The sequence below is a fragment of the Streptomyces sp. NPDC090106 genome (assembly GCF_044747265.1).
Taxonomy (GTDB): Bacteria; Actinomycetota; Actinomycetes; order Streptomycetales; family Streptomycetaceae; genus Streptomyces.
Genome location: NZ_JBIVDS010000013.1, coordinates 1 through 57671, shown reverse-complemented (window position 1 = coordinate 57671; position 57671 = coordinate 1). Strand labels below are relative to the sequence as shown.

Annotated in this window: 47 protein-coding genes and 1 pseudogene (1 of these 48 running past the window's edge); 26 read left to right on the top strand and 22 right to left on the bottom strand. The window is 73.0% G+C overall.

The genetic code is table 11. The features are described 5' to 3' along the window. Positions 1-609: the 5' portion of a glycoside hydrolase family 18 protein gene (locus ACIPSE_RS34755; protein WP_401670711.1), read on the bottom strand. The gene continues 657 nt to the left of window position 1, outside the view; 609 of the gene's 1266 nt are visible here — the first part of the coding sequence; its start codon is at positions 607-609; the stop codon falls past the left edge of the window. Between the two features lie 347 nt (positions 610-956). On the opposite strand from ACIPSE_RS34755, the gene ACIPSE_RS34750 reads away from it, so the two are divergent. The 3 genes from ACIPSE_RS34750 (at position 957) to ACIPSE_RS34740 (ending at position 4695) form a co-directional block, all read left to right on the top strand. Beyond that, the gene (locus ACIPSE_RS34750) at positions 957-2129 is read left to right on the top strand and encodes an acyl-CoA dehydrogenase family protein (RefSeq protein ID WP_401670709.1); all 1173 of its coding nucleotides are present in this window, start codon (positions 957-959) and stop codon (positions 2127-2129) included. Between the two features lie 362 nt (positions 2130-2491). Continuing rightward, a complete protein-coding gene (locus ACIPSE_RS34745; RefSeq protein WP_401671296.1) occupies positions 2492-3586 on the top strand; it encodes a hypothetical protein in 1095 nt (364 codons plus the stop codon). Positions 3587-3591: 5 nt separating this feature from the next. Then, positions 3592-4695, top strand: a complete 1104-nt coding sequence (locus ACIPSE_RS34740) for a phosphotransferase family protein (RefSeq protein WP_401670707.1) — start codon at positions 3592-3594, stop codon at positions 4693-4695. A gap of 16 nt (positions 4696-4711) precedes the next feature. Here ACIPSE_RS34740 and ACIPSE_RS34735 read toward each other — a convergent pair whose 3' ends face one another. Next, positions 4712-5146, bottom strand: coding sequence for a hypothetical protein (locus tag ACIPSE_RS34735; RefSeq protein WP_401670706.1), 435 nt, complete (start codon positions 5144-5146; stop codon positions 4712-4714). 267 nt (positions 5147-5413) lie between these two features. Here ACIPSE_RS34735 and ACIPSE_RS34730 point away from each other — a divergent pair, with 267 nt between their 5' ends. The 4 genes from ACIPSE_RS34730 to fxsA all read left to right on the top strand — a co-directional run bounded on the left by ACIPSE_RS34730 (position 5414) and on the right by fxsA (position 9435). Next, on the top strand, positions 5414-5854 hold the full coding sequence (locus ACIPSE_RS34730; RefSeq protein ID WP_401670703.1) for an Lrp/AsnC family transcriptional regulator: 441 nt from the start codon (positions 5414-5416) through the stop codon (positions 5852-5854). 47 nt (positions 5855-5901) lie between these two features. Next, positions 5902-7500, top strand: a complete 1599-nt coding sequence (locus tag ACIPSE_RS34725; protein ID WP_401670700.1) for an amidohydrolase — start codon at positions 5902-5904, stop codon at positions 7498-7500. Between the two features lie 536 nt (positions 7501-8036). Then, positions 8037-8831, top strand: a complete 795-nt coding sequence (locus ACIPSE_RS34720) for a polyprenol monophosphomannose synthase (RefSeq protein ID WP_401670697.1) — start codon at positions 8037-8039, stop codon at positions 8829-8831. 58 nt (positions 8832-8889) lie between these two features. Next, positions 8890-9435 carry an FxsA family membrane protein gene (gene fxsA / locus ACIPSE_RS34715; protein WP_401670695.1) on the top strand — a complete coding sequence of 182 codons (546 nt, stop codon included), beginning with the start codon at positions 8890-8892 and terminating at the stop codon, positions 9433-9435. Positions 9436-9545: 110 nt separating this feature from the next. Here fxsA and ACIPSE_RS34710 read toward each other — a convergent pair whose 3' ends face one another. From ACIPSE_RS34710 to ACIPSE_RS34695, 4 genes are all read right to left on the bottom strand, one after another. Continuing rightward, a complete protein-coding gene (locus ACIPSE_RS34710; RefSeq protein WP_003977404.1) occupies positions 9546-9920 on the bottom strand; it encodes an RNA polymerase-binding protein RbpA in 375 nt (124 codons plus the stop codon). A 267-nt stretch (positions 9921-10187) separates the two neighbouring features. After that, the gene (locus tag ACIPSE_RS34705; RefSeq protein ID WP_401670693.1) at positions 10188-11522 is read right to left on the bottom strand and encodes an MFS transporter; all 1335 of its coding nucleotides are present in this window, start codon (positions 11520-11522) and stop codon (positions 10188-10190) included. 53 nt (positions 11523-11575) lie between these two features. Then, the gene (locus tag ACIPSE_RS34700) at positions 11576-12343 is read right to left on the bottom strand and encodes a glycerophosphodiester phosphodiesterase (protein ID WP_401670691.1); all 768 of its coding nucleotides are present in this window, start codon (positions 12341-12343) and stop codon (positions 11576-11578) included. Next, positions 12340-12993 (bottom strand): YitT family protein, encoded by a 654-nt coding sequence (locus ACIPSE_RS34695; RefSeq protein WP_401670689.1) that lies wholly within the window; start codon positions 12991-12993, stop codon positions 12340-12342. The genes ACIPSE_RS34700 and ACIPSE_RS34695 overlap by 4 nt, the downstream gene beginning before the upstream one ends. 99 nt (positions 12994-13092) lie before the next feature. Here ACIPSE_RS34695 and ACIPSE_RS34690 point away from each other — a divergent pair, with 99 nt between their 5' ends. Then, positions 13093-14592, top strand: coding sequence for a PLP-dependent aminotransferase family protein (locus ACIPSE_RS34690; protein ID WP_401670687.1), 1500 nt, complete (start codon positions 13093-13095; stop codon positions 14590-14592). Positions 14593-14632: 40 nt separating this feature from the next. On the opposite strand, the gene ACIPSE_RS34685 is transcribed toward ACIPSE_RS34690, so the two are convergent. Beyond that, positions 14633-16303 carry a hypothetical protein gene (locus tag ACIPSE_RS34685; RefSeq protein WP_401670686.1) on the bottom strand — a complete coding sequence of 557 codons (1671 nt, stop codon included), beginning with the start codon at positions 16301-16303 and terminating at the stop codon, positions 14633-14635. 40 nt (positions 16304-16343) lie between these two features. Continuing rightward, entirely contained in the window at positions 16344-16538 is a 195-nt protein-coding gene (locus tag ACIPSE_RS34680) for a hypothetical protein (protein WP_046262076.1), read from the bottom strand. Positions 16539-16798: 260 nt separating this feature from the next. Here ACIPSE_RS34680 and ACIPSE_RS34675 point away from each other — a divergent pair, with 260 nt between their 5' ends. The 5 genes from ACIPSE_RS34675 to ACIPSE_RS34655 all read left to right on the top strand — a co-directional run bounded on the left by ACIPSE_RS34675 (position 16799) and on the right by ACIPSE_RS34655 (position 22302). Next, positions 16799-17191 (top strand): ankyrin repeat domain-containing protein, encoded by a 393-nt coding sequence (locus tag ACIPSE_RS34675; protein WP_401670682.1) that lies wholly within the window; start codon positions 16799-16801, stop codon positions 17189-17191. A 301-nt stretch (positions 17192-17492) separates the two neighbouring features. Next, positions 17493-18911, top strand: a complete 1419-nt coding sequence (locus tag ACIPSE_RS34670; RefSeq protein WP_401670679.1) for a HEAT repeat domain-containing protein — start codon at positions 17493-17495, stop codon at positions 18909-18911. A 192-nt stretch (positions 18912-19103) separates the two neighbouring features. Further along, entirely contained in the window at positions 19104-20234 is a 1131-nt protein-coding gene (locus tag ACIPSE_RS34665) for a glycosyltransferase family 4 protein (RefSeq protein WP_401670677.1), read from the top strand. Next, a complete protein-coding gene (locus ACIPSE_RS34660) occupies positions 20231-21412 on the top strand; it encodes a glycosyltransferase (protein WP_401670675.1) in 1182 nt (393 codons plus the stop codon). The genes ACIPSE_RS34665 and ACIPSE_RS34660 overlap by 4 nt, the downstream gene beginning before the upstream one ends. Further along, positions 21409-22302: an SGNH/GDSL hydrolase family protein gene (locus ACIPSE_RS34655; protein ID WP_401670673.1), complete on the top strand. Its 894-nt coding sequence runs from the start codon at positions 21409-21411 to the stop codon at positions 22300-22302. Before ACIPSE_RS34660 ends, ACIPSE_RS34655 begins: the two co-directional genes overlap by 4 nt. Before the next feature lie 187 nt (positions 22303-22489). Here the strand turns inward: ACIPSE_RS34655 and ACIPSE_RS34650 are convergent, their stop codons facing one another. From ACIPSE_RS34650 to ACIPSE_RS34630, 5 genes are all read right to left on the bottom strand, one after another. Then, positions 22490-23359 (bottom strand): biotin-dependent carboxyltransferase family protein, encoded by an 870-nt coding sequence (locus ACIPSE_RS34650; RefSeq protein WP_401670671.1) that lies wholly within the window; start codon positions 23357-23359, stop codon positions 22490-22492. Further along, a complete protein-coding gene (locus tag ACIPSE_RS34645) occupies positions 23356-23973 on the bottom strand; it encodes an allophanate hydrolase subunit 1 (RefSeq protein WP_401670670.1) in 618 nt (205 codons plus the stop codon). The genes ACIPSE_RS34650 and ACIPSE_RS34645 overlap by 4 nt, the downstream gene beginning before the upstream one ends. Then, entirely contained in the window at positions 23970-24728 is a 759-nt protein-coding gene (locus tag ACIPSE_RS34640) for a LamB/YcsF family protein (protein WP_401670668.1), read from the bottom strand. The genes ACIPSE_RS34645 and ACIPSE_RS34640 overlap by 4 nt, the downstream gene beginning before the upstream one ends. Before the next feature lie 21 nt (positions 24729-24749). After that, positions 24750-25538: a putative hydro-lyase gene (locus ACIPSE_RS34635; RefSeq protein WP_401671293.1), complete on the bottom strand. Its 789-nt coding sequence runs from the start codon at positions 25536-25538 to the stop codon at positions 24750-24752. 83 nt (positions 25539-25621) lie between these two features. Then, positions 25622-26917: an MFS transporter gene (locus ACIPSE_RS34630; RefSeq protein WP_401670665.1), complete on the bottom strand. Its 1296-nt coding sequence runs from the start codon at positions 26915-26917 to the stop codon at positions 25622-25624. A 208-nt stretch (positions 26918-27125) separates the two neighbouring features. Between ACIPSE_RS34630 and ACIPSE_RS34625 the strand changes: the two genes are divergently transcribed. The 4 genes from ACIPSE_RS34625 (at position 27126) to ACIPSE_RS34610 (ending at position 35240) form a co-directional block, all read left to right on the top strand. Continuing rightward, positions 27126-27821 (top strand): GntR family transcriptional regulator, encoded by a 696-nt coding sequence (locus tag ACIPSE_RS34625; protein ID WP_401670663.1) that lies wholly within the window; start codon positions 27126-27128, stop codon positions 27819-27821. A gap of 139 nt (positions 27822-27960) precedes the next feature. Beyond that, entirely contained in the window at positions 27961-29487 is a 1527-nt protein-coding gene (locus ACIPSE_RS34620; RefSeq protein WP_401670660.1) for a hypothetical protein, read from the top strand. Positions 29488-29641: 154 nt separating this feature from the next. Then, positions 29642-30544, top strand: a complete 903-nt coding sequence (locus ACIPSE_RS34615; protein WP_401670658.1) for a hypothetical protein — start codon at positions 29642-29644, stop codon at positions 30542-30544. A 37-nt stretch (positions 30545-30581) separates the two neighbouring features. Further along, positions 30582-35240 carry a hypothetical protein gene (locus ACIPSE_RS34610; protein WP_401670656.1) on the top strand — a complete coding sequence of 1553 codons (4659 nt, stop codon included), beginning with the start codon at positions 30582-30584 and terminating at the stop codon, positions 35238-35240. Between the two features lie 146 nt (positions 35241-35386). Here ACIPSE_RS34610 and ACIPSE_RS34605 read toward each other — a convergent pair whose 3' ends face one another. Beyond that, on the bottom strand, positions 35387-35935 hold the full coding sequence (locus ACIPSE_RS34605) for a hypothetical protein (protein ID WP_401671290.1): 549 nt from the start codon (positions 35933-35935) through the stop codon (positions 35387-35389). A 422-nt stretch (positions 35936-36357) separates the two neighbouring features. Here ACIPSE_RS34605 and ACIPSE_RS34600 point away from each other — a divergent pair, with 422 nt between their 5' ends. From ACIPSE_RS34600 to ACIPSE_RS34580, 5 genes and pseudogenes are all read left to right on the top strand, one after another. Further along, on the top strand, positions 36358-39255 hold the full coding sequence (locus ACIPSE_RS34600) for a nitrate- and nitrite sensing domain-containing protein (protein ID WP_401670653.1): 2898 nt from the start codon (positions 36358-36360) through the stop codon (positions 39253-39255). Further along, complete coding sequence (locus ACIPSE_RS34595; RefSeq protein ID WP_401670651.1) at positions 39252-39689, top strand: roadblock/LC7 domain-containing protein; 438 nt, start codon at positions 39252-39254, stop codon at positions 39687-39689. The genes ACIPSE_RS34600 and ACIPSE_RS34595 overlap by 4 nt, the downstream gene beginning before the upstream one ends. Positions 39690-39698: 9 nt before the next feature. Then, positions 39699-40094 (top strand): DUF742 domain-containing protein, encoded by a 396-nt coding sequence (locus ACIPSE_RS34590; protein WP_401670649.1) that lies wholly within the window; start codon positions 39699-39701, stop codon positions 40092-40094. Positions 40095-40428: 334 nt separating this feature from the next. Beyond that, positions 40429-40920, top strand: a pseudogene (locus ACIPSE_RS34585) (hydantoinase B/oxoprolinase family protein); the annotation flags it as partial. Next, a complete protein-coding gene (locus ACIPSE_RS34580) occupies positions 40901-41506 on the top strand; it encodes a GTP-binding protein (RefSeq protein ID WP_401670647.1) in 606 nt (201 codons plus the stop codon). The pseudogene ACIPSE_RS34585 and the gene ACIPSE_RS34580, both read left to right, overlap by 20 nt. Before the next feature lie 145 nt (positions 41507-41651). Here ACIPSE_RS34580 and glpK read toward each other — a convergent pair whose 3' ends face one another. The 5 genes from glpK to ACIPSE_RS34555 all read right to left on the bottom strand — a co-directional run bounded on the left by glpK (position 41652) and on the right by ACIPSE_RS34555 (position 47851). Beyond that, entirely contained in the window at positions 41652-43163 is a 1512-nt protein-coding gene (gene glpK, locus ACIPSE_RS34575) for a glycerol kinase GlpK (protein WP_401670645.1), read from the bottom strand. 22 nt (positions 43164-43185) lie between these two features. After that, entirely contained in the window at positions 43186-43911 is a 726-nt protein-coding gene (locus ACIPSE_RS34570) for an MIP/aquaporin family protein (RefSeq protein WP_401670642.1), read from the bottom strand. 508 nt (positions 43912-44419) lie between these two features. After that, complete coding sequence (locus tag ACIPSE_RS34565) at positions 44420-46045, bottom strand: EAL domain-containing protein (RefSeq protein ID WP_401670640.1); 1626 nt, start codon at positions 46043-46045, stop codon at positions 44420-44422. 190 nt (positions 46046-46235) lie between these two features. After that, positions 46236-47426 (bottom strand): lipid-transfer protein, encoded by a 1191-nt coding sequence (locus ACIPSE_RS34560; protein WP_401671288.1) that lies wholly within the window; start codon positions 47424-47426, stop codon positions 46236-46238. Beyond that, entirely contained in the window at positions 47423-47851 is a 429-nt protein-coding gene (locus ACIPSE_RS34555; protein WP_401671285.1) for a Zn-ribbon domain-containing OB-fold protein, read from the bottom strand. The genes ACIPSE_RS34560 and ACIPSE_RS34555 overlap by 4 nt, the downstream gene beginning before the upstream one ends. Positions 47852-47949: 98 nt before the next feature. Between ACIPSE_RS34555 and ACIPSE_RS34550 the strand changes: the two genes are divergently transcribed. Beyond that, positions 47950-48759 carry a M15 family metallopeptidase gene (locus ACIPSE_RS34550; protein ID WP_401670638.1) on the top strand — a complete coding sequence of 270 codons (810 nt, stop codon included), beginning with the start codon at positions 47950-47952 and terminating at the stop codon, positions 48757-48759. Between the two features lie 46 nt (positions 48760-48805). Next, complete coding sequence (locus tag ACIPSE_RS34545) at positions 48806-49342, top strand: NUDIX domain-containing protein (RefSeq protein ID WP_401670636.1); 537 nt, start codon at positions 48806-48808, stop codon at positions 49340-49342. 52 nt (positions 49343-49394) lie between these two features. Here the strand turns inward: ACIPSE_RS34545 and ACIPSE_RS34540 are convergent, their stop codons facing one another. Beyond that, positions 49395-51773 (bottom strand): TIM-barrel domain-containing protein, encoded by a 2379-nt coding sequence (locus tag ACIPSE_RS34540; protein WP_401670633.1) that lies wholly within the window; start codon positions 51771-51773, stop codon positions 49395-49397. A gap of 213 nt (positions 51774-51986) precedes the next feature. On the opposite strand from ACIPSE_RS34540, the gene ACIPSE_RS34535 reads away from it, so the two are divergent. Beyond that, positions 51987-53954: an acetoacetate--CoA ligase gene (locus tag ACIPSE_RS34535; protein ID WP_401670630.1), complete on the top strand. Its 1968-nt coding sequence runs from the start codon at positions 51987-51989 to the stop codon at positions 53952-53954. A gap of 125 nt (positions 53955-54079) precedes the next feature. Beyond that, positions 54080-54973: a hypothetical protein gene (locus tag ACIPSE_RS34530; protein ID WP_401670627.1), complete on the top strand. Its 894-nt coding sequence runs from the start codon at positions 54080-54082 to the stop codon at positions 54971-54973. Between the two features lie 72 nt (positions 54974-55045). Here the strand turns inward: ACIPSE_RS34530 and ptsP are convergent, their stop codons facing one another. Next, positions 55046-56716 carry a phosphoenolpyruvate--protein phosphotransferase gene (gene ptsP, locus ACIPSE_RS34525; protein WP_401670626.1) on the bottom strand — a complete coding sequence of 557 codons (1671 nt, stop codon included), beginning with the start codon at positions 56714-56716 and terminating at the stop codon, positions 55046-55048. An 89-nt stretch (positions 56717-56805) separates the two neighbouring features. Next, positions 56806-57255, bottom strand: a complete 450-nt coding sequence (locus ACIPSE_RS34520) for a PTS glucose transporter subunit IIA (protein ID WP_401670623.1) — start codon at positions 57253-57255, stop codon at positions 56806-56808. Between the last annotated feature and the right edge of the window lie 416 nt (positions 57256-57671).

Here is a 57671-nt window from a genome sequence, read left to right as displayed (position 1 = left end):
GGCGTTGGGGTACTCCCAGTCGATGTCGATGCCGTCGAAGACGTCGGCCCACTTGGAGTTCTCGACCAGGTCGTAGCAGGACTGGGCGAACGCGGCCGGGTTCTTCGCGGCCTCGCCGAAGCCGCCGGACCAGGTCCATCCGCCGAAGGACCACAGGACCTTGAGGCCCGGGTGCTTCTTCTTCAGCTCGCGCAGTTGGTTGAAGTTGCCGCGCAGCGGCTGGTCCCAGGTGTCGGCGACGCCGTCCACCGACTCGGCGGCGGTGTAGGTCCGGTCGGTCGCCGCGTAGGCGTCGCCCATCGCGCACTTGCCGCCGGTGACGTTGCCGAAGGCGTAGTTGATGTGGGTGAGCTTGGCGGCGGAGCCGGACGTCTCGATGTTCTTGACGTAGTACTTCCGGTCGTAGGTGCCCCATTCCGTGAAGTAGCCGACGACCTTGGAGCCGGCTTGTACGGCGGGTGCGGCGGCGGCCGGTTCGGCGAGCGGTTTCGCCGCGGGTTCCGCGGTCGCGGCGCTCGCGCCGGCCAGGAGCCCGGCGCCGAGGACGGCGCAACAGGCGGCCGAGACGAGCGCTCGCAGGGAGCGCGGGGTGAGGGGGGAGAAGTGCATCGGGGTGTCTCCTCGTGGGGGGTGAGGGGTGCTCCGATCGACATGCGCGCTTGGCATGGACGCGGTAAGGCGTTGATCCGCAACCGTAGGAGGACTAGACCAGTACGTCAATGGTTCGGACCATTTCCCACCGCCCGGCGGGCTCCCGGGATATTCTTGAAGTGAGCGGTCGTTAACTGGTGACGCGGTGCACGCGATCGGGCATACTCACCCGCAGAGCCGCTGGTCAGCCGCTTCCGAGACCCGGAAGCGGGCGTCCCGGCCCGGTACTGAGCAAGCCCTGGCGGAGCCGCCCACACCCAAGGCGTACGTCCGTCGATGTGCCCGACAGGGAGGAGAGCGTCGCCATGCCCGACCGCGCCCCGCAGCCGGTGGACCGGCAACTGCCCACGGACGAGGCCAGGGATCTGATCTCCCTCGTCCGGGACATCGCGCAGCGAGAGATCGCCCCGCGGGCGGCCGAGGAGGAGGACGCCGGACGCTTCCCGCGCGAGGTCTTCACCCTTCTGTCGGAGTCCGGACTGCTCGGCCTCCCCTACGACGCGGAGCACGGCGGCGGCGACCAGCCGTACGAGGTCTACCTCCAGGTCCTCGAAGAGCTCGCCGCGGCCCGCCTCACCGTCGGCCTCGGCGTCAGCGTCCACACCCTCGCCTCCTACGCGCTCGCCGCGTACGGCACCAAGGAGCAGCAGGTCGAACACCTGCCCGCGATGCTCGGCGGGGGACTGCTCGGCGCGTACTGCCTCTCCGAACCGGCCTCCGGATCGGACGCCGCGTCCCTGCGCACCAAGGCCGTGCGCGAGGGGGACGGCTGGGTCCTCACCGGCACCAAGGCCTGGATCACGCACGGGGGCATCGCCGACTTCTACACGGTCATGGCGCGCACCGGCGAAGAGGGCCCGCGCGGGATCACCGCGTTCCTGGTGCCCGGTGACGCGCAGGGGCTCAGCGCCGCGGCGCCGGAGAAGAAGATGGGGATGAAGGGCTCGCCCACCGCCCAGGTCCATCTCGACGGCGTCCGCGTCCCCGACGCGCGGCGCATCGGAGAGGAGGGCCAGGGCTTCGCGATCGCCCTGTCCGCGCTCGACTCCGGGCGGCTCGGCATCGCGGCCTGTGCGATCGGCGTGGCCCAGGCGGCGCTGGACGCGGCGGTGGCGTACGCGACCGAGCGGCGGCAGTTCGGCAAGCCGATCGCCGACTTCCAGGGGCTGCGGTTCATGCTCGCCGACATGGCGACCCAGATCGAGGCGGGCCGGGCGCTGTACCTGGCGGCGGCGCGCCTCAGGGACGCCGGCCGGCCCTTCGCCAAGCAGGCGGCCATGGCCAAGCTGCACTGCACCGACACGGCGATGAAGGCCGCCACGGACGCGGTCCAGGTGCTCGGCGGATACGGCTACACCGCGGACTTCCCGGTCGAGCGCTACATGCGCGAGGCCAAGGTCCTCCAGATCGTCGAGGGCACCAATCAGATCCAGCGGATGGTCATCGCCCGTCACCTGGCCGGTCCGGAGTCCCGCTGAACTGACCCGGCCTGACCTGCGGCGCCGCGAGCCGGACCCACTCCGGATCGTGGCGCCCGGGCAGGGTGCGGCCCCGGTCGGCCCAGGTGCGGATCAGCTCGCGGTAGATCGGCGGATCCTGCGGGGGCGTCGGCGGAACCGATTCTGCGGGCGCGGGGACGAAGACCCGGCGCCGGCGCCCGGACGGTGAATATGTAGGGGTCATACCTGGGCAACGCGGTGCCGGGCGGGCAGGTCACCCGCGAGCGGAATCGACCGTGAGTTCGCCGACGCCCCCGTCTCTGGCCACCTGCACCCATCTGACGTACCGTCAGCCCAGCCGTTTCCCGGGCTTCAGCGCGGCCGACGACAGGGGGTTCGCCGTGGGCGAGGACCGTCCCATTGCGCTCGACGAGTACCCGGTGCACCAAGTCCCGTTGTCCATGCGGCACATGGCCACCGGCGACCGGAACGCCTACGACCGCTGCATCTTCCAGGTGTTCGACCACGAGGGCCGGGCCCTGCTGATCCTCGGCCTCGGCGTCTACCCGAACGTCGGCGTGACCGACGCCTACGTCACCCTGCGCACCGGCGACACCCTGCACGCCGTCCGGGCCTCCGACGCCCTCGGCGACGACCGGCTGCGGCTCGCCGTCGGCCCCCTGCGCATCGAGGTCGAGGAGCCACTGCGCCGGCTCCGCCTGCTCTGCGACGACGACACTCTGTCCTGCGACCTCGTCTGGAGCGCCGACCACCCGGCGCTGTGGGAGCCCCACCATGTGCAGCGGCGCGGCGGACGGCTGACGCTGGAGGGCCGCCGGTTCGTCCAGGCGGGCAGCGTGGACGGCGTCGTGCGGGCGGGCGGGGAGGAGCTGCGGGTGGCGGGCTGGACCGGGACCCGCGACCGCAGCTGGGGAGTGCGCCCGCTGCCCGGCGAGGAAGGCGGCAGGCTCGCCGAGGAACACCCCACCGAGGGATTCCACTGGCTCTGGTGCCCGGTCCGCTTCAACGACCGCTTCCTCATGGTGATCGTCCAGGAGGACGCCGACGGCTACCGCACGCTCAACGACGCCACCGTCGTGCGCCCCGGCCACCCCGACCGCCAACTCGGCTGGCCCCACCCGGAGATCACCTACCGCCCCGGCACCCGGCACCCCGAGCGCGCGGTGATCCACCTCGGCGACCCGCGCAAGCCGCGCGAGCTCCAGGTCGAGATCCTCACCTCCTCGCCGCTCGCCCTCGGTGCGGGCTACCCGCCCGCCGACGACTGGCAGCACGGCACCTGGCACGGCCACGGCTGGACCGACCGGCGCACCTACGACCTGACCCGGCCGCACCCGCTCGCCGCGTACGGCGTCACCGACCACGCCGCCCGCTTCCGGCTGGACGGACGGGTGGGGTACGGCATCTTCGAGCACGGATCGTTCGGGCGGCACGACCCGAGCGGGTTCACCGGCTTCGACTCGGTCGCGACATAAGGGAGTTGGCCATGGCGCCCCGACCGCGCACCACCACCCGCGACCCGGAGGACCTCGCCCGCCGCCTCACCGTCTGGCTCGACGCCAGGCTCCCCGGCGCCAAGGCCGCCTCGGTCACCGTCCCCGCCTCCAACGGCATGTCCAGCGAGACCCTGCTCTTCGACATCGAGCACCCCGAACCACCTCTGCGGGCCTGTGCGTTGAGGCTGGCGGCGGACCCGGCGGCGTACACCGTCTTCCCGGTCTACGACATGGTCCGCCAGTTCCGGACCATGCGGGTCGTGGGGGAGCGCACCGACCTGCCGGTGCCCCGCGTCCTGTGGCTGGAGGAGGATCCCGGGCCGCTCGGGGCGCCCTTCTTCGTGATGGAACGCGTCGAGGGCCGGGTCCCGCCGGACGTCATGCCGTACACCTACGAGGGCAACTGGCTGCACGCGGCGAGCGACGGGGAACGCGAACGCCTGGAGGCCGCCTCCATCGGCCTGCTGGCCCGCCTGCACGACCAAGTCCCGCCGCAGGAGGTGCGGTTCCTCGAACTCCCCGGCGAGGGCGACGCGCTGCGCCGCCATGTCACCGCCCAACGCGCCTACTACGACTGGGTCGTCGACGGAGTCGCCCGCTCACCCCTCATCGAGTCGGCCTTCGACCGGCTGGAGGAACTCTGGCCCGCCGAACCCGGCCCGCCCGTCCTCAACTGGGGTGACGCACGCATCGGCAACGTCGTCTACGACGGGTTCGAGCCCGCCGCGGTCCTCGACTGGGAGATGGCCGCACTCGCCCCGCGCGAGGTCGACCTCGGCTGGACCGTGTACCTGCACCGCTTCTTCCAGGACCTGACCACGTCCTTCGGGCAGCGCGGACTGCCCGGCTTCCTGCGCCGGGACCGGATCGAGGCACGGTACGCGGAACTCACCGGGCACACCCCGCGCGACATGGACTTCCACACGCTCTACGCCGCGCTGCGGCACGCCGTCGTCATGCTGCGGGTCGCCTATCGGCAGGTGCACTTCGGGGAGGCCGTCGTCCCGGCGGATCCGGACACACTGATCCTGCACCACGGCAGTCTGCGCGCCATGGTGCAGGGCAGCTACTGGGACGGAGCGATCTGACCCGGAGAGGGCGCGCTCAGGCGGCCTGACGCCGCATCGGGGGCACCCGCATCGGACGCGAGCTGGGACCGCCCACGTGCGAGAAGGGCTGGGTCCGCCAGTCGAGCCCCTGAGGGAGCGTCAACAGCAGGGCGGTGTCCTGCTCCTGGGGAGTGGCGTCCTCGTCCGCGGGGCTGGCCTCGGTGGCGCGGCGGCCGGTGCCGGCGCAGACCGTGAGACCGAACGGGTTCCAGGGAGAGGCGCACAGCGCGTGCTCGGGAAGGACCTCCTCGTCCGCCAGCAGGGCGATCGGCTGGACGCAGTCCGGGCACACGACCCGGTACATCTCGAAGGTGTCGTACGCGTCGAACTCGTCGTCGAGAGCGTCGGGTTCGACACCCTCCGGCTCGGGTTCGGCTACCGCCTGGAGCCGCTTGGGTGCGGTACGACCAGGGCGCTTGGGATTCTGCATGGGATTCTCCCCCTCGGGCTGGGCCGTGAAGGCGCTGCGGCCTCGACCACAGCAAGCACTTCCCGTCCCGTCTCGGCGGTAATCACGAGAGCATCACGGAGAGCGTTCAAGCGGTGTGGCGTTCGTCACATGCCGCATGCAGATGCGTGACCCGGCCGTTTTGTCCCCAGACGGCTCACAGCCCGCTCTCGGTCACATCACGAACCGGGCATGACCTGGGCCGCTCAGGTATCCGAGGAGATCAGCGGCACTGTAGGTTCTTGCGCCATGGAGGAGCTGGACCGTCAAATCGTGCGGCTGCTCGTCAAGGACGGGCGTATGAGCTACACGGACCTCGGCAAGGCCACGGGCCTGTCCACGTCGGCCGTGCACCAGAGGGTGCGCCGGCTGGAGCAGCGTGGCGTGATCCGCGGGTACGCCGCCGTCGTCGACCCCGAGGCCGTCGGGCTGCCCATGACCGCGTTCATCTCGGTGAAACCGTTCGACCCGAGCGCGCCCGACGACATCGCCGACCGCCTCGCCGGTGTGCCCGAGATCGAGGCATGCCACAGCGTCGCCGGCGACGAGAACTACATCCTCAAGGTGCGCGTGGCCACCCCGCACGAGCTGGAGGAGCTGCTCGCGCGTCTGCGGTCGCTGGCCGGGGTCTCGACCCGGACCACGGTGGTCCTGTCGACGCCCTACGAGGCACGGCCGCCCCGCGTCTGACCGACCTGCGTACGGAGCCGGTCCCGCCAGGCGCGAGACTGTTCCCCATGAGTGAGTCCACCGCCGTGCCCCAGACCGTCCTGCTGCGCCGGGGCGAGGTCCACAGCCCCGCCGACCCCTTCGCCACCGCGATGGTCGTGGAACGCGGTCAGGTCGCCTGGGTCGGCTCCGAGGGCGCCGCCGACGCCTTCGCGGACGGCGTCGACGAGACCGTCGACCTGGACGGCGCCCTGGTCACCCCCGCGTTCACCGACGCCCACGTCCACACCACCGCCACGGGCCTCGCCCTCACCGGCCTCGACCTGTCCGACGCCCCCTCCCTGGAGGCCGCCCTCGGGCTCGTCCGCGACTTCGCCGCCGCCCGCCCGGCCGACCGGGTGCTGCTCGGCCACGGCTGGGACGCGGCCCGCTGGCCCGGCGGCCGTCCGCCCACGCGCGCGGAGCTGGACGAGGCCACCGGCGGGCGCCCGCTGTACCTGTCCCGCATCGACGTGCACTCGGCGGTCGCGAGCACCGCCCTGCTCGACCTGACCTCCCTGGGCCGCCCCGACGGCCCGCTGACCGCCGACGACCACCACGCCGTCCGCGCCACCGCCCTCGGCGCCGTCACCCCGGCCCAGCGCGCCGAGGCCCAGCGTGCCGCGCTCGCCCACGCGGCCTCCCTCGGCATCGGCTCGGTCCACGAGTGCGCGGGCCCCGGCATCTCCTCCGAGGACGACTTCACCGGCCTGCTGCGCCTGGCCGCCGAGGGCACCGGACCGCGGGTCGTCGGCTACTGGGCCGAACAGGACGTCGAGAAGGCGCGGGAACTGGGCGCGGCCGGAGCCGCCGGGGACCTGTTCGTGGACGGTGCCCTCGGCTCCCACACCGCCTGTCTGCACCAGCCCTACTCCGACGCCGGCCACACCGGTCTGGCCTACCTGGACGCCGCCGCCGTGGCCGCCCATGTCGTCGCCTGCACCGAGGCGGGCCTCCAGGCCGGCTTCCACGCGATCGGGGACGCCGCCGTGAGCGCCGTGGTCGAGGGCGTCCGCGCCGCCGCCGAGAAGGTCGGCCTCGCCCGTGTCCGCGCCGCCCGGCACCGCGTCGAGCACGCCGAGATGCTCACCCCCGAGACCATCGCCGCCTTCGCGGAGTTCGGGCTGACCGCCTCCGTGCAACCCGCCTTCGACGCCCTGTGGGGCGGCGAGGAGGGCATGTACGCCCAGCGCCTCGGTGCCGCGCGGGCGCGCGCCCTGAACCCCTTCGCGGCCCTCCTGCGGGCCGGTGTGCCGCTCGCCTTCGGCTCCGACAGCCCGGTCACCCCCCTCGACCCCTGGGGCACGGTCCGCGCCGCCGCCTTCCACCGCACCCCCGAGCACCGTGTCTCGGTACGCGCCGCCTTCACGGCCCACACCCGGGGCGGCTGGCGGGCCGTCGGACGGGACGACGCGGGCGCCCTGGTGCCCGGCGCGCCCGCGGACTACGCGGTGTGGCGCACCGAGGAACTCGTCGTCCAGGCCCCGGACGACCGGGTCGCCCGCTGGTCCACCGACCCGCGCTCCGGTACCCCCGGTCTGCCCGACCTCTCCCCGGGCGCGGACCTGCCGCTCTGCCTGCGCACGGTGGTCGGCGGACGCACGGTGTTCGTACGGCCGAGCGAGTGATCTACGGCGTCGGCGTGCACCCGTTCGGCCGCCGACGCCCTCTCGCACGACCTGCGCCGCCTCCGCACTGACCAGGGGTTTGAGGGAGAACGCGCAGGTCGAACGGCTGTTGACAGGCGACGGCAGGGGGCCGGTAGGTTCGGCCCAGTCCACCACCGGACGCCCGACCGGGAACGTCCACGCACTCGCGGCCGCGCCGCTGGGTCAGGGACGGTGTGCCGCACCGGAGCACCGCCACTGGGAGCCAGGCTCAGCGCCCGCGCCGCCGCGAGGGAACGTTCCGGCCGGTCGGGGAGGTGTGACCCGGGTGGGGCCCGGGCGCTCAGTAGACAACGGCTTTCGGTCGATCCGCAGCCGGCGGATCCCAGGTCGGCCCGAAGGGCGCCGGGCCCCCATCCGCAGGTCGCACAGTGCCTGAAAAGTTACTGCTTACCCAGCTCTTGTTAAATCGACACCACCATATGAACCTCCTGTCACGTCGGTGCCGACCGCGGCCCACTATGGTGGGTGCCTGCGTTACGGACTAAGGGGCAGCAGTGAACGACGGCGACGGGACCCTCGCTGAACAGGGCAAAGGGGGTCGGTTCGGCCCGCTCGGCAAGGCCTTGGTGATCATCCCGACCTATAACGAGGCGGAGAACATCAAGACCATCGTCGGCCGGGTGCGTGAGGCTGTTCCCGAGGCCCATGTACTGGTCGCCGACGACAACAGCCCGGACGGCACCGGCAAACTCGCCGACGAGCTCGCCGCCGCGGACGGCCAGGTCCAGGTTCTGCACCGCAAGGGCAAGGAAGGCCTCGGCGCCGCCTACCTCGCGGGCTTCCACTGGGGCCTGGACAACGGCTACGGAGTCCTTGTCGAGATGGACGCCGACGGCTCCCACCAGCCCGAGGAACTGCCCCGTCTGCTGACCGCGCTCAAGGGCGCCGACCTCGTCCTCGGCTCCCGCTGGGTGCCCGGCGGCCGGGTCGTCAACTGGCCCAGGTCCCGCGAGTTCATCTCCCGCGGCGGCAGCCTCTACTCCCGGGTCGCCCTCGACCTGCCCCTGCGGGACATCACGGGCGGCTACCGCGCCTTCCGCCGCGAGACCCTCGAAGGGCTCGGCCTCGACGACGTCGCCTCCCAGGGCTACTGCTTCCAGGTCGACCTGGCCCGTCGCGCCGTCCGTGCCGGCTACCACGTGGTCGAGGTGCCCATCACCTTCGTCGAGCGCGAGCACGGCGACTCCAAGATGAGCCGCGACATCCTCGTGGAGGCCCTGTGGCGGGTCACCACCTGGGGGGTCAACGAGCGGGTCGGCAAGGTGCTGGGGCGCGGCAGGAAGGGCTGAGGGCCGGGCTGATCGTCCCCTTATGCCGCACTGAGCCGGACCCAGGCACACTGGACACATGACGACTGGCGCTCCGAACCCCACCTATCCCGCCCGGCCGCGGCGCTCGCGGCTGCGCACCTTCCTGCCGCTGGGGATCGCGGCCTGGCTGGTGCTGGAGATCTGGCTGCTGACCGTGGTGGCCGGCGCGGCGGGCGGGTTCACCGTCTTCCTGCTGCTGGTCGCCGGGTTCGTGCTCGGCGCCGTGGTCATCAAGCGGGCGGGCCGCCGGGCGTTCAAGAGTCTCAACGAGGCGCTCCAGCGCGGTGCGGCGCCCGACAGTGGCGGCGGCAACGGCCTGATGATGCTGGGCGGGCTGCTGATCATGCTGCCCGGACTCGTCTCGGACGCGGCCGGTCTGCTCCTGCTGCTCCCGCCGGTCCAGAAGGCCCTGGGCCGCGCCGTGGAGCGCAGGATCGGCAAGGCGGCCCCGGGCAGCCTCGGCAACGCCTTCCAGCAGACCCGCATCCACCGCCCCGACGGCAAGGTCGTCCAGGGCGAGGTCGTCCGGGACGACGAGCCGCGCGACGCCCCGCAGGAGCCGCGCCCGCCGCTCACCCGCTGAGCGCCTCGGGGCAGGAAAAGACAAAAGACCGAGGGCGCCGTACGAGATCTCGTACGGCGCCCTCGGTCTTTTTTGGTGCGTTCGCTGTTGCCGCTCAGGCCCTGGCGGGACTATGCGGACTTGCGGCTGTCCCGAGGATGAACGGCGATGTTCATCGCTCCGGAACGAAGGACCGCAAGACGCTCCTCGAGGACCTCTTCGAGTTCCTCGCGGGTGCGTCGTTCCATCAGCATGTCCCAATGCGTACGCGCGGGCTTGGCCTTCTTTTCCTCAGGGCCGTCGCCGTCGACGAGGAGTGCCTGGGCCCCGCAGACCTTGCACTCCCACTCCGGCGGGATCTCCGCCTCGACCGAGAAGGGCATCTCGAAACGATGCCCCTTCTCGCATGCGTACTCCACGGCCTGGCGCGGGGCCAGGTCGATGCCGCGGTCCGTCTCGTAGCTGGTCACCACGAGGCGCGTGCCGCGAAGAGCTCGCTCACTCATGAATCGTGCCTCCCGGGCTTGTCGCCCACAGGACAGGTGTCGCTGTCGTCGTCATCCGGTCAACGTCCGGTCGGCGGTAAAGATTCCCGTTCCGAGTCCCGACCCGGGTCATGCGTCGCCGTCGTAGCCGCCCCTTGTTGTACCCACCGGCGCCCGGTTTGTCACATCTGCTAACAGATGTCACCCAGCGTTTCGGCATCTTTGACGCGCAGTAACGGTACGCCTGGCAGGCCAAACGCGTACACTACCGCCCTTTGGCGTCGAACGCTAAATCTTCTCGGGAACGGGATTGCCCGCGTCGCGGATCGCCCGGGCCACCGGAACCCTCGCGAGCAGGGCGAACCCGATGACGAAGAAGGCCACCAGGGAGATGATCGCGTCGCGATAACTTCCGGTCAGCTGGTACGTCACGCCGAACAGCAGCGGGCCCAGCCAGCTCATGCCCCGGTCGCTCATCTCGTACGCCGAGAAGTACTCGGCCTCCTTGCCCGGCGGCACGAGATGGGAGAACAAGGAGCGGGACAGGGCCTGGCTGCCGCCGAGGACGAGACCGATCCCGGAGGCCAGCACGAAGAACCACACCGGGGCCCCGGCCGGGAGGAAGTACCCGGCCGCCAGCGTCACCGTCCACGCGACCAGCGAGCCGAGGATCGTCCGCTTGGCCCCGTAGACCCGGGCCAGCCGCCCCATGCCCAGCGCGCCCGCCACCGCCAGGACCTGCACCAGCAGCACCGCCCCGATCAGCGTCGACTGCTCCAGGCCCAGCTCCTCGGAGCCGTACACCGACGCCTGGGAGATCACCGTCTGGATGCCGTCGTTGTAGACGAGGTACGCCAGCAGGAACGCCAGCGTCAGCGGATGGCGCCGCATGTCCCGCACCGTCGCCGCGAGCTGCCGGAACCCGGGGACCGACGCCTCCCGCCGCTCCACGGCCCGGTCGCGCAGCCGCCGCAGCGGGACGAGGGTGAAGGCGCCCCACCACAGGCCCGCCGACGCCAGGCAGATCCGCACGGCCATGCCCTCGGACAGACCGAAGGAGTCGTGCGCGGTGTAGAGGACCAGGTTCACGACCAGGACGAGCGAGCCCGCCGCGTACCCGAAGGCCCAGCCGCGGGAGGAGACCGCGTCGCGCTCCTCGGGCGGCGCGATCTGCGGCAGGTAGGAGTTGTAGAGCATGGTCCCGACGGCCGAGGCCGCGTTCGCGACGATCAGCAGGACACCGCCCAGCAGGTAGCGGTCGCCGCCGAGGAAGAACATCGCCGTCGTCGCCGCGGCGCCGACGTAGGCCGCCGCCGCCAGGAGGGGCTTCTTGCGGCCCGTCCGGTCGGCCGCCGCGCCCACCAGGGGCATCACCAGCACGGCCAGGATCACCGAAAGGGACACCGAGTAGGCGAAGAAGGCGCCCGCGCGCACCGGTATGCCCAGCGGGTGGACGAACCCGTCCGCGTCGGCGGCGTCCTTGGCGACCGAGGTCAGATAAGGGCCGAGGAACACGGTGAGCACGCTCGTCGAGTAGACCGAGCAGGCCCAGTCGTAGAAGTACCAGCCGCGCTGCTCGCGCCGTCGCTCGGCCGCCTCCGTGGCCACGCTCTCCGTGCTCATACCGCCCCCTCGCCGGGACGCGCGCAGCCCGCGGTCCCAGGCGCGAGAGGCTGTCAGACCCAGACGCCGCGGTCCTTCATGACCTTGCGCAGTGTGTCGATGTGATCGGTCATGATGCCATCGACTCCCAGGTCCAGGAGACGGTGCATGGCATCGGCCTCGTTGATGGTCCACACGTGGACCTGGAGCCCGCGCGCGTGGGCCGCGCGCACGAAGCGCCGGTCGACGACCTGGATGCCGGACTGGGCCTCGGGAACCTGGGCCGCGACCGCCGAACCGCGCAGCGCCGCCGGGACACCCCAGGAGCGCAGCCGCAGGTTCAGTACCCCGCGGGTGCCGTAGGAGGTGGCCAGCCGGGGGCCGGCCAGCCGCTGGGCGCGCACCACCCTCGCCTCGGAGAACGAGCCGACGCAGACCCGGTCCCAGGCGTCCGTGCGCTCGATCAGCTCCAGGAGGGGATGCAGCGCCGACTCCGCCTTGAGGTCGACGTTCCAGCGTGCCTGCGGGAAGGTCTCCAGCAGTTCCTCGAACAGCGGCACCGGCTCCCGGCCCGCCACGCGCGCGTGGCTGACGTCGGTCCAGGGCAGGTCGCCGATCCGGCCCGCTCCGTCGGTCACCCGGTCCAGGGTCGCGTCGTGGAAGGCGACGAGCCGTCCGTCCGCCGTCGCGTGGACGTCGGTCTCCAGGTACCGGTAGCCCGCCTCGAGCGCCCTGCGGAACTGGAACAGGGTGTTCTCCAGGCCGTCCGCGTCCCCGCCCCGGTGGGCGAAGGGGATCGGTCCCGGATGGTCGAGGTAGGGATGGCGTATCGCGGTGCTCACCGACGCAGTATGGCCCGACGGGGTTGCCCCTCGGCAACGACCGTGCTGCCGTCCGATGCCGCGGGGACGTCGAACACCCGCAGGAAGAGCTGGGCGAGCGGTCCGATGGCCAGCGCGTACAGCACGGTGCCGACGCCGATGGTGCCGCCGAGGACGAATCCGGTCGCCACCACCGCGATCTCGACGGCCGTGCGCATCAGCCGGATGGACCGCCCCGTGCGCCGGTGCAGCCCGGTCATCAGCCCGTCCCGGGGGCCGGGCCCGAGGCGCGCGGCGATGTAGAGGCCGGTGGCCGCGCCGTTGAGGACGACACCGGCCAGCAGCAGCGGGATCCGCACCGCGAGGCCGTGCGGGTCGGGGACCAGGGCGAGCGTGCCGTCCATCGCGAGGCCGACCACGAAGACGTTGGAGACGGTGCCGAGGCCCGGCCGCTGGCGCAGGGGTATCCACAGCAGGAGCACCACGGCGCCCACGAAGATCGACACCACGCCGATCGAGACGCCGGTCAGCTCGGCGAGGCCCTGGTGCAGCACACCCCAGGGCTCCAGACCGAGCCCGGCCTCGACGAGCAGCGCGGAACTCGCTCCGTACAGCGCGAGACCGACGTAGAGCTGGATCAACCGTCGCGTCAGACGGCTCTTCGTGGCCAAGAGATGCCCCCTGTGGTGGTAGTGGCCTGCTGCATGACACCCTGTGGCGTGAGTGGAGACTCCATCCATGGCCAATTCGAGGAAGGTGGACTGATTTCCATGGCGCAGTGGACCTCGGCGGTGGGGCCGGCGCAGCTCGCCCGCCTGCTCAGCTCCCAGCAGGACCGTCCGGCCGGGCCCGGAACCCGCCGCCCGCCCGCCTACCGCGCGCTCGCCGACGGCGTCCGCCTGCTGGTCCTCGAAGGCCGCGTCCCCGTCGCCGCCCGCCTGCCCGCCGAACGTGAACTGGCCCTCGCCCTCTCCGTCAGCCGTACGACGGTGGCGGCGGCCTACGAGGCGCTGCGCACCGAGGGGTTCCTCGAATCCCGGCGCGGCGCGGGGAGCTGGACCGCGGTCCCGGCCGGGAACCCGCTGCCCGCGCGCGGGCTGGAGCCGCTGCCGCCCGAGGCCCTCGGCTCGATGATCGACCTCGGCTGCGCGGCCCTGCCCGCCCCCGAGCCGTGGCTCACCCGGGCCGTCCAGGGCGCCCTGGAGGAGCTGCCGCCCTACGCCCACACCCATGGCGACTACCCGGCCGGGCTGCCCGCGCTGCGCGCGATGATCGCCGACCGGTACACCGCGCGCGGGATCCCGACCATGCCCGAGCAGATCATGGTGACCACCGGTGCCATGGGCGCCATCGACGCGATCTGCCACCTCTTCGCCGGGCGCGGTGAGCGCATCGCCGTCGAGTCGCCCTCGTACGCCAACATCCTCCAGCTGATGCGGGAGACCGGTGCCCGGCTGGTGCCCGTGGCGATGGCCGAAGGGCTCAAGGGCTGGGACATGGACCGGTGGCGGCAGGTGCTGCGGGAGGCGGCGCCCCGGCTCGCGTACATCGTCGCCGACTTCCACAACCCGACCGGTGCGCTCGCCGACGACGACCAGCGGCGGCAACTGGTGGAGGCGGCGCGCTCGGCGGGGACCGTGCTGGTCGCCGACGAGACGATGACGGAGCTGCGCCTGGAGGACGACCTGGACATGCCCCGGCCCGTCTGCGGGTTCGACCCCTCCGGGTCCACGGTGATCACGGTCGGCTCGGCCAGCAAGGCGTTCTGGGCCGGTATGCGCATCGGCTGGGTCCGCGCGGCCCCCGATGTCATCCGCAGCCTGGTCGCCGCCCGTGCCTACGCGGACCTGGGGACCCCGGTGCTGGAGCAGCTCGCCGTGAACTGGCTCTTCGGCACCGGAGGCTGGGAGCAGGCCGTCGCCCTGCGCCGGGGCCAGGCCCGGCAGAACCGGGAGGACCTGGTCGCCGCGGTCCGGCGGGAGCTGCCGACCTGGGAGTTCGAGGTGCCGCGCGGCGGGCTGACGCTGTGGGTGCGCTCGGGTGGCCTGTCGGGCTCCCGGCTCGCCGAGGTGGGCGAGCGGGTCGGTGTCCGGGTGCCGTCCGGGCCCCGGTTCGGGGTCGACGGCGCCTTCGAGGGCTATGTCCGTCTGCCGTTCACCGTGGGCGGCGCGGTCGCGGAGGAGGCCGCCAGCCGGCTCGCCGCGGCGGCGAGGCTGGTGGAGAGCGGCGCCTCCGGGGGCGGGGAGGCGCCGCGGACGTTCGTGGCGTGAGGTGCGGGGAAGCGGCGGCCCACCGGGCCGCCGGGTGCGGTCAGGTGCGCGGCGCCTCGGCGCCCACCGGCTCCGTCACCGCCTCGGCGGGCACGGAGCCCGTCGGGATCGCCTCCACCGGGATCGCCACCACGGGGATCGCCTCCGCGGGGATCGCCGCCACCGGGACCATCTCCGTCGTGACCGTCTCGGCGTCCGCGGGGGCGGTGCGCGGGGGCAGCAACGCCAGGACCGCCTGCCGGTCGGCGTCGCTGGTCGCGTCGTCGTAGGGGTCCGGGGTCGACGGCACCTGGAGCCGGTGGACCGGGCCGGAACCGAGCCGGGCGTACCCGCGGCCCGGCGGGACGTCGGTCACCGGGGTGGTGGGCGGCAGGGCGCCCAGGACCGCGGCCAGCTGCTCGGACGCCGCAGGGCCGAGGACGACCCGCGCGCGGGTGTGCTGGCGCACGGCGTCGCTCAGGGTGTCGGCGCTGTCGAACTGGTCGGCGACGACCACGGTGACGCCCGCCGCGCGTCCGTGCCGCAGGGGGACCTGGAGCAGGGACTGCGGGTCCTCGCGACCGTCGGCGGCGGCCACGTGGGCCAGTGCGCTGGGCCGGTCGAGGATGATCCACAGCGGGCGCCGGGTGTCGTCCGGCGGGGCCTGGCCCGACTGGCGGGCGCGGTTCGCGGCGATCAGGCGCCGCTCGGTCTCGGTGGCCGCCCATTCGAGGCTGGCCAGCGCGCCCGCCAGGCCGCACTCGACGGCGAGGACGCCGTCCCGGCCGGTCAGGCACGCGTACTCGCCGGTGCCGCCGCCCTCGACGATGACGACGTCGCCGTACTGGAGCGCCTGGAGGGCGATCGAGCGCAGCAGGGTCGAGGTGCCGGTGCCGGGCTGGCCGAGGACCAGGAGGTGCGGCTCGGTGGAGCGGACTCCGGTGCGCCAGACCACCGGGGGGACGTCACGCCGCTCCTCGCCGTGGGTGAGCGGAAGGGTGCGCTGGACCTCGGAGGGGTCGGTGAAGCCGAGGACGGTCTCGCCGGGGGAGGTGACGAAGCGCTGGGCGGCGATGTCGGTGGGCAGCGGGGCCGGCACGGTGACGGTGAGGTGGTTGCCCTCCTCGTCCCAGGCGAAGCGGTACTCGCGGCCCCGGCCGGACTTGGCGTGCAGCAGCTGCTCCACACGCGCGCGCGGCTCGGCCTCGCCGTCCGGGAAGTAGGCGGGGTAGCGGATCTCCAGCAGGGTGATCCGCCCCGTCTCGTCGAACTCGTACGCCGGGAAGGCCTTCTCCCACTCGCCGCCGTGGGTGTAGAGCGGCGCGGGGTCCTCGGCCGTCGAGAAGTAGGGCACCAGCGCCTCGTAGAGGGACTTCAGGCGCTGGGTCTGCGACTCGTCGGGGCCCTCCGGCGCGGGCGGGGTGCGGTCCCTGCCCTGCCAGGCTGCCGCCGCCATCAGGGTGATGACGGCCAGCAGCGGACCGTACGGCACCAGGGCCACGACCAGGATCACCGAGGCCACAAGGAAGAGCAGTGGACCGCGCTTGTCCTTGGGGGTGTCGGCCCACCTGCGCCGCCCGGCCGAGGCCAGCCGGCGCAGACCGCGAGTGATCGTGATCAGCGGGTGGAGGACGTCGGTGGCGCTGTCGGCCGCCGTCCGGGCCAGTTCCCGGCTCCGGGCGATCTGCGCGCTGCCTGTGCTCAGAATGCGGGGGAGTGGGCGCCGGGCCACGGGTGTCTCCTGAAGGTGCGTACGGACGGGACGGACGGCGTCAGAACTTGATGCCGCCGAGGAGGCTCGCCAGGCTCTCGCCACCTGCCTTGATGCTCGGGGCGATGGCCGTGCTGGCCAGGTAGAAGCCGAACAGGGCGGCGACCAGCGCGTGCGAGGCCTTCAGTCCGTCCTTGCGGAAGAAGATGAAGACGACGATGCCGAGCAGGACGACGCCGGAGATGGAGAAGATCATTTGAGTGCTCCTGGTTCGCGGGGACAGTCACCATGAGTACTTCCAGGATCACAGGATGTATCCATACGATAAAAGGTGCAACTGGGTGAATTTCGCTCGATTTCCCCCATGTGGCGGACCTGACTTGCGCCGCCTGAGCAGGGGAGTTGCGTCCGACCGGGTCTGCGGTGATCTTTACCTCCGGCATCCCCGGTCATGTGCCGCGGGAGCCAGTACCCTGGCGATTCACCTGAACGGTTGTATGAGAGGCGGTCCGTCCGATGGCTGAAGCCCCCGACCCCGAGGTCGTGGAGCTGGCGACCCGGATCTTCGACCTGGCCCGACGCGGCCGGACCGAGGAGCTCGTGGCGTACGTGGACGCGGGCGTTCCGGCCAACCTCACCAACGACCGCGGTGACTGCCTGGTGATGCTCGCCGCCTATCACGGCCACGCCGGCACGGTGCGGGCGCTGCTCGCCCGCGGCGGTGAGGCCGACCGGGTCAACGACCGAGGCCAGACCCCGCTCGCGGGGGCGGTCTTCAAGGGGGAGACGGACGTCATCAAGGCCCTCGTCGAGGGCGGCGCCGATCCGGCCGCGGGCACCCCGTCGGCCGTCGACACCGCCCGGATGTTCGGCCGGACGGAACTGCTCGAACTGTTCGGCGCACACTGATCCGAACGCACTGACCAGCTAAGACACAGAAAACGGGGGAGGCGGTAAAGGGCCGCCGAAATTTCGGTCGCGGCAGGACGAAGTGCCGAGTCATCATGACGTCGTGATTCACGGACGCGATGGCTGGGCAGGTGTTGCCGCACCGCGCGGGCCGTGATGCGGCCCGCACGGGCCACTGACGAGAGGCAGAGAGAAATGGTCTACAGCAAGCAGGAAACGGCGGGCGCCCCGACGTGTTGTCACGCGGCCAGGTGAAGCAAGAAACCCGGTTGCGTCGACGCTTGATGTGAGGCTGTTTCCCATGTTCGAACCGGTCATAGCGCCCAGCGGTACGCTGCTCGGCCTGCTCCAGCGGGGTCGCGGCGACGGCACACTGCACGCGCTCACCGCCCCGCGAGCCGAAGCGCTCGCGGCCCTGAACCACTGTGTGCTGCGCGATCCCCGCCACGACTGGCAGGTGGAGAACCGCTCCCTCTACTACGCCCGTCTCTACCTCGACCTGAGCGGCGAACTGGACGAGATCGAGGCCCATCTCTTCGACGTCGAGGACCATCTCGACGACGAGGAGTCACGGACCGGACTCGCCCTGGCCGTCCTCGGCCACCTCGCCTCCTACGGCAGGCTCGACGCGCTCGGCCTGCTGCGCCGGTACGCCGCCACGGGCACCAACTGGGCCTGGGCCCTGGACGAACTCGCCCTGCGGGACGACGACGCCGGGCTGCGCGCCCTCGCCGCCCCCGTGCTGGCCCGCTTCGCCACCGACGCCGAGGGCGAGGCCGAACTCGCCACCGTCGTGCGCGACGCCTTCGAACCCCGGCCCTGGCGGCTGTGGGCCGAGGACCCGCGCGATTCCGTCGCCGCACGCGTGCGTGCCGCCCAGGAGACCGGCTGCTTCGACCGCTGGCAGCGCCAGATGCGACCTACCGGGCCCCGTCCGGGGTGGAGCGTGCGGGCCGTCTTCGACTGGGCCCAGGAGGGCCTGGACCGGGGCGCCGCACTCCATGTGCCCGCCGCCCGCTGCCTGATGGCCGTCGCCGGCCCCGAGGACCGGCCCGAGATCGTCGCCGCCGCCCAGGACGGCACCGACGGCGCCCGCTGCACCGCCCTGAGGTATCTCGCCGACAGCAATGATCCCGACGCCCTCGACCTGATCGAGGCGGCCGTCGTCACCGGCTCCTCCGCCGTCGTGGAGGCCGCCGTCGACGCCTTCGAGCGGATGCGCGCCATCGCCGCCGTCGACCGGGCCCGCGGCTGGGCCAGGCGCCCCGACGCGCTGGGCGCCGCCGCCGGACGCGTTCTCGCCTGCCGCGGCGGGGCCGAGGACAAGGACATGGTCCTCACCGCCCTGCGCGAGGCCGTACGGGGCGAGGGGCCGGACGCGCCGACCCTGTGGACCCTCGTGGACGGCACCGGACGGCTCGGCATCGGCTGCGCCGCCCCCGTGCTGCGGCACGTCTACCGGGAGACGGCCTCGTCCCATCTGCGCGGCCGGGCCGCCCGGGCCCTCGCCGCCACCGACCCCTCGTTCGCCGCCGGATTCGCCGTCGAGTGCCTCTGGGACTGCGAGGAGACCACCCGGGAGATCGCCGCCCGGCACGCCGAGACCGGTGACGCCAGGGTCGTCGAACAGCTCCGCCGCCTCGCCGCCGACCCGGCCGAGGAGGCCGAGGTCCAGACGGCGGTCCGCAGCCGCATCGGACCGGACGCCACGACCATGTAGGCCGGTAGTCGCCCTTTATGGGTTCTTTATGTAGCGGCATGCCCCCAGGGTGAACACGGGGTGACTCGCGGGTCAGGCACGTATGGACACGGCCTGACCTGCGCGGGTGCGCAGCAGAACGCTCATGGATCGTTCCTCGTCCGGAAAGATCCACGTTGACGCGACCACGTCCAACCCGGCGACAACACCCGTATGCGTGTCGTCATCGTGACCGAATCCTTTCCCCCCGATGTGAACGGCGTGGCCCACTGCGCGCTCCAGACCGCCCGGCACCTCGTAGACCGCGGTCACTCCCCGCTCGTCGTCGCGCCGGCCACCGCGGCCGGTACCGGGCAGCCCGACGCCTCGGCGCCGTGCCCCGTCGTCCGTGTCCCCTCTCTGCCGCTGCCGGGCTACCCCCAGGTCCGCGTGGCCCTCCCCAGCAGGCGCGTCGCCGCGGCGATCACCGAGCACCGCGCCGACATCGTCCACCTCGCCAGCCCCTTCGTCCTCGGCGTACGCGGCATGTCCGCCGCCGCCCGGCTCGGCATCCCGGCCGTGGCCGTCTACCAGACCGACCTCGCGGGGTACGCGCGCACCTACGTGCACGCCGGCGAGGCCGCCGCCTGGCGCCGCATACGGTCCGTCCACGCCGCCGCCGACCTCACCCTCGCCCCCTCCAGCGCCTCCCTGCGGGACCTGGAGGCGCACGCTGTGCCCCGGGTGAAGCTGTGGCCGCGCGGCGTGGACACCGTCCGCTTCGATCCCCGGCTGCGCGACGAGGCGCTGCGCCGCGAACTCGCCCCCGGCGGCGAGACGATCGTCGGCTACGTCGGGCGCCTCGCCCCCGAGAAGCATGTCGAACTGCTCGCCGGGGCCTGCCGCACCGAGGGCGTGCGGGTCGTGGTCGTCGGCGACGGGCCGAGCCTGCCCGGCCTGACCGAGGCGCTGCCGGGCGCGGTCTTCCTGGGCCGCCGCACCGGCGACGAACTCGCCCGGATCTTCGCCTCGTTCGACGTCTTCGCGCACACCGGGCCCTTCGAGACCTTCTGCCAGACCGTGCAGGAGGCGATGGCCAGCGGAGTGCCCGTCATCGCCCCCGCCGTCGGCGGTCCCCTCGACCTCGTCGCCCACGGACACACCGGGCTGCTGGTGCCCCCGGGCGACGCCGACGCCGTCCGGGACGCCGTGCGCGCCCTGGCCGCCGACCCGCAGCTGCGGGCCGCGTACGGAGCCGCCGGACGGGCCATGGTCGAGGGCCGCACCTGGGCGGCCGTCGGCGACCAGCTGATCGGCCACTACGGCGACGTGCTCGCCGGGCGCCGGACGGCGGTGGCGGCATGAGCGGCACCCCGCGAAGCGGCGCGCAGGGCGTACGGATCGTCCGGCTCGCGAACTTCGTCGCGCCCTCCTCCGGCGGTCTGCGCACCGCGCTGCGCGAACTGGGCAAGGGCTTCAAGGCGGCCGGCCACGAGCCCGTCCTCGTCGTCCCCGGCGAGCGGCTGACCGACGCCGAGACCGAGCAGGGGCGCGTGATCACCCTGCCCGGACCGGTCCTGCCCGGCACCGGCGGCTACCGGGTGCTCGCCGACAAGCGGCGCGTCGCCCGGCTGCTGGAGGACCTGGCCCCGGACCGCCTGGAGGTCTCCGACCGGACGACCCTCAGATGGACCGGAAAATGGGCCAGGAGGGCCCGCGTGCCCGCCGTGATGGTCTCGCACGAGACCGCCGACGGCGTCCTGCGCACCTGGGGCCTGTCCGAGAACGCCGCCCGGCGGGCCTCCGACGCGCTGAACGTGCGGACCGCGCACACCTACGCGCGCGTGGTGTGCACCACCGAGTTCGCCGAGCGGGAGTTCGTCCGCATCGGCGCCCGCAACGTCGTCCGGGCGCCGCTCGGCGTCGACCTCGTGCAACGGCATCCCGCGCTGCGGGACCCGGCGCTGCGGGGCGTCCACGCGCGCGTGGACGAGATCCTGCTGGTGACATGCACCCGGCTGTCCGTGGAGAAGCGGCCCGCGACGGCGCTGGACGCCGTCGAGGCGCTCGTGCGGCGCGGACGGCGGGTCCGGCTGGTGGTGGCCGGGGACGGGCCGCTGCGGGCCCGGCTCGAACAGCGGGCACGGGACCGCGCCCTGCCCGTGTCCTTCCTCGGGCACGTCTCCGACCGGGGACTGCTCGGTGCGCTCCAGGCCACCGCCGACGTGTGCGTGGCCCCCGGACCCGCCGAGACCTTCGGTCTCGCCGCGCTGGAGGCCATGGCGTGCGGCACGCCCGTGGTGGCCAGCGCCTCGTCGGCGCTGCCCGAGGTGATCGGACCGGCGGGCGCGGTCGCCGCGGACACCGGGAACGCCTTCGCCGACGCCGTGGAGACGCTCCTGGACCGGCCCGAGGCCCAGCGCCGGGAGGCCGCACGCGCGCGTGCGGAGCTCTTCGGCTGGGACACCGCCGTGGACGCCTTCCTCGCCGCGCACGACGTCGACACCTTCGTACGGCGCTCCGTGCCCGGGGGCGTGGCATGAGACCCCCGCGGTTCGTCGCCCTCGGTGACTCGCTCACCGAGGGCGTGGGCGACCCGGTGGGCGACGGGTGGCGCGGATGGGCGGCGCTGCTGGCGGACGGGCTCGCCGCACCCGGCGGATCATGCGGGTCCGTCGCGCCCGGCGGATCCGGCGGGCCCGTCGCGTTCACCAACCTCGCGGTGAGCGGAGGGCAGACCCGGGACGTCCTGGAACGCCAGCTGCCCAAGGCCCTCGCCCTGCGTCCCGACCTCGCCTCCGTGGTGGTCGGCGTCAACGACACCCTGCGCTGCACCTTCGACATCCACGCCGTGGCCACCCGCCTCGACCGGATCTACGCGGCCCTCACGGCACAGGGCACCACGCTGATCACGGCGTGCCTGCCCGACCCCGGCACCATGCTCGGCCTCCCCGGCGCACTGTCCCGCCCGCTCGCGCGGCGGCAACGCGCCGTCAACACCGTGGTGCACGCGCTGTCCGAGCGGTACGGCGCCGTGCACCTGCACGCCGCCGAGGGCGGCTGGACCACGGACCGCGCGATGTGGAGCGCGGACCGGCTCCACCCGAGCGAGCGGGGGCACCGGCAGCTCGCCGCGCGGATCCACGCGCTGCTCGCGGAACGGGGGCTGGCCACCGGCGCCGCGCCCTCGGCCGAGCCGGAGTTCCCCGTGCCCACCAAGAAGGCGAGCCTGTGGTGGCTGGCGACCGCCGGGACCGGGTGGGTGGTGCGCCGCTGCACCGACCTGCTGCCGCAACTGCTGCGGCTCGCGGCGGACGAGATGCGGCACCGGGCGCGCGGGACGAGCGCACGCCTGGACCTGCGGACCGCGGCGGCCGTCTCCGCGGCCCTGGCCGCCCTGTCGGTGCCGGATCAGCGCCCGGACGTGGCGTAGGGCGTGTGCGGATGCGAGGCGGAGGAGGCGCGGCCGGGCAGCCGCTGCCGCGGCGGGCTACGCGGGTGGAGGCACCTCCCGGCAGAAGGCCGGGGGACCTCGGCGAGCGGCGGCCACACGCAGACGCGCGTGCCGGGCCCCGCGTCCGGAGCATGATCCGCCGGACACGGCCCGGCAGGCGCGGGGCTCACCGGCGCCGTACGGCCACGAAGCGGACCGGGGTGCCCGGCACCGCCTGGGCCGCCGCCGGGAGGTCACCGGCGCGCACCACCGCGATCACCGGGTACCCGCCCGTCGTCGGGTGGTCGGCCAGGAACACCACCGGCCGACCGTCGGGCGGGACCTGGACCGCGCCCACGACCATGCCCTCGCTGGGGAGTTCGCCCGGCACGGCCCGCTCCAGCACCGGGCCCTCCGTGCGCAGCCCGATCCGGTTGCTCGCCGGGGAGACCCGGTACGCGCGCGAGGCGAAGGTCCGCACGGCCTCGCGCGTGAACCAGTCGTCGCGCGGCCCGGGCGTCACCCGCAGGACGAGCTCGGCCGGGGGCGCGGGCTGCGGGGCGACGTCCACGCGCGTGTGCGGGTGCGTGGGGCGGCCCAGGGGCAGTACGGCGCCGTGCGCCAGCGGGGGAGGGCCGAGCCCGGACAGGAGGTCGGTGGAGCGGCTGCCGAGCACCTGTTCGACCGTGATGCCCCCGGAGACGGCCACGTAGGAGCGCAGCCCCGAGGCCGCCGTGCCGACGTCCAGGAGCGCCCCGGCGGGGACCGTCACCGGCCCGCCCCAGGCCGCCGGGCGTCCGTCCACGGTGACCGGGCAGGGGGCCCCGACGACGGCCACGACGACCGTCGAACGGGGCCGCAGGGCGCAGCCGTCGACCGTGGTCTCCAGCACCGCGGCCCGCGGCGCGTTGCCGACCAGCCGGTTGGCCAGCGCCGCCGCCGGACCGTCCAGCGCCCCCGAGCGGGGCACCCCGAGGTGGGCGAAACCGGGACGGCCCAGGTCCTGCACGGTGGTGAGCGCACCGGACCGTACGACACACAGCGCGCGGTCCGTCATGACACGGCCACGGGGACGAACCGCACGCGCGTGCCGGGCGAGAGCAGCGCGGCCGGTACGCGCGCGTGGTCCCACAGCACGGCGTCCGTCGTGCCGATCAACTGCCAGCCGCCGGGCGACGAACGCGGGTACACGCCCGTGTACGGGCCCGCCAGGCCCACGGCACCGGCGGGCACCGCCGTACGTGGGGTCGCCCGGCGCGGGACGTCGTACCGCGCCGGCAGACCGGTGAGGTAGCCGAAGCCGGGCGCGAACCCGCAGAAGGCCACGGTGAACTCGGTCGCGGAGTGGATCCGCGCCACCTCCGGCACCGGCACACCCCAGTGCGCCGCCACCTCGGCCAGATCGGGACCGTCGTAGCGCACCGGGAGTTCCACGACGGCTCCCGCGCGCGGGGGAGCCGCCGGTACGGCGGACGCGGTCAGCTCACCGGCCAGGCGGGCCGGGTCGGCGAGACCGTCCAGGAGGACCGTGCGCGCCGCCGGGACGATCTCGCGGACGGCGAGAGTGCCCTCCGCGCGGCGCCGCAGCAGCTCCGCGTGCAGGGCCTGGGCCTCCTCGCCCGAGGCCACCTCGACGAGCAGCGCGCCGTCACCGACGGGCAGCACCCTCATACGAAGGCCTCCACCCGCACGCCGGCCCCGGTCAGCCGCGCGCGGACCCGCCGGGCCAGCTCCACCGCGCCCGGGGTGTCACCGTGCAGGCACAGCGAGCGGGCCCCGACCGCGATGCGCGCGCCCCCGCGCGCGACGACCGAGCCGTCCCGCGCGATGCCCACCGAGCGCTCCACGACGGCCTCCGGGTCGGTCACGACAGCCCCGTCCTCGCCGCGCGGCACGAGCCTGCCCTCCTCGGTGTACGCGCGGTCCGCGAAGGCCTCCGTGACCGCGGGCAGACCCGACGCCGCGGCCAGGTCGAGCAACCGCGAACCCGGCAGGCCGAGCACCGGCAGCGAGGCGTCGGCGAGGAGCACGCCGGCCACCACCGCGGCGGCCTGCTCCTCGTCGTGCACGACCCGGTTGTAGAGCGCCCCGTGCGGCTTGACGTACGCCACGCGCGCGCCCGCCGCACGCGCGAAGACGTCCAGGGCGCCGATCTGGTACGCCACCTCGGCCGTGAGCTCGCCGGACGGAACGTCCATCGCGCGCCGCCCGAACCCGGCCAGGTCCCGGTAGGAGACCTGGGCGCCGATCCGTACGCCGAGCTCGGCCGCCCGCTCGCACACCCGCCGCATGGTGGCCGCGTCCCCGGCGTGGAAACCGCAGGCCACATTGGCGCTGGTGACCACCGACAGGAGCTCGTCGTCGTCGGTGAGCCGCCAGCGGCCGAAGCCCTCGCCGAGGTCGGCGTTGAGATCGATCGAGATCATGGAAGTTCCGCAGTCTCCTTCTCAAGCCACGCGGTACTGCTCGTCGCGGGCGTCCGTCAGGAACATCTGGCCCGGTGCGTGGGTGAGGGCGAACGGCGGCCGTGAGGCCATCACCGCCGCCTGCGGGGTGACCCCGCACGCCCAGAACACCGGGATGTCGTCCGGTTCGGCGACCACCGCGTCACCGAAGTCGGGGCGGCCGAGGTCCTCGATGCCGAGCGCCGAGGGGTCGCCGCAGTGTACGGGGCTGCCGTGCACCGCCGGGAGCATGCTGCTCTCCCGGATGGCCGCCGACAGATGCTGCGGCGGCACCGGACGCATCGACACCACCATCGGGCCGTGCAGCCTTCCCGCGGGACGGCAGAGGCGGCTGGTCGTGTACATCGGGACGTTGCGGCCCTGCTCGATGTGCCGGATCGGCACCCCGGCCTCCGACAGCGCCCACTCGAAGGTGAAGCTGCACCCGATCAGGAACGACACCAGGTCGCGACGCCAGTACGCCCGCACGTCCGTCGGTTCGTCCACCAGTTCGCCGTTCTCCCACACGCGGTAGCGCGGCAGGTCGGTGCGCAGGTCGGCGCCGTCCGCGAGGACCGTGGTCCACGCACCGGCGTCCGTGACGTCCAGCACGGGACACGGCTTCGGATTGCGCTGGCAGAACAGCAGCATGTCGTACGCCCAGTCCGCGGGCACCGAGATCAGGTTCACCTGCGTGTGGCCGGCCGCGACCCCGGCCGTCGGCCCGGACAGGCCCGCCCGGAAGCGGTACCGGGCGGCGGCGGGGCTCCACGCGTGCGCGTGCTCGTCCATGAGGGTCAACGGGCGGTCCTCCGTGCGGGGGTGCGGCGGGCGGTCCGTCGTCGGCAGGGTGAGGGGACGGGTCTTCGTACGGTTCACGCGAGTTCCTTCCCACGGGTCTCCGGCAGTCCGAGCAGGGCCAGGGCGGCGAGGCCGTAGCCGATGGCGCCGAAGACCAGCGCGCCGCCCGTGCCCCAACTGTCGGCCAGGAAGCCGACGGTGGTCGGGAAGACCGCGCCGACAGCGCGGCCCGCGTTGTACGTGAAGCCCTGCCCCGTGCCGCGCACGGCCGTCGGGTAGAGCTCGGCGAGGAAGGAGCCGAAGCCGCTGAAGATCGCCGACATGCAGAACCCGAGCGGGAAGCCGAGCACCAGGAGCAGGGTGTTCGAGCCCTCGGGGATGTTGCCGTAGGCCAGGATGCAGACCGCCGACAGCAGGGCGAAGAGCCAGATGTTGCGGCGGCGCCCGAGGCGGTCGGTGAGATGGCCGCCGGTCAGATAGCCGAGGAAGGCGCCCGAGATCAGGAACGTCAGATAGCCGCCGGTGCCGACGACCGACAGGCCGCGGTCGGTCTTCAGATACGTGGGCACCCAGGTGGCGAGTGTGTAGTAGCCGCCCTGGACGCCGGTGGAGAGCAGCCCCGCGAAGATCGTCGTCCGCAGCAGCCCGGGGCGGAAGATCGCCGTGAACGAGTTCTGCCCGGCGCTCTTCTCGCGGACCGCGATCGCCTCCGGCGCGTCCTGCACCCGGCGGCGCATCCACACCACCAGCAGCGCGGGCAGCGCGCCGGTCCAGAACATCACGCGCCAGGCGGTGCCGTCGTCGAAGACCGAGAAGACCACCGTGTAGACGATCGCGGCCAGCGCCCAGCCGACCGCCCAGGAGCTCTGGATCGCGCCCAGGGTGCGACCGCGGTCCTTCGCGCGCGCGTACTCGGCGACCAGGATCGCGCCGACCGCCCATTCGCCGCCGAAGCCGAGGCCCTGGAGGGCGCGGAAGACGAGCAGGGACTCGAAGTTCGGCGCGAAGCCGCAGGCGACGGTGAAGACCGCGTAGGTGATCACCGTGATCATCAGGGCGCGGACCCGGCCGACCCGGTCGGCCAGGACGCCGGCCAGCGCCCCGCCGACACCGGAGGCGAGCAGGGTGACCGTGGTGAACAGGCCGGTCTGACCGCTGTCCAGGCCGAAGTACGCGGCCAGCGCGACCATGCTCAGCGGCAGGGTGAAGTAGTCGTACGAGTCGAGGGCGTAGCCGCCGAAGGCGCCGGCGAAGGCGCGGCGGCCCCGCGGGCCGAGGGCGCGGAACCAGCCCAACGGTCCGTCGTCGGCGGCCTGTTCGGTCGTCGTGGGCTGAGTGGGCAGGGCCTGGGGCGGAGGGGTCGTGCTCATGTGCACCTCGCAGTGGGAGGACGGAGGGTGCGGGACTGAGCCGTGCGGGAGCCGTGCGCGAGCCGTGCGGAGGGGTGGTGCGGTGGGGTGCGGCGATCGGGCGGTGCGGGTGCGGCGATCGTGCGGTGACTAGCAAGCTAGAGGATCGTTGAACGATCCTTCAATACCCCTGTTGTTTCGTTCTCGTGTCTGCGGTTGAATTCCGGGCATGGCAGAGCAGCTTGCGGGACTGGCCGACGACCGCGCCCTCCTGGGCCGTACGAGCACGGCGGAGCGGGTCTCGGACATCCTCAGGAGCCGCATCGCCGAAGGGTTCTTCCCGCCCGGCACCCGGCTGTCGGAGGACAGCATCGGAGGGGCGCTCGGTGTGTCCCGCAACACACTGCGCGAGGCGTTCCGGCTGCTCACCCATGAACGCCTGCTCGTCCACGAGCTGAACCGCGGCGTGTTCGTCCGGGTCCTGGCGGTCGAGGACGTCGAGGACATCTACCGCACCCGGCGTCTCGTCGAATGCGCCGTCGTCCGCGGGCTCGGCGCACCGCCGTACGCCCTGGAGGGACCGGCGGCGGCTGTCGAGGAGGGGGTGACGGCGGCAGAGCAAGGTGACTGGAAAGTGGTGGGTACGGCCAACATCCACTTCCACCGCGAACTCGTGGCCCTCGCCGGCAGCGACCGCACCGACGAACTCATGCGCAGCGTCTTCGCCGAACTGCGGCTCGCCTTCCACCTCGTGGACGACCCGCGCCGGCTCCACGAGCCCTACCTGGCGCGAAACCGGCAGATCCTGCGCGCGCTGGAGGCGGGGGAGCGGGGCGAGGCGGAGCAACTCCTCGCGGTGTACCTGGAGGACTCGCTGGAGCGCGTCGTCGAGGCGTACCGGCGGCGGGTCGGCGCGGACGGCTGAGGCACGGTCCGCCGGACGGGCCCCGGCGCCGGGACGGGCGGCGGGCGACGTCCGGAACGCATCGGTGCGACGGCTGGGACGTGGGGTCTGTTCTGCGTCGTTTTAGTCGTTGTCAGACCGAGGACCTAGTCTGTGCACCGTGACTTCGCCTGCATCGACGGACAGCGTTCCGCCCCAGCTCAGCGCGGCGCCGCGCCCCGCACCGGGACCGGCCGCCGACGAGGGCCTGGCGCGACGGCTGCGCGCGCTGGCCTGCACCGCGCCGCTGCACGACCTGGACGCGCGCAAGGCGAACCTCGCCGGCGAGTACTCGGTCTACGGCATGGCCGAGGTCGCCCTCGCCGCCATCGACCTGGTCACCCTGAACATGGACTTCGACACGGGCGCCGACCACGACCAGATCGTCGCCCGTCTCATCCCGCGCATCGCCGCCCAGGCCCCCCGGCGGCCCGTCGCCGAGCACGAGCGGGTGGCCCGCTGGGTGCTGGAGAACCTGATCAACGTCGGCAGCGTGGACCGCGGATTCCGCGCGGTCTACGGCACGTTCGCGACGGACGGGACGTACGTCCGCCGCGACTACGACTTCAAGCTGATCGAGGAGGTGCCGGGGCCCGGCGGTTCCGTGTACCTCAGGACCACCGACGAAGCCGTCAACGTCCTCGTCGGCGCCCTCGACACCGACGTCACCAGCGCCCAGATCGCCGCCGAGGTGAAGCTGGAGGTGCTGATCAGCCGCGGACGGCTCGCCGACGCCCAGCTCGCCGCCGAGCAAGCCCGCTACCGCACGGTCCAGTACTCGGAGACGCTGCGCCGCGCCCTGGACGCGACCCGGCGCAACGTCCGCGCGGTGGACTGGCTCAACGCCGTACCCGACATGATCACCGAGGCGCTCGACCACGTGGCCGACCGCTACCGCCACGAGAACGCGATCCTCACCAACATCCGCAAGGCCCGTGACGAGTCCGAGGACCCCGAGCAGAAGCGGCGCGCGGCCGAGCTCGTCGACATCGTCAAGGACTGCATCCGCCGCCACACCCAGCTCCAGTCCCGCCTCCTGGAGGCCGGACCGCTGTTCCGCGCCGAGCAGGACCGGCAGGCGTTCGCCACTCCCATGACGACCTCGGGGATAGACCTGTACGGCCATCTGGTCGCGCCCGTCCTGCCGTTGCCGCTGGAGCAGGGCGTCCGGGTCACCGACGCGTTCTTCGCGCGCGGGACGGGCCTGCGCACGCCGGTTTCCACGCGCGTGGGCGACCTCGTCGACATACTGCTGACGCCGCCGGTCGAGCGGGAGCACCTGGGCGCCGAGATGCCCGAGCCGGACCTGATCGCCACCCCGGACGACAGCCGGTTCAGCGAGGAGCAGCTCGCCGCCGCGAAGGAGCTGCTCGACCTGCCGGCCGACGCCCCGCGCAGGCTGTCGGGGCTGCTGGCGCAGGCCCGCGCGCAGGACACCGAGCTGCCGTACCTGGTCGCCCTGCTGGCCGTCCACGCGGCCAGCCCTGCCGTCGGCACCGCCTACCGGCAGGGCGAGGAGAAGCTGCTGTTCGCCGTGGACGACGGGACCGAGCTGGAGGATCCCGAGTTCGGCGGCGCCGACCTGATCGTGGGCACGGCACTGCTGGACGCGGCGGGTATGGCGGCGGACAGGACGGAAGCGGCATGAACCGGGGACGCGGTGCGAGCGGTGGACGCCGGGCGGTCGGCGGAGGCCGGTCGCAGAGCGGCGGACGTCGGGTGATCGGTGGACGCCGGTCGACACGGGGTGCACGCCGATCGGGTGAGGGACGTCAGGTGACTGTGGAGCGAGGAGAGCGACCGTGAGCGAGCACGCCGAGTGGAGCGAGCCGGACGCCGGACCCGTGCCGGCCGCCACCGCCACCGCCGCCGCCGTCACTCCCGCCGACGCCGCCGACGCGGCGCGGCTGGTCGCCTTCGGCCTGCAGCCCAAGCTCCAGCCCGCACGTGACCAGGAGTACGCCGAACTGCTGCGCCGCTACCGCGAGGACCCGCCGTTCGCGCGGCTCGCCGACGCGGTGGCCGCCGGGCTCGGGCTGGTCGTCCTGGAGGTGTCCCCGCGCGCGGGGATGGCGGTCACCGCCGCCGAGGACTCCGTCTTCGCCGTGCGGATGGGCGACTACGCCCGCCGGACCTCCGCCGACGGCAGCGACCGGTTCCTGCACGGACTGGCCCATCTCTCGGTCGCCGCCATGGCCTTCCCGCGCCCCGAGGACCTCGCCGACGACGCCTACATCGGGCGGGTCAGCGTCAACGGCGTCGACGCGTTCGTCCGCCAGGCCTGCCGCCGGCTGGAGGAGCGTGCCGAGGAGGCGGGCGAGAACACCGACCCGGCGACCGACGCGCCCGGCCTGGAGGCCGCCTGGCGGATCTGGATGCGGCGCAGCGCCACCGGCGCCACCAAGGACGCCCGCCGCCTCGCCGGTTCGACGACCGGCATCATCGGCAAGGCCGTCGCCTTCCTCACCGACTCCGGCTTCCTCCAGCGCACCGGCGACGACAACGGCGGCACCTACCGGACCACCGCCCGCTACCAGCTTCAGGTGCGCGACATGGCGGGCAGCGCCGCCATGGCCGAACTGCTGGAGCTGGGCGTCGTCCCGGTGACCGACGGCACACCGACCCTGCTGCCCGCCGAGAACGCCGACGACCTGGACCTGGCGGCCGACGCCGGGCTGCCGTTCCACGCCTCCTCGGCCCACTGAACTCCCCCCACCTGCCGAAGACTTACGAGAGTCCGCCATGTACGAGCTGTCCCGGGTCCGCCTCTACTCCATCGGCCCCGCCGGTGCGCGCTACGCCGACACCGTGCTGGACCTGCGGGGTGTGGGCGACGTCGTGCCCGATCCCGCCCCCACCCAGGCGGAGTTCTTCCAGGAGGAACCCGTCGGCCCGCCGCGCCGCCCGGCGCCCGCCGGGGTGCTCTTCCTGGAGAACGGCGGCGGCAAGTCCGTCCTGCTGAAGCTGATCTTCTCCGTCATGCTGCCCGGCCACCGCAACACCCTGGGCGGCGCCAGCTCCGGCGTGCTCCGCAAGTTCCTGCTCGCCGACGACTGCGGCCATGTGGCGCTGGAATGGCAGCACACCCTGACCGGCGAGTGCGTGGTCGTCGGCAAGGCCAGCGAATGGCGCGGACGGCAGGTCTCCAACGACCCCCGGAAGTTCGCCGAGGCCTGGTACTCCTTCCGGCCCGGCCCCGGCCTCTCGCTGGACAACCTGCCGGTCGCCGAGTCCACCGCCGTACGACCGCCCGTCGAGGGCGCCTCCGGCGCGCAGGGGCGCCGGCGCACCATGAAGGGCTTCCGGGACGCCCTCACCGAGGCGGGCAAGGCGTATCCGCACCTCGAAGTGCACTGGGAGGAGATCCACGACCGCTGGATCGAACACCTCGGCGACCTCGGCCTGGACCCCGAACTCTTCCGCTACCAGCGGGAGATGAACGCCGACGAGGGCGAGGCCGCCGGTCTCTTCGCGGTGAAGAAGGACTCCGACTTCACCGACCTGCTGCTGCGGGCCGTCACCGACACCCGTGACACCGACGGACTCGCCGACCTCGTCGGCGGCTTCGGCAACAAGCTGGGCCGCCGCGCCGAACTCATCGCCGAACGGGACTTCACCGCCGGTTCGGTGGACCTCCTCGGGCGGATCGTCGAGGCCGCCGACGCCCGGACACGCGCACGTGAGGTCCACGCCGGAGCCGAGCGCCGCACCCGGACCCTGGCCCGCCGGCTCTCCGCGCGCGGCGGCCAGGAGCGGGTGCGCGCCGCCGACCTCGCCCAGCGCGTCACGGCGGCGGCCTACGCCGTGACCCACACCGACGGCGCCCGGGAGCGCAGCTCCCTGATCGCCGCCGAACTCGCCTTCCGGCACGCCTCCCTGGCGCTCGCCGGCGCCGAGAAGTCCGCCGCCGCGCAGAAGCGCGAGCTGGCCGACGCCCGGACGCTGCACTCCGCGTGGCAGGCCGCCGAGGCCGTCCTGCGCCACCGTGCCGCCGCCGACCGCGTCGCGCGCGTGTCCGCCGCGATCCAGGAGGCCGAACGGGACGCGGCCCCCGCGCTCGCCGCCCGCGCGAAGGCCGCCGTCGACCTCGTACGCGCCCTGCACGGCGCCGCGGAGAGCGCCGAGAACCTCGCCAACGAGGAGGAGGAGCGCTCGGCCGCCCTCCAGGAGGTCGGCGAGGCCGCCCACCGGGACTCCACCGCCGCGGCCACCGAGGCCCAGCGGGCACGCAGCGAGGCCGGGCATCTGCGCCAGCGGCTCACCGAGGTCGAGCAGGAGACCGCCGAGGCCGTACGGGCCGGCTGGCTCGACGACAGCGCCCCCGACGCCGACCCCGCGCGGGCCGCGCTCGCCGCGAGCGACGCCGAGAAGACCGCCGTCGCGGCCTGGGACACCGCCCGGGAGGCCGCCCGCCACGCCACCGAGCACGCGCGCGAGGCGGGCGCCGCCGAGTCCCGCGCCGAACTCACCGCGGCCCGCGCGGCCGACGCGGCGAGCGCCGCCGAACGCTCCTACGACGCCGAACGGCGGCTCGCCGAGGCGCTGGCGGGCGAGGAACGCCTCGCTGAACTGCTGGGCCTGAGCGGCACGACCTCCCTGGGCCGCGGGCCGGTCCCGGTCCCCAGGGGCGAGGCCGACGCCACCGCGCCGGACGACGGCGGCCTGACCCCCGAGGACCTCGACCGCTACGCCGACGAACTGCGGGAACTCCTCGACGACGCCGTCTCCTCCGCCGAACGCCACCTCTTCGAGCTGCGCACCGCCGCCGCCGACGACTCCCGCATCCTCGGCGCCCTCGGTGACGGCGGCCTGCTGCCGCCCGGCCCCGACGTCCTGGCCACCGTGGAGTACCTCGGCGAGCACGGCATCCCCGCGCTGCCCGGCTGGCGCTATCTTGCCCAGGCCGTCGACCCCGCCGACCACGCGCGCGTGCTGGCCGCCCGGCCGGAACTCGTCGACGGCGTCATCATCACCGACCCCGACACGCACGCCCGTGCCCGCGCCGCCCTGAGCGACGCCGCGCTGCTGCCGCGCTCCGCGGTCGCCGTCGGCACGGCCGCCGCCCTGCTCGCGCCCACCCCGTCCGCCGACGCGGCCGACGACGACTTCGCCCAGGTGTTCCTCGTCCCGCCGAACCCGGCCATGCACGACGAGCACGCCGCCGACGAGGAACGGCAGACGCTGCGCGCGCGGGCCACCGAGCGCGACGAGGAGATCCGCGCGCTCGCCGCCCGGCTCGGCAAGGACCGCGAGCTGACGGCACGGCTCGCCTCCTGGCGCACCGGCTGCCCGGCGGGACGGCTCGTGGAACTGGCGCAGACCGCCCGGGAGGCACGGGAGTTCGCCGAGGAGTCCGAGGCCGAGCTGACCGAGGCGCGCACCGCGCGGGCCGAGGCCGACGAGACGGCCGCCGAGGCCGTCCAGGTGCGCGACGAACGGCAGGAGTCCGCCCAGAAGGCCCGTCGCGCAGCCGACGCCCTCGCCGGGCTCGCCTTCCGGCTGCGCGAGCGCGCCGCATGGCAGGTCAAGCTCCGTGAACTGGCCGACGACGGGGCCGAGTCCGAGGCCCGCGCCCAGGCCTGCCTGGAACGCGCGCGGGCCGCCGACGAGGACCGGCGTGCCGCGCAGCGGGCCGCCGACGACGCCCGCCGCACCGCGCGTGCGCTGCGCGCCGAGCGCTCCGAGATCGCCGGTGCCCCGGACGACGTGCCCGAGCCGGACGGCGACGCCGGCCCGGGCGCCGACGCCTCCAGGACATCGCTGCCCGCCCTCCGCGAGGCCTACCGGGCCGCGTCCCAGGTGTACGAGAAGGTCGGCGTCGGCGCCGACCTGCGGGCCGAGCAGGCGCGTGCGGAGAGCGACGAGAGCGCCTCCCTGGCCGAACTGAACCGGCTCAGCAACAAGGTCCGCACGCGCGCGGGCCAGCTGCTCCAGTCGCCCGACGGCTCCGACGGGCCGTCCCGGCAGGCCGCCGCGGCCCGCGCGGAAGAGCTCGTGCAGCTCCTGGAGACCCGTATGTCGACCGCGAGCGAGCAGCTCGGCCGACTGCGCGGCGAGGCCGAACGGCACGCGCCCCAGGACGGCGAGGCCCACACCGAGCTGTCCACGGAACTGGAACCTCGCGACGCCGAGCACGCCCAGGCGCTGCTGCGCACCGCGACCGCCGAACTCGCCTCCCGCACCGAGGCGTTGACCCAGGCCCGGGAGGCGCACGCCGAGCTGCTCGACACCCACCGGGCCGCCGAGGACGCCGCCGCGGGCTTCGACGAGATCGCCGCGATGCTGCGCGACCTGCTCCGCGAGCACACTCCGGACGAGGAACAGGAGGAACCGCAGGCCTACCCCGGGAGCCCGGAGGAGGCCCGGCAGTCCGCCGCCGACGCCCGCCGGTCGCTGCGCGGCTGCGCCGCCGATCTGTCGGCCGCCGAGTCCGCCGTGCGCGAGGCGAGCGACATCCTCGTCCGGCACGCCAACTCCACGCGCTACGAGCAGGTCCGCACCCCCGCCCGCCAGCAGATCCGTGAGCTGCCCGCGTCCGCGCTGCCCGAGCACGCGCAGAAGTGGGCGGACGCCTTCGCGCCCCGACTGCGGGTCCTCACCGACGAGTTGGCGCAGCTGGAGCGCAACCGCGACTCGATCGTGGACCGGCTGCGCGGGCTCGTCGAGTCGGCGCTCGCGACCCTGCGCTCCGCGCAGCGGCTCTCCCGGCTGCCGGAGGGGCTCGGTGAGTGGTCGGGGCAGGAGTTCCTGCGCATCCGCTTCGAGGAGCCCGACCAGGCCACGCTGACCGAGCGGCTCGGCGAGGTCGTCGACGAGGCGACCCGGGCCGCCGTGAAGAAGAACTCCGACCTGCGGCGCGACGGCATGTCCCTGCTGCTGCGGGGCGTCGCCGCCGCGCTCCAGCCCAAGGGCATCGCCGTCGAGATCCTCAAGCCGGACGCCGTGCTGCGCGCCGAGCGGGTGCCCGTGGGGCAGATGGGCGACGTGTTCTCCGGCGGACAGCTCCTGACGGCGGCCATCGCCCTGTACTGCACGATGGCGGCGCTGCGCTCCAACGACCGGGGCCGCGACAAGCACCGGCACGCGGGCACGCTGTTCCTGGACAACCCGATCGGCCGGGCCAACGCGACGTATCTGCTGGAGCTCCAGCGCGCCGTGTCGGACGCGCTCGGCGTCCAGCTCCTCTACACCACCGGCCTGTTCGACACGACGGCGCTCGCGGAGTTCCCGCTGGTGATCCGGCTGCGCAACGACGCCGATCTGCGGGCCGGACTCAAGTACATCAGCGTGGAGGAACATCTCCGGCCCGGTCTGCCGCAGCCGCCGCAGGCCGAGGACGCCGTGCACAGCGAGATCACGGCGACGCGGATGTTCAAGCGTCCGGCTTCCGCGACCTCATAGGGCCGCGCATCCGTGGCTTCGCAGGGGCACGCACCCGTGGCCGGGTACCGTCCGGGGCTTCGACGCGCCCGCGGCTTCGCGGCGCCACGCCGACGTAGCTCGTAGCGTCGTGCCCCCGCGATCCGTCGCGAGGGCACAGACGCCTGTCAGGGGTGGGAGAGCCGGCCCGTCCCGCCCTGGCGCCGTATCCGTCCCTGCGCGCGTTCCGCGGCCCGCGCCTGTCGCCGTGCCCGGCGTCGCTCGCGGCGCAGGGCACGAGCGGTGCTGCTCGGCTCCGACACCACGCCGTTGCGCTGGTTCCAGACCTGGCGGGTCACCCAGACGTCGAGCACGGCCCAGGTCGCCACCACGGTGCTCGCCACACCGCTGAGGACCATCGGGAAGGCCAGCCACGATCCGGCCAGCGTCGACAGGAACGCCACCATCGCCTGGATCAGCGTCACCGAGATGATCAGCACCGCCCGCACGGCCGAGGTGCGCACCGGGTCGGGCATCCGGCGCCGCGGCGCGGGCTCCTCGATCCACAACGCCCGGTACTGGGGCCGCTCCTGGGCCTCGACGCGCTCGGCGTGCGTGCCTCCGCCGCCCGGTCCGCGCTCCGGAATGTCGCGATCCAGTGCCTCGGGACTCCGCCGCGCCACCAGCCGCGCCGCCTCGCCCTCCGTGAGTGTCTCGCTCCGCTCCGCCGTGCCCATCACCGTGTCACTCCCCACCGCCAGCAGACCCCTTGCCCCGTGTCCGAAGACGGGGCTCCCCAGTGGCTGCCCGGCTTGCGCTGTTTTACGCCGCCCGGTTGCGGGATGCGGCTCGTGTGGCCGATTCCGCCCCCCATTTCCTGAAGAGAAGGACGCGCGACACGCTCGGAAGATTCCCCAGAAGCGAAAAATTCTGGCCAACTCGCGCACCACGCCGACCGGATCGGCCCGTCTGGTCCCTGTTCGGCGGCAGGCGGCAATCTCCCGTAATGCCCGGACAACTCACCATCTCGTGGAACCGGTGCGGAAGTTCAACCCCCGAACCGGCCTTCGAGTTCCCTGTGCTGCGGTAGTAGGCTCGCGCCCGGTTTGTTGACGCACACGTGTACCCCCGGCCGGCGGGGGACCGGCTGGGGGAGTCCATGCGCTTTCGCGGGAAGTCGATCCGCCGGAAGATCGTGGCACTGCTCCTCGTGCCGCTGATCTCCCTCACCGCGATCTGGGGCTTCGCCACGATCCTGACGGGACGAGCGGTCACCCAGCTCTTCGAGGTGTCGACCGCCACGCAGGAGATCGGCTACCCCACCGAGGACGCCGTCCGCGCCCTCCAGCAGGAACGCCGTCAGAGCCTCGTCTACCTCGCCGACCCGCGCGCCTCGGACGCGCTCTCCGCGCTCCGCGACACCCGCCGCGTCTCCGACAAGGCCATCGCCAAGGTCCGTGAGAACGCGGGCGACCCCGCCGCCCGCGACGGACTGGGCTCCGGCGGCGAGGAACTCCTCACCGCCGTCCTGGACGCCTTCGACGACGTCGACTCCCTGCGCGTCAGCGCCGAGGACGGCACGGTGAGCCGCGCCGAGGCCTTCCGGCTCTACAACCGTCTCGTGGACGCCTGTTACGCGCTGCTGTCCGCCCTCGACGGCGTCGACAACGTGGAGATGGACCGGCAGACCCACGCACTCGTCAACATCAGCCGCGCCCGGGAACTGCTCTCCCGCGAGGACGCGCTGCTCGGCTCCGCCCTGGTCGTCGGCAAGCTCACCCGTGACGAGACCCGCCAGGTCTCCGACCTGGCCGCCCAGCGGACCCAGCTGTACGACATCAGCCTGCCCCAGCTGCCCTCGGCGGAGAGCGAACGCTACGAGCAGTTCTGGAAGAACGCCTCGACCGCACCCCTGCGCTCGGCCGAGCGGTCCGTCGGCGACTCCGGACCCGCGGCCCTCGGCACCGTCAGCGCCAAGAGCTGGGACGCCGCCGCGGACGGCGTCCTCGCCGAACTCGCCACCCTCGACGACGACGCGGGCGACCGCCTTCAGGACCGGGTCCAGCCGGTCGCCATGAGCGTCATCGTCAAGGCCGCCATCGCCGGTGTGTTCGGACTGATCGCGGTGCTCCTCTCCCTCGTCGTCTCGGCGCGCATCGGCCGCGCCCTCATCCGCGATCTGCGCCAGCTGCGCATGGAGGCCCACGAGGCGTCCGGTGTCCGGCTGCCGAGCGTCATGCGGCGGCTGTCCGCGGGCGAACAGGTCGACGTCGAGACCGAGGTCCCGCGCCTGGAGTACGACCGCAACGAGATCGGCGACGTCGGTCACGCCCTCAACACCCTTCAGCGGGCCGCCGTCGAGGCCGCCGTCAAGCAGTCCGAACTGCGTTCCGGCGTCGCCGAGGTCTTCGTCAACCTCGCCCGCCGCAGCCAGGTCCTGCTGCACAAGCAGCTCACGCTCCTGGACACCATGGAGCGCCGCACCGAGGACACCGACGAACTCGCCGACCTGTTCCGCCTCGACCACCTGACCACCCGTATGCGGCGGCACGCCGAGGGCCTGGTCATCCTCTCCGGCGCCGCGCCCTCCCGGCAGTGGCGCAAGCCCGTGCAGCTCATGGACGTCGTCCGTGCCGCCGTCGCCGAGGTCGAGGACTACGAGCGCATCGAGGTGCGCCGACTGCCCCGGGTCGCCGTCACCGGCCCGGCCGTCGCCGACCTCACCCACCTCGTCGCCGAACTCCTGGAGAACGCCACGGTGTTCTCCCCGCCGCACACCGCCGTCCAGGTGCTCGGCGAGCGCGTCGCCAACGGCTTCACCCTGGAGATCCACGACCGGGGCCTCGGCATGGCAGCCGACGCCCTGCTGGACGCCAACCTCCGGCTCGCCGAGACACCCGAGTTCGAGCTCTCCGACACCGACCGGCTCGGCCTGTTCGTGGTCAGCCGGCTCGCCCAGCGGCAGAACGTCCGCGTCTCCCTCCAGCCGTCGCCCTACGGCGGCACCACGGCCGTCGTGTTCATCCCGGCCACCCTCCTGACGGACGACGTCCCGGACACCAACGGCATCGGCTTCCGGCTCGACCGTCCCCAGCCCTCCAAGGAGGCCGAGCTGGAGGAAGCGCGCCGGGCCGAACTCGCCCACGCGCCCGTGCAGTTGTCCGGCCTGTCCGGCAGCCTCCTGGACGGCCCCGTCGAACTGGAGGCGCCCGTCGACCTCGACGCCGTCGACGACTTCCCCGGCGGCCTGGACGACGACGAGGACGGCGAACGCGGCGGACTCTTCCGCCCCCGCCGCGGCCTCGCCCGCACCGACGGACCCGCCGACGGCGACGCCCGTGACCTGCCCTCCCTCGCCGTGCACGCGGCGGACGACACCGACGCGCCGTCCGCGCCGGTACCGCTGCCCCGCCGCCGCACCCCCAAGCTGGTCAGCTCGCACGGCCGCCCCGTGTCCGAACAGCCCGCCCGCCGTGACGACACCGACGAGGAGCCCCTGTCCGGACCGGGCCGCTCCCGCTCCGCCCACACCCCGCAGCTGCCCGCCCGCAGGCGGACCACCGGCGCCCAGCGCCGCGCCACCGGCCTCGCCGACCGCGCCGACGAGGTCCGCGCCGAAGCGGTGACCGGCCGTGAACGCGGCACGGCCGCCGCCGAGGGACCGCACCACGAGTCCGGCTCCTCCGCGCTGCCCAAGCGCACCCGCCGCGCCGAGATCGCCTCCAGCGGCGGCTCCGGCCCCGACGAGCCGGACAGCGCGCTCGAACCCGGCTCGCCGACCGGTCCTGGCGACGCGGAGCCGCGCCGGAGCGGTCCCGGCGCCGGCCCACTGCCCAAGCGGGTGCGCCAGGCCAACCTGGCACCGCAGCTCAAGCAGGGCCCCGACCCGCGAACCGAGAAGCCCGCGGGAGCCGACGAACGGGACGCCGACCAAGTACGCAGCCGTATGGCCTCCCTCCAGCGTGGCTGGCAGCGCGGCCGTGCGGAGAACGCCGCGGGCGACGACGCCCAGAGCGGCACAGCACCAACAGGAACGACAAAGGGGGACGGTCGATGACCGCACCGAAGGCGACCGGCCACACAGCGACCAGCAAGTCCGGCGAGCTCAACTGGCTCCTGGACGAGCTGGTGGAGCGTGTCGCAAGCATCCGCAAGGCCGTCGTGCTCTCCGGCGACGGGTTGGCGACGGGGGCGTCCCAGGACCTGACCCGGGAGGACAGCGAACACCTGGCCGCCGTCGCCTCCGGGTTCCACAGCCTCGCCAAGGGCGTGGGCCGGCACTTCGACGCGGGCAGCGTCCGGCAGACGGTCGTCGAGCTGGACGAGGCGTTCCTGTTCGTGACGGCCGCCGGTGACGGCAGCTGCCTCGCCGTCCTCGCCGACGCGGACTCCGACGTCGGCCTCGTCGCGTACGAGATGACCCTCCTGGTGAAGCGGGTCGGCGTACATCTGGCCTCCGCTCCGCGCACCGATGTGTCCCAGGGCGGGTAGTGGGATGGCATGAGCACTGACGGTCAGGGAAGAAGCCACTGGTTCGACGACGAAGCCGGACCGGTGGTCCGTCCGTACGCCATGACGCGGGGCCGCACCACCAGCCCGGCCCAGCACCGCCTCGACCTCATCGCGGTCGTCGTCGCCGAACCCCAGGCGGACGACCCGGACGGCGACCACTCGCTGTCCCCGGAGCACGTCGACATCGTCGACCTGTGCCGGGAGACCCCGCAGTCGGTCGCCGAGCTGTCCTCCGAACTCGACCTGCCCATCGGGGTGGTGAGGGTGCTCATCGGCGATCTCGTGGACGCCGAGTTCGTCCATGTGAACCGGCCCGTGCCGCCCGCCGAGCTGCCGGACGAGAACATCCTGCGCGATGTGATCAACGGCCTCAGAGCACTCTGAGACGGTGCCCCGCACGCTCCCCGCGGCGAGCGCCGGAGCTATGATCTGACTGATCGTCGACGACCATCCGCGCACGGCGGGACGCCGACCCGCGGACACGGCGCCGAACAGTGCGATCGGAGATACGGACGTGAGGACAGGCTGGCGGTTCCGGGCCGACCGGGGCGGCACCTCCACCGACATCGTCGCCCGGCGCCCCGATGGCCGTCCCCTCACGCACAAGCTCCTCTCCCGCTTCGGTCCCGACGGAAACCTGGTGGCCAACGCCCCGCACATCCCCGTCCACCGGGGACCGATGGGCACCCTCGTCGCCGACGACATCCCCCTCAACGACAACGTGGGCCACCAGTACTACGAGACCGTCGCCTCCGGTTCCGGCGCGGGCGACGGCTTCGACGGCGCGCCCGTCGTGCGGACCCACATGACCAACTTGCGCCTCACCGACCCCGAGGTCCTGGAGCGGCGACTGCCCGTCCCGCTGGAGGAGTTCACCGTCCGGCGGGGCAGCGGCGGCGCCGGACGGTGGCGCGGCGGGGACGGGGCGGTGCGCCGCATCCGGTTCCTGGAACCCATGACCGTCTCCGCCTTCTCCCAGCACCGCCGCGTCCCGCCGTACGGCATGGCCGGCGGGCGGCCCGGAGCGCTCGGCGCCAACCGGGTGGAACGCGCCGACGGGACCGTCACCGAACTCGGCGGTAGCGATGCCGCCGACGTCGGTCCCGGCGATGTACTTGTCATCGAAACCCCCGGCGGTGGAGGCTACGGACCACCGTCGCCCCACCCCCAGTCAGCAGGAGAAGAGACCAATGATCTTCGGGCGTTCTGAGCGCGGCAAGCCTCCGGTCGAGCCCGTCACGCTCAAGATCCTGGTGGCCGGCGGCTTCGGCGTGGGCAAGACCACGCTCGTCGGCGCGGTCAGCGAGATCAGGCCGCTGCGGACCGAGGAACTCCTCACCGAGGCAGGCCGTCCCGTCGACGACACGACCGGGATCGAGTCCAAGCGCACCACCACCGTGGCCATGGACTTCGGGCGCATCACCCTCCGCGAGGACCTGGTGCTGTACCTGTTCGGGACGCCCGGCCAGGAGCGGTTCTGGTTCATGTGGGACGAGCTGTCCGAGGGCTCGCTCGGCGCAGTCGTCCTCGCCGACACCCGCCGCCTGGAGGACTGCTTCGCCGCGATCGACTACTTCGAGCGGCGCTCCATACCCTTCCTCGTCGGCGTCAACTGCTTCGAGGGATCGTCCCGTTACCCCGTCGAGGACGTCCGTGCCGCCCTCGACCTCGACGACGACGTCCCCGTCATCCTGTGCGACGCCCGCGACCGGGAGTCCGTCAAGGACGTCCTCATCGGCGTGGTCCGGCACGCGATGGAGTACGGCGCCAAGCGCCGCCAGACCGTCACCATGTGACCCCGGGCGGGCCACCATGTGACCCCGGTCGGGCCACCATGCGACCCCGGGCGCAGGACGGCCCGTACCCCCGCCGACAGGGGTACGGGCCGCGTATGGAAAGCCCACGCGCGCGTGTCGCTCTCGCGGGCGCACGCGCGGGGCACTAGTTCCCCTCGTCCTCCTGCCAGCCGAAGCTCTTCTCCACGGCCTTGCGCCAGTTGTGGTACTCGCGGTCGCGCACCGACGCCTCCATGGACGGCGTCCACTCGACGTCCTTGCGCCAGTGCGACTTCAGCTCGTCCAGGTCCTGCCACACGCCCGTGGCGAGCCCGGCCGCGTAGGCCGCTCCCAGACAGGTCGTCTCGGACACCATGGGCCGCACCACCGGCACGTCCAGCACGTCCGCCTGATGCTGCATCAGCAGACCGTTCCTGGTCATGCCGCCGTCCACCTTGAGGGTGGTGATCCGCACGCCGGAGTCCTGGAACATGGCGTCCACGACCTCCCGCGTCTGCCAGCTCGTCGCCTCCAGCACCGCCCGCGCGAGGTGCGCCTTCGTGACGTACCGCGTGAGGCCGGTGACGACCCCGCGCGCGTCGGAGCGCCAGTAGGGCGCGAACAGGCCGGAGAACGCGGGCACGATGTACGCGCCGCCGTTGTCGTCGACGCTCGCCGCGAGGGCCTCGATCTCGTCCGCGCTGCGGATGATGCCGAGCTGGTCGCGCAACCACTGCACGAGCGCGCCCGTGATCGCGATCGACCCCTCCAGGCAGTAGACCGGCGCCTCGCCGCCGATCTTGTACCCCATCGTCGTCAGCAGCCCGTTCTTCGACGGGACAGGCCGGTTGCCGGTGTTGAGCAGCAGGAAGGAACCGGTGCCGTAGGTGTTCTTCGCGGTGCCCACGTCGTAGCAGGCCTGGCCGAACACGGCGGCCTGCTGGTCGCCCAGCGCGGACGCCACCGGCACGCCCGCGAGCTGGCCCACGGCGGTGCCGTACACCTCGGCGGAGGACCTGATCTCCGGGAGGACCGCCTCGGGGATGTTCATCGCGGCCAGGATCGACTCGTCCCACTGGAGCGTCTCCAGGTCCATCAGCATGGTGCGGCCGGCGTTGGTGACGTCGGTGACGTGCCGTCCGCCGTCCGTGCCGCCGGTGAGGTTCCAGATGAGCCAGGAGTCGATGGTGCCGAAGGCGATGTCGCCGTTCTCGGCCCGCGCGCGGAGCCCGGGCACGTTGTCGAGGAGCCAGGCCGCCTTGGGGCCGGAGAAGTAGGTGGCCAGCGGCAGCCCGGTCCGCTCACGGAACCGGTCCTGCCCGTCCGAGCCCCCCAGCCGGCGGGTCAGCGCCGCCGTGCGCGTGTCCTGCCAGACGATCGCGTTGTGCACGGGCTTGCCGGTGGCGCGGTCCCACAGGACCGTCGTCTCCCGCTGGTTGGTGATGCCGAGCGCGCTGAGCTGGTCGGCGCGCAGCCCCGCCTTCGCGATCGCCCCGGCCACCACCGCCTGCACCTTGGACCAGATCTCCGTGGCGTCGTGCTCCACCCAGCCGGGCTTGGGGAAGATCTGCCGGTGCTCGCGCTGGTCCACGGCGACGATGGCGCCGTCCTGGTTGAAGATGATGCAACGGCTCGAGGTCGTGCCCTGGTCGATCGCGGCGACGAACTTGTCCGTCATGACGTCCCCTTCGTCGGATGCTTCAGAACGCTGCGTTGAAGATGACCCCGGACAGTGCCCCGCCGATCAGCGGTCCCACCACCGGGATCCACGCGTAACTCCAGTCCGAGGTGCCCTTGTTGGGGATCGGGAGCAAGGCGTGAACGATGCGCGGGCCCAGGTCGCGGGCCGGGTTGATGGCGTAACCGGTCGGCCCGCCGAGCGACAGACCGATCCCGACCACCAGGAACGAGACGATCAGGATCGCCGTGCCCGACTCGCCGAGCCCTTCCGTCAGCCCGAACGCGAGGATCGGCAGGACCAGCCCGACGGTCGCGATGATCTCCGTGATGAGGTTGGCCACGGGGTTGCGGATCGCCGGGGTCGTGGAGAAGATCCCCAGCGTCGGCTGCGCGATCTCGTCCTCGGCGTTCGCCTGGAACTGCGCGAGGTAGACGAGCCAGCACAGCACCGCGCCCAGCATGGCGCCGACCATCTGCCCCGCGATGTACACGGGCACCTGGTCCCAGTCACCGGTGTCGATCGCGATGCCGATCGTCACCGCCGGGTTGAGATGCCCCCCGGACAGCGGCGCGGCCGTGTAGGCCCCGGCGAGCACGCCGAAGCCCCAGCCGAACGCGATGACGACCCAGCCGGCGTCCTTCGCTTTGGAGTGGTTCAGTACGACGGCGGCGACCACACCGGCGCCGAAGAGGATCAGGATCGCGGTGCCGATGACCTCACCGACGAAGACGTCTGCGTTGCTCATGGCGGCTCCTTGGCCCGGACCGGGACGATCGGCCCCGGCCCTGCGTGCAGGGTGCGTTTCCCATGGCGACTTCAGCCGAAGGCAGGGAGAACCCGCGCCCCGCCCGGCGTCCGTGACGAGCGTGCCGTCGCAGTCGTATCGCCCCTGGTGGCGCGGCCCTTGGAGCAGCCGGGCACGCGTGGCGCAGTGCGTGGATACGCCGAGAATGTACGGCGATGTCGACTGACACCGGAAGTGTTCACCGGTGTCCAGGGAGCGTCAAGGACGCGGACGCGAACGGTTGAGGAGCCACGCTCCGGGAGGCCGGCGGTCCCCGCTTCCGGAGGGCCGCCGTCACCGCACGGGAGCGCTCGGCGTGACGGCATAGAGCGGCCGTCGCGGTGGGGGAGCGGTCGCCGTCACCACGGGGGAGCCGCTGCCCTCACTCCGCGGGAGCAGCCGCCGTCGGCGCGCCGGAGCCGACCCGTCACTGTGCCGGAGCCGCCGTCAGCGCGCCGGAGGCGACCCGTCAGCGTGCCGGAGCCGCCGCGGTCCCCGCGCCCCGCAGGATCTCGTGCCCCGGGAGACCGGCACGCCCCAGCACCCAACTCGCGCCGCTGAGCGCCTTCGCGGCCTTCTTCAGCGGCGCGAGGAAGGCCGCCGCCTCTCGGTGGCCGGAGACGCTGCCCGGCGCGCACAGCACCGTCGCCAGGGACAGCGACACCGGGAGCCCGCCCGCCGACCAGGGCGGGTCCAGCACCGACGCCGCCACCGGATCGAGGCTCTCCGGATCGGCCAGGACGAGGAAGTCGTCGCCGCCGATGTGGCCCACCCGTGTGCCGTCGGACGCGGCGCGTTGCAGCACCCGCCCGACGGAGCGGATGAGCTCGTCGCCCGCCGCGAACCCGGCCCCGTCGTTGACCCGCTTGAAGTGGTCCACGTCCAGCCAGCTCAGCGCGAACGTCCGCCCGTCCGCGATCCGCCGGTCCACCTCGCCGGTGATCGCGTCCGAACCGGGCAGCCGGGTCAGCGGATTGAGCCCGGCGGCCTCCTCGACCTGGGTGTCGGCCAGGGTCCGCACGAGGTCCGCGAGGCGCACCACGCCCACGCACCGGCCGTACCGGTCGACGACGGCCACATCGTCCGAGGTACGGTCCCGGCCGCCGACCGCGACCACGTCCAGCACCTCCCAGGCGGTCGCGTCGACGCCGACCGCGCGCGGCGCGTCACCCAGCTTGGCGGCGGGCCGGTCGGCGTACAGGGCGTGGCCGTAGCGGCCCGACATCGACAGCAGGAACCGCGAACGGTGCACCGAGCGCACCGGCACCCCGTGCGCGTCCACCAGCAGCACGCCGTTGACCTCGGGCGACCCCGTCAGCAGTGCCCGTACCCGGCCCGCGGACGCGGTGGCGGGCAGCAGCGCGGCGGGCCGCACGAACTCCCGCACCATCGGCCCCGAGCGGGCCGGTGCGGCCATGGCGGGGGAGCGGGGCGGAACGTACACGTCCGCCGCGGGGAGCCGGGCGGGCGGCGCGAACAGCTCGCCCTGCGCCAGCTGCGCCCCGGCCGCCAGCGCCGCCGCGCACTGCGACTCCGTCTCCACGCCCTCCACCGCCAGCAGCGCCCCCAGTCCCTCGCACAGGGTGCGCATCGCCCGCACCGCGGCCGGCCGGGCCAGCAGCGAGGCATCGAGTTTCACCAGGTCGGGCGTAAGGTCGGTGAGCAGCCGCAGCGGGAGGTCGCCGTCCCCGACGCCGTCCGCGCAGATCCGGAAACCCACGTTCCGCAGGGAGCCCACGGCCTCCAGGAGCGCCTGGTGCGGCACGTGTGTGAAGGGCGGCCCGACGTCGATCGTGACCTCCCACGGCAGCCTGCCCGCCTCGCGGACCGCCGTGTGCAGCCGGCCGAGCCCGCCGAGATCGGCGAGGGTTCCGGCGAAGACGTTGATGTGCAGCGGCAGCAGCGTCTCCTTGCGGGCCGCCGCCCGCAGCGCCGACACGGCCAGCTCGCCGTCGAGTTCGGGATCGCGACGAGCCTCGGCGAGGATGTCGCCGGCCTCCGGGCGGGCGAGTATCTCCAGCCCCGCGACTCCGCCCGTCGTCAGATTGACCACCGGCTGGAAGGCGAAGCGGAGAGTATCCGTCCAGGAGCGCACGGGAGCATGATGGCGTCACCCGGGCACGCTCAAGCCCAGTTCATGAGACGTTCACACAGGATTCCGGGGCGATCACGCAGCGTGCAGAACGCGCTTGCCCGGACCCGACCTGGCCAGCGCCGGTCCCGCGTCGACGAGCCCTGGCCTCGTGTCGACCGGCCCCACCCCCGCGCGGACGGCTTCCCTCCGCTCACCGCACCGCCACCACCGCCGACCCGTGCCCGAAGAGCCCCTGGTTCGCCGACAGGCCCACGCGCGCGCCGCTCACCTGCCGGTCGCCCGCGGTGCCCCTCAACTGCCAGGTCAGCTCACAGACTTGGGCGATGGCCTGGGCGGGCACGGCCTCCCCGAAGGACGCCAGACCTCCGCTCGCGTTCACCGGTATGCGTCCGCCGAGCGTCGTGTCGCCCTCCCTGAGCAGCTTCGCGCCCTCGCCCCGGCCGCACAGGCCCAGGTCCTCGTACCACTGCAACTCCAGTGCGGTGGACAGGTCGTAGACCTCCGCGAGCGAGAGATCCTCGGGCCCGATGCCCGCCTCCTCGTAGGCGGCCCGCGCGATCGACTCCCGGAACGTCTCGGCGGCGGGCTCCACGGCCACCGCCGAGTCCGTCGCGATGTCCGGCAGGTCCAGCACGGTGTTGGGGTAGCGCGGGGTGACCGTCGACACTGCGCGGATGCGCACCGGCTCGGCCGCCCCGTGCCGGCGCGCGAACTCCATGCTGGACAGCACCAGCGCCGCTCCTCCGTCCGAGGTCGCGCAGATGTCCAGCAGCCGCAGCGGATCGGCGACGACCGCGGAGGAGGCGACCTCCTCGGCCGTGACCTGCTTGCGGTAGCGGGCGTACGGATTCGCCGCCCCCATCGCGGAGTTCTTCACCTTGACCCGCGCGAAGTCCTCCGGGGTGTCCCCGTGCTCCGCCATCCGACGGCGCGCGTACAGCCCGAAGTAGGTCGGGTTCGTCGCCCCGAGGACCCGGAACCGCAGCCAGTCGGGATCGTCGGGCCGGTCCCCGCCCGCGGGCCGGAAGAACCCCTTGGGCGCGGCGTCCGCCCCCACCACCAGCACCACGTCCGCCAGCCCCGAAAGGATCTGCGCCCGCGCGGTGTTGACCGCCTGCGCCCCCGACGCGCACGCCGCGTACACGCTGGCGACACGTGCCCCCTGCCAGCCCAGGGCCTTGGCGAACGTCGCCCCGGCGACATAGCCCGGGTAGCCGCCCCGGACCGTGTCCGCCCCGACGACCGAGTCGATCCGCCGCCACTCCAGCCCCGCGTCGGCCAGCGCCGCGCGCGCGGCGGCCACCCCGTACTCGACGAAACCGCGCCCCCACTTGCCCCACGGGTGCATGCCCGCACCCAGCACCGCCACCTCACCGGTCATGCCGTCACCCCCGTCACCGGCCGCCACCGCCACGTCGTCCACACCGTCTCCCCGTCCCCGTCGAGCACGCCGGAGACGACCTCCACCTCCATGCCCACCGCGAGATCGGCGGCGGTGAACCCCGGAACCGCCTGCCCCAGCACCACGATCCGCTCGGCTTGCAGCTCCACCGCGATCAACGCGTACGGCTCCCACGGAAGTTCCGGGTTCGTCACATAGGGTGACGGAGGTCGATACCGTCCGTCCGTGTAGGACCACACGCGCCCCCGGCGGGACAACGGCGTCTCCACCAGCTCACCGCCTGCGCACCCGGGATTGCGGCAGTGCGTGTCCTCCCGCGGGAAGAAGACCGAGGCGCAGGCCGAACAGCGGGTGCCCAGAAGGTGGAAGCGGTCCCCCTCGCCGGCGAACCAGCCCTCCACCACGGGCGTGCGCGCACCTGACACGGTTCCTCCCCGGCCTATGATCTGACGGAACGTCAGAAGTGTGTCACGGGAGGCGGGAGATGGGCAGAGGCAGAGACATGACACGACTCCCCACCGCGCTGCGCGGACTGGTCACCGTGCTCACGGCCGTCCTCGCGACGACCGCCACCACCACGACCGCCCGGGCGACACCGGACGCCGAGGCGCCACCGGACTTCGTGGCCCTGAGCAGCGTGGACCCCACGATCCTCCAGGAGATCCGCTACTTCACCCCGCACAACTTCGTCGGCACACGCGTCGACGGTTACCAACAGCCCCTCTGCATCCTCACCCGCCCCGCCGCCGAAGCCCTCCACCAGGCCCAGCGCAGACTTCTTCGGCAGGGCTACACCCTCAAGGTCTACGACTGCTACCGCCCCCAGCGCGCCGTCGACCACTTCGTCCGCTGGGCCGAGGACCTCGACGACCAGACCATGAAGGGCGAGTTCTACCCGGACGTCGACAAGACCCGCCTCTTCGAGGACGGTTACATCGCCGAGAAATCCGGCCACAGTCGAGGCTCCACCATGGACCTCACCCTCGTACGGCTCCCCGCCCTGCCCACCCGCCCCTACCGCCCCGGCGAACCCCTCGTGCCCTGCTACGCGCCCCAGGACGCGCGCTTCCCCGACAACTCCGTGGACATGGGCACCGGATACGACTGCTTCGACACCCTCTCCCACACCCTCGACCAGCGCGTCCAGGGCAGGCAGCGCGCCAACCGGCTCCTCCTGAAGTCGACCCTCGAAGACCTCGGCTTCGTCAACCTCGCCGAGGAATGGTGGCACTACACCTTCAAACCCGAGCTCCACCCGGACACCTACTTCGACTTCCCCGTGTCCTGGAAGTCCCTCTCAGGGAAACACTGAGCCGCCCCCGGACGACGCCCCTCCGTTGATCGGATACAGTCCGCGCGTGTCCGAAACTCAGCTCCCCACCCCCAACTCCGCGCGCGACTCCCACTGTTCGAGCTGCGGAGCGCCCTTCGGAGAGGGCGTTTCCGGTTGGCCCCGCACCTGTCCCGCGTGCGCGACCGTGGCCTACCGCAACCCGCTGCCCGTCGCGGTGGCGCTCCAGCCGGTGTACGACACCCAGGGCACCGCCCTCGTGGTCATCACCCGCACCATCGAACCCGCGCGCGGGGGCATCGCCCTGCCCGGCGGCTTCATCGACCACGCGGAGGACTGGCGCCAGGCCGTCGTGCGCGAACTCAAGGAGGAGACGGGCATCGACGCCGCCGCCCGCGACGTAGACCTCGTCGACGCGATGAGCTCGCCCCAGGGCCACCTCCTGCTCTTCGGCTCCCTGCCGGAACGCCCCGCCGAGGGCCTGCCCGCTTCGGCGGCGACCGACGAGACCGACGGCTGGCACCTCCTGCGCCGCCCGGAGGAACTCGCCTTCCCCCTCCACACCCGCGCCGTACGCGCCTGGTTCGAGGGCCGCTACACCTGACCGGGGTCCCGCCCCCGGACGGCCAGGCACCGCCCGGCCCCCGGCCCGACCCCTACGACAGGCCCTGACCGGCCCCGAGCCCACGCACCCGCACCGGGTGAGGCGGCACGCTCACGCCGTCCTCACCCTCCCGCTCCACGACCACCCGCCGGCCGTGCCAGCGGGAGACATACCGCTCGATCTCCGGCTCGTCCCAGCCGTCACCCCCGTCCTGGACGACCAGACCACCCCCGGTCCGCCCCCGGGCCGGGGCCCACACCTCCAGCTCCAGACCGCCGTCCTCGCCCCGCACCGGCAGGACCGCACCCGCGCGCGCGAGCACCGGAATCCGCGACAGCGGCGCGTCCAGCAGCACCTGCCCCGGCCCCTGGTACGCCCGCCCCGTCGCCGTGTCGTACCAGCGCCCCCGCGGCAACTGCACCGCGCGCCGGTCCGCCCCCGGATCGAGCACCGGCGCCACCAGCAGACAGTCACCCAGCAGGAACGCGTCCTCGCACTCCCGCAACGCCCTCTCCTCCGGCCCGCCCCACCACAACGGCCGCACGTACGGCGCCCCGGTACGCCGCGCGAGATGCGCCAGCGTCACGAAGTACGGCAGCAGCCGGCGCCGCTCCAGCAGTGCCACGCGCGCGTGCTCCAGCACGTCCGGCCCGAACTCCCACGGCTCCCGACGCCCCGCGCGCTGACTCGCGTGCGTGCGGAAGAGCGGCAGATACGCGCCGAGCTGGAACCAGCGCAGATACAGCTCCGGCGAGGGACTCCCGTCGCAACCGCCCACGTCAGGGCCCGAGTACGGCACCCCGCACAGCCCCAGCCCCATCACCAGCGACAGCGACGCCCGCAGCCCCGGCCAGCCCGTGGCCACGTCACCGGACCACGTCCCCCCGTAGCGCTGCATCCCGGCCCAGCCGGAGCGCGAGAACACGAACGGCCGCTCCTGCGGAGCGAGTTCCCGCAACCCCTCGTACGCCGCCCTGGCCATGCACAGCGCGTACACGTTGTGCGCCTCACGATGGTCACCGCCCCGGCCCTCCAGGGCGTGCCGCGCGGAGCGGGGCAACGTGTTGGAGCCGAAGGCCGCGAACGAGGTCGGCTCGTTCATGTCGTGCCAGAACCCGGCGAAGCCCTGCCCCAGCCGCTCCTCGTAGAGCCGGCCCCACCACTCACGCACGCGCGCGTGCGTGAAATCGGGGAACACCGACTCCCCGGACCACACCACACCCCGCACCGGCCGCCCCGACGCGTCACCCACGAACGCGTCCTCGGCCCTTCCGCTGTCGTACACGGCGTTCCCGGGCTCGGCCCTGACCGCCGGATCGACGATCGACACCAGCCGTGTCCCGTCCCGCCGCAGCTCCCCGGAGAGCTGCGCGAGCTTGGGGAAGCGCTCCTGGTCGACGGTGAACACCTGGTGGTCGTCGTAGTGGCCGATGCCCAGGTGCACGGCGTCCAGCGGCAGCCCTCGCTCCTGGTAGCCCGCGACGATCCGCCGCACCTCCGCCTCGCCCCCGAACCCCCGGCGCGCGTGATGATGCCCCAGCGCCCACGTCGGCGGCAGCGCCGGCGCACCCGTGAGCGACGCCCACGCCAGCAGCACGCGCGCGGGCGTCCCCACGACCACCCAGCAGCGCAACGGACCGCCGCTCATCCGCAGTTCGCTGGCCCCCGCCCGGTCGTGCCCGGAACCGGCCCCCTCCTCGCCCTCCCGCAACGTCACCGTGCCGTCCCACGAGGTGTCGTGGAACACCAGGTGCGTGGCCGCGTCGGCCACCACGAACTGCACCGGCATCGTGATGTACAGCGGATCGTCGCCGACCCCGAAGGAACCGCCGGGATCGGTGTTCCACAGCCGGTACGTCCCGTCCCGCAGCCGGGGCCCGGACGCCCGGCCGCCCAGCCCGAAGAACCGCGCGTCCGCGGACACCTCGGAACGCTGCATCCACCGCGCCCCGCCGCCCTCGGCCGGTTCCCACCAGCGCGGCGCGAGATCCCGCCGCAGGGTCACCCCACCGGGCGTGCTCACCTCGATCGCCCCGTGCCGCGAGACCACGACCGTCGCCCGTTCGGCCACCACCCGCCAGCCGCCGTCCTTGTCCGGCTCCAGCACCGCACGGGGATCGGGCTCGGGACAGCGCCCCGCCAGCGCGTACGACGGCTCGGGCTCGGCCCCGTCCCAGCCCCAGAAGACGGCCCCGTTCACGGCCACCATGATCCGCAGCTCGGAACGGCTGAACCGCACCACCCCGCCACCCGGCCCCGGCTCCACCGACTGCACCGGGCCCGGCACCCGGGCCCGCTCGGCGCCGCGCACCGGCAGCGCCGCGGCATCGGCACGCCGCGTCCGCCACGCGGCCCGCACGGAACGCAACCCCTGGGCCGCCCCCGCCGAACCGACCGTCCTCATGGAACGCACCAGGTCACGACCGTTCATGCTGTTCACCCTGCCACTGACCGTCCCGCACGCGTGTGTCGTTCAACTTCCGTTCACCCGTGCCCGGACCACATCTTCACGACGCCGACTATGTGTGGCGCGCCCTGGTGCAGAAGTCGATCACATGGCATCGTCCCTGTCAGCCGCGTCACGCGCACACCCCAGCCCGTGCGCGGAGGACGCACACGACGCGCAGAGTCCGGGAGCCGCCCAATGTCGACCGAGAACGCCCAGCCCCTGTGGCAGCCAGACGCGGACCGCATCGCCCAGGCACAGGTCACCAGGTTCCAGGCCTGGGCCGCCGAACACCACGGCGCCCCGTCCGCCGGCGGGTACCCGGCCCTGCACCGCTGGTCGGTCGACGAACTGGACACCTTCTGGACCGCCGTCACCCAATGGTTCGACGTCCGCTTCACGGCTCCCTACGCGCGCGTGCTCGGCGAACGAACCATGCCCGGCGCCCAGTGGTTCCCCGGCGCGACCCTCAACTACGCCGAGCACGCCCTGCGTGCCAGTGCCACCCGCGCGGACGAACCGGCCCTCCTCCATGTCGATGAGACGCACGAGCCGACCCCCGTCACCTGGTCCGAGCTGCGCCGCCAGGTCGGCTCCCTGGCCGCCGGACTCCGCACCCTCGGCGTACGCCCCGGCGACCGCGTCAGCGGCTACCTGCCCAACATCCCGCAGGCCGTCGTCGCCCTCCTCGCCACGGCGGCCGTGGGCGGCGTCTGGACGTCCTGCGCCCCCGACTTCGGCGCCCGCAGCGTCCTCGACCGCTTCCAGCAGGTCGAACCCGTCGTCCTGTTCACCGTCGACGGCTACCGCTACGGCGGCAAGGAGCACGACCGCCGCGACACCGTCGAGGAACTCCGCCGCGAACTGCCCACCCTCCGCGCGGTCGTCCACATCCCGCTCCTCGGCACCGACGCCCCCCAGGGAGCCCTGGAATGGGCCGCCCTCACCGGCGCGGACACCGAACCCGAATTCGAACAGGTCCCCTTCGACCACCCGCTCTGGGTCCTGTACTCCTCCGGCACGACCGGACTGCCCAAAGCCATCGTCCAGTCCCAGGGCGGCATCCTCGTCGAACACCTCAAACAACTCGGCCTGCACTGCGACCTCGGCCCCGACGACCGCTTCTTCTGGTACACGTCGACCGGCTGGATGATGTGGAACTTCCTCGTCTCCGGCCTCCTCACCGGCACCACGATCGTCCTGTACGACGGCAGCCCGGGCTACCCGGACACCGCCGCCCAGTGGCGCATCGCCGAACGCACCGGAGCCACCCTCTACGGCACCTCCGCCGCCTACGTCATGGCCTGCCGCAAGGCCGGCGTCCACCCCGCCCGCGACTTCGACCTCTCCCGGGTCAAGTGCGTCGCCACCACCGGCTCCCCGCTGCCTCCCGACGGCTTCCGCTGGCTGCACGACGAGGTCCGCGACGACCTCTGGATCGCCTCCGTCAGCGGCGGCACCGACGTGTGCTCCTGCTTCGCCGGAGCCGTCCCCACCCTCCCGGTCCACATCGGCGAACTCCAGGCCCCCGGCCTCGGCACCGACCTCCAGTCCTGGGACCCCGACGGGCAGCCCCTCGTCGACGAGGTCGGCGAGCTCGTCGTCACCAACCCCATGCCCTCCATGCCGATCCGCTTCTGGAACGACCCCGACGGCAGCCGGTACCACGACAGCTACTTCGACACCTACCCCGGCGTCTGGCGCCACGGCGACTGGATCACCGTCACCTCACGCGGCTCCGTCGTCATCCACGGCCGCTCCGACTCCACCCTCAACCGCCAGGGCGTCCGCATGGGCTCGGCGGACATCTATGAGGCCGTGGAACGGCTGCCCGAGATCAGGGAATCCCTCGTCATCGGCATCGAACAGCCCGACGGCGGCTACTGGATGCCCCTCTTCGTCCACCTGGCACCCGGCGCCGTGCTCGACGACGCCCTGCTCGGCCGCATCAAACAGACCATCCGCGAACAGCTGTCACCGCGCCACGTCCCGGACGAGGTCATCGAGGTACCCGGCGTCCCGCACACCCTCACCGGCAAACGCATCGAGGTCCCCGTCAAACGCCTCCTCCAGGGCACTCCCCTCGACAAGGCCGTGAACCCCGGATCCATCGACAACCTCGACCTCCTCCACTTCTACGAGGAACTCGCCCGAAAGCGCGGCTGACCAGCACGGACATCGGCACGGCCCGCTGCCCGAGGCCGTGCCGAATCGTCACTCCCCGAGACCGTTGTCAGTACCCCCGATTACGGTGAGTGAGCATTGATCGACCGTGCACTCAGGGGGAAAACATGGCGCACACCGACCACCGGACCATGCGACGCGTCCTGCGCCGCGAAATCGCCGGCACCATCGGCCTGCTCACCGACGAGCACGACTTCCGGGCCATGCGCCGCTACCGCAGCTTCACCTTCGACGACCACACCCTCTACCTCCGACAGGTCGAGGAACTGCTCAGGACACGCGCGGCCGAAGGCACCCACACCACCGTCGCCCTCTTCGACCCCCAGGAGTACGCCGCCTTCTGCACCGACAGCGGCCTCGACCCCGACATCCCCTCCAGCCGCACCCGCTTCACCGCCGAGGTCGCCACCACCGGCGCCACCGTCCCCTACGACGGCCAGCCCCTGAGCGACCTCGTCCCCGTCCTCATCGACGAGGCGATCCGTCAGGCCACCTGGGAGTACGCCTCCACACTCCTCGCCCGCCTCGGCGGCTGCGCCTCCTGCGGCGAGGACATCGGCCGGGCCGCGTTCGTCCGCGCCTCCGGCCTCCTCGTCCGCATCCTCGACAGCGCCCCGCCGGGCCACCGCCACCTCGTGTGCAGCGTCTCGACGGCACCGGAAACCCTGGTCTCCGTCCTCCACGCCGACAGCGGCGCCTCGGGCACCACGGACCTGGACGAGGCCGAGGCCCTCGAATTCACCACGCTCCTCGCCGTCGGCCTCGCCACCCGCAGCCCCGGCGGCCTCGTCATGCGCACCACCGCCCCCGGCACCACGGACCGTGTCTACGGCTGGCGACTGCGCGGCGGAGCACTCGAACCCCTCACCGCCGGCGAAGTCTTCGACGCCTACTGCACCGACGCCGAGTCCGGCGACCTCATCTCCCCGGAATCCGACGTCGACTACTGCGTACCGCCGGACATCGGCCCCGACGGCCCGACACCGGCACACCAGCACTGAACGCCGGAGGGGCGCCCCACCCCCAGGTGGAACGCCCCTCCACAACACGACGGCCGAGACCGGCCCGCCCGGTTACTCGCCGGACAGCACCGCCTGCGCCGCGGCCCGCGCCTCGTCGGCGCTGTCCGAGGCACGCGCGGCAGCCGCGGCACGCTCGCACTGCGCCAGCGTGTACTTCGCCAGCGTCGCCCGCACATACGGAATCGACGCCGCACCCATGGAAAGGGAGGTGACCCCCAGACCGGTCAGCACACACGCCAGCAGCGGGTCGGACGCAGCCTCACCGCACACGCCACAGCTCTTGCCCTCGGCCTTGGCCGCCTCGGCGGACAGCGCGACCAGGTCGAGCAGCGCGGGCTGCCACGGATCCTGGAGCCGGGACACCGCACCCACCTGCCGGTCCGCGGCGAAGGTGTACTGCGCGAGGTCGTTCGTCCCCAGCGAGAGGAACTCGACCTCCTGGAGGATCGAACGCGCACGCAGCGCGGCCGACGGGATCTCGACCATCGCACCGAACTTGGCCCGCAGCCCCGCCTCACGGCACGCGTCGGCGAACGCCTTGGCATCCGCACGATCGGCGACCATCGGCGCCATGACCTCGAGGTAGACCGGCAGCCCCTCGGCGGCCTTCGCCAGCGCGGTGAGCTGGGTGCGCAGCACATCGGGGTGGTCGAGCAGCGACCGCAGACCACGCACACCCAACGCCGGGTTCGGCTCGTCCGCAGGAGTCAGGAACTCCAGCGGTTTGTCGGCGCCCGCGTCCAGCACCCGCACGACGACACGACCCTCGGGGAAGGCTTCGAGAACCTGCCGATAGGCCTCGACCTGCTTCTCCTCCGACGGAGCGTTCTTGCTGTCGTCGAGGAAGAGGAACTCGGTACGGAACAGACCCACACCCTCGGCACCGGCCTCGACGGCGGCCGGCACATCCGCGGGACCGCCGACGTTGGCCAGCAGCGGCACCTTGTGACCGTCGGCCGTGGCACCCGGACCGGTCGACGCGGCGAGCGCGGCCTTGCGGGCGGCGGCAGCGGCCTCCAGCTCGGCCTTCTTCTCCTCGCTGGGGCTCACGAAGATGTCGCCGGTGCTGCCGTCCACGGCGATCACCGTGCCCTCGGCGAGCTCCCCGGCACCCGGCAGCGCGACGACCGCCGGCACGCCAAGTGCCCGCGCCAGAATCGCGCTGTGGCTGGTCGGCCCGCCCTCCTCGGTCACGAAACCGAGCACGAGCGTCGGGTCCAGCAGAGCGGTGTCCGCCGGAGCCAGGTCCCGGGCCACCAGCACGTACGGCTCGTCGCTGTCCGGAACACCCGGCATGGGAACCCCGAGCAGACGGGCGACGATACGATTCCGCACGTCGTCGAGGTCGGCGACCCGGCCGGCGAGGTACTCACCGGCACCCGCCAGCAGCTCGCGGTACGCGGCGAACGCGTCGTACACCGCCCGCTCGGCCGTGCTGCCGACGGCGATCCGCCGGTCCACGTCGGCGATCAGCTCGGGGTCCTGAGCCATGAGGGCCTGAGCCTCGAGCACGGCCTGGGCCTCGCCCCCGGCCAGGTTGCCGCGCGCCATCAGGTCGGCCGCCACGGCGTCCACGGCCTGACGGGCACGCCCCTGCTCGCGCTCCGCCTCGTCCGCCGGGATCTGCTTGGCCGGCGGTTCGAGCACCGCCGTCCCCATGTGCCGGACCTCGCCGATCGCCACACCGTGGCTGACACCGACGCCTCGCAGCGTTGCTTCCATCTCACCCGTCTCCGATAGTGCGGCGGGTCCCGCCGCCGCGGTGGTTGCCACTATTGCCGTGCTGATGCCGTCCGGGGACGGCATCGACGTCACTGCCAGGAGAAGAGGCTGTCGCCGGCCTTCACCGCACCGTCGTCGCGCAGATCGGAGAGCGCCTCGGCGGTGGCCTCCAGGGCGACGACCGGGCAGATCGGGGACTTCCCGGCGGCCTCGACGGCTGCGGGGTTCCAGCGCACGACACTCTGACCGCGGGTCACGGTGTCGCCCTTGTTCACGAGCAGCTCGAAGCCCTCGCCGTTGAGCTGCACGGTGTCGATGCCGAGGTGGGTGAGAACACCGTGCCCCTGCTCGTCCACGACCACGAAGGCGTGCGGGTGCAGAGAGACGATGACTCCGTCCACCGGCGCGACGGCCTCGGAGGGCTCACGCTCGGGGTCGATCGCCGTACCCGGGCCGACCATGGCCCCGGAGAAGACCGGATCAGGAACGGACGCCAGGCCGATGGCGCGTCCGTTAAGAGGGGACGTCACGGTGGTCATGGGAAACCTCCCAGGGGTGGAGATCTATACGGGCCGTCACTGCCTGTACCGGACGGCGCACTGTTCAGCAGGGTATGTCATATGAAGTACGGGTTCCGTGCGGGAACCCGCCGCTGAGCAGAGCCGACCCGGGGCAGTGGTCTAGACCATATCCCAAATCGATTTGCACGCGCTCCCGGGGCGCATGTACACTCGTACTCCTGCCTGGGGCTGAGCGACGCGATCAAGCGTCCTTGTCTGGCAGCAACCAACTTGTCAGATCCTATCCCGGGGTCCTCTTCTGCATGTCTGCGGATGAGTGGTCAGGGAGTCGGAAAAACACTGATAGAGTCGGAAACGCAAGACCGAAGGGAAAAGCCCGGAGGAAAGCCTGAGAGAGTCTCTCGGGTGAGTACAAAGGAAGCGTCCGTTCCTTG

What these genes read in the sequence shown, in the direction of transcription:
- glpK (WP_401670645.1), bottom strand. Translation starts at nt 43,163, where the DNA reads ATGACGGACAAGTTCGTCGCCGCGATCGACCAGGGCACGACCTCGAGC.
- ACIPSE_RS34650 (WP_401670671.1), bottom strand. Translation starts at nt 23,359, where the DNA reads ATGACGGACCGCGCGCTGTGTGTCGTACGGTCCGGTGCGCTCACCACC.
- ACIPSE_RS34635 (WP_401671293.1), bottom strand. Translation starts at nt 25,538, where the DNA reads ATGGACGAGCACGCGCACGCGTGGAGCCCCGCCGCCGCCCGGTACCGC.
- ACIPSE_RS34680 (WP_046262076.1), bottom strand. Translation starts at nt 16,538, where the DNA reads ATGATCTTCTCCATCTCCGGCGTCGTCCTGCTCGGCATCGTCGTCTTC.
- ACIPSE_RS34625 (WP_401670663.1), top strand. Translation starts at nt 27,126, where the DNA reads ATGGCAGAGCAGCTTGCGGGACTGGCCGACGACCGCGCCCTCCTGGGC.
- ACIPSE_RS34675 (WP_401670682.1), top strand. Translation starts at nt 16,799, where the DNA reads ATGGCTGAAGCCCCCGACCCCGAGGTCGTGGAGCTGGCGACCCGGATC.
- ACIPSE_RS34730 (WP_401670703.1), top strand. Translation starts at nt 5,414, where the DNA reads ATGGAGGAGCTGGACCGTCAAATCGTGCGGCTGCTCGTCAAGGACGGG.
- ACIPSE_RS34590 (WP_401670649.1), top strand. Translation starts at nt 39,699, where the DNA reads ATGAGCACTGACGGTCAGGGAAGAAGCCACTGGTTCGACGACGAAGCC.
- ACIPSE_RS34705 (WP_401670693.1), bottom strand. Translation starts at nt 11,522, where the DNA reads ATGAGCACGGAGAGCGTGGCCACGGAGGCGGCCGAGCGACGGCGCGAG.
- ACIPSE_RS34645 (WP_401670670.1), bottom strand. Translation starts at nt 23,973, where the DNA reads ATGAGGGTGCTGCCCGTCGGTGACGGCGCGCTGCTCGTCGAGGTGGCC.
- ACIPSE_RS34570 (WP_401670642.1), bottom strand. Translation starts at nt 43,911, where the DNA reads ATGAGCAACGCAGACGTCTTCGTCGGTGAGGTCATCGGCACCGCGATC.
- ACIPSE_RS34550 (WP_401670638.1), top strand. Translation starts at nt 47,950, where the DNA reads ATGACACGACTCCCCACCGCGCTGCGCGGACTGGTCACCGTGCTCACG.
- ACIPSE_RS34535 (WP_401670630.1), top strand. Translation starts at nt 51,987, where the DNA reads ATGTCGACCGAGAACGCCCAGCCCCTGTGGCAGCCAGACGCGGACCGC.
- ACIPSE_RS34690 (WP_401670687.1), top strand. Translation starts at nt 13,093, where the DNA reads ATGGCGCAGTGGACCTCGGCGGTGGGGCCGGCGCAGCTCGCCCGCCTG.
- ACIPSE_RS34540 (WP_401670633.1), bottom strand. Translation starts at nt 51,773, where the DNA reads ATGAACGGTCGTGACCTGGTGCGTTCCATGAGGACGGTCGGTTCGGCG.
- ACIPSE_RS34665 (WP_401670677.1), top strand. Translation starts at nt 19,104, where the DNA reads ATGCGTGTCGTCATCGTGACCGAATCCTTTCCCCCCGATGTGAACGGC.
- ACIPSE_RS34600 (WP_401670653.1), top strand. Translation starts at nt 36,358, where the DNA reads ATGCGCTTTCGCGGGAAGTCGATCCGCCGGAAGATCGTGGCACTGCTC.
- ACIPSE_RS34640 (WP_401670668.1), bottom strand. Translation starts at nt 24,728, where the DNA reads ATGATCTCGATCGATCTCAACGCCGACCTCGGCGAGGGCTTCGGCCGC.
- fxsA (WP_401670695.1), top strand. Translation starts at nt 8,890, where the DNA reads ATGACGACTGGCGCTCCGAACCCCACCTATCCCGCCCGGCCGCGGCGC.
- ACIPSE_RS34750 (WP_401670709.1), top strand. Translation starts at nt 957, where the DNA reads ATGCCCGACCGCGCCCCGCAGCCGGTGGACCGGCAACTGCCCACGGAC.
- ACIPSE_RS34660 (WP_401670675.1), top strand. Translation starts at nt 20,231, where the DNA reads ATGAGCGGCACCCCGCGAAGCGGCGCGCAGGGCGTACGGATCGTCCGG.
- ACIPSE_RS34520 (WP_401670623.1), bottom strand. Translation starts at nt 57,255, where the DNA reads ATGACCACCGTGACGTCCCCTCTTAACGGACGCGCCATCGGCCTGGCG.
- ACIPSE_RS34630 (WP_401670665.1), bottom strand. Translation starts at nt 26,917, where the DNA reads ATGAGCACGACCCCTCCGCCCCAGGCCCTGCCCACTCAGCCCACGACG.
- ACIPSE_RS34560 (WP_401671288.1), bottom strand. Translation starts at nt 47,426, where the DNA reads ATGACCGGTGAGGTGGCGGTGCTGGGTGCGGGCATGCACCCGTGGGGC.
- ACIPSE_RS34605 (WP_401671290.1), bottom strand. Translation starts at nt 35,935, where the DNA reads ATGGGCACGGCGGAGCGGAGCGAGACACTCACGGAGGGCGAGGCGGCG.
- ACIPSE_RS34595 (WP_401670651.1), top strand. Translation starts at nt 39,252, where the DNA reads ATGACCGCACCGAAGGCGACCGGCCACACAGCGACCAGCAAGTCCGGC.
- ACIPSE_RS34670 (WP_401670679.1), top strand. Translation starts at nt 17,493, where the DNA reads ATGTTCGAACCGGTCATAGCGCCCAGCGGTACGCTGCTCGGCCTGCTC.
- ACIPSE_RS34725 (WP_401670700.1), top strand. Translation starts at nt 5,902, where the DNA reads ATGAGTGAGTCCACCGCCGTGCCCCAGACCGTCCTGCTGCGCCGGGGC.
- ACIPSE_RS34655 (WP_401670673.1), top strand. Translation starts at nt 21,409, where the DNA reads ATGAGACCCCCGCGGTTCGTCGCCCTCGGTGACTCGCTCACCGAGGGC.
- ACIPSE_RS34735 (WP_401670706.1), bottom strand. Translation starts at nt 5,146, where the DNA reads ATGCAGAATCCCAAGCGCCCTGGTCGTACCGCACCCAAGCGGCTCCAG.
- ptsP (WP_401670626.1), bottom strand. Translation starts at nt 56,716, where the DNA reads ATGGAAGCAACGCTGCGAGGCGTCGGTGTCAGCCACGGTGTGGCGATC.
- ACIPSE_RS34710 (WP_003977404.1), bottom strand. Translation starts at nt 9,920, where the DNA reads ATGAGTGAGCGAGCTCTTCGCGGCACGCGCCTCGTGGTGACCAGCTAC.
- ACIPSE_RS34610 (WP_401670656.1), top strand. Translation starts at nt 30,582, where the DNA reads ATGTACGAGCTGTCCCGGGTCCGCCTCTACTCCATCGGCCCCGCCGGT.
- ACIPSE_RS34530 (WP_401670627.1), top strand. Translation starts at nt 54,080, where the DNA reads ATGGCGCACACCGACCACCGGACCATGCGACGCGTCCTGCGCCGCGAA.
- ACIPSE_RS34580 (WP_401670647.1), top strand. Translation starts at nt 40,901, where the DNA reads ATGATCTTCGGGCGTTCTGAGCGCGGCAAGCCTCCGGTCGAGCCCGTC.